Genomic DNA, 57,671 nt, shown 5'->3' on the forward strand with positions numbered 1-57,671 from the left:
CCGGTGCACGCTGGGCGCAGCCGGATGGACAAGTGATGTTCATCCTGGTGATCACCCTGGCAGCCGCTGAGGCCAGTATTGGCCTGGCGATCCTGCTGCAGCTGTATCGCCGCTTCCATACGCTTGATATCGATGCTGCCAGTGAGATGCGCGGATGAACCTTCTCTTTCTGACTTTCGTATTCCCCCTGATCGGCTTTTTGCTGCTGTCGTTCTCCCGTGGACGCTTCAGCGAAAACCTCTCGGCCGTGATCGGCGTTGGCTCCATTGGCCTGTCGGCCATCGTGGCCGCGTATGTGATCTGGCAATTCAATGTCGCACCGCCACCCGGCGGCGAGTACACGCAAGTGCTGTGGCAGTGGATGTCGGTGGAAGGCTTCAAGCCCAACTTCGCCCTGCACCTGGACGGCCTGTCGGTCACCATGCTCGGCGTAGTGGTTGGCGTGGGCTTCCTGATCCACGTGTTTGCTTCGTGGTACATGCGCGGCGAAAACGGCTACTCACGTTTCTTTGCCTACACCAACCTGTTCATCGCCAGCATGCTGTTCCTGATCCTGGCCGATAACCTGCTGTTCGTGTACTTCGGCTGGGAAGGCGTGGGCCTGTGCTCGTATCTGTTGATCGGTTTCTACTACAGCAACCGCAACAACGGTAACGCCGCACTCAAAGCCTTTATCGTGACCCGCGTCGGCGACGTGTTCCTGGCCATCGGCCTGTTCATCCTGTTCCAGCAACTGGGCACGCTGAATATTCAGGAACTGCTGGTTCTGGCACCTCAGAAGTTCCAGGCCGGTGATTTCTGGATCGTACTGGCGACCCTGATGCTGCTGGGCGGCGCTGTCGGTAAATCTGCACAACTGCCGCTGCAAACCTGGCTGGCAGACGCCATGGCCGGTCCTACCCCGGTGTCGGCCCTGATCCACGCCGCAACCATGGTAACGGCCGGTGTGTACCTGATTGCCCGTACCCACGGCCTGTTCACCCTGGCGCCTGACGTGCTGCACCTGGTCGGCATCGTCGGCGGTGTGACCCTGGTCCTGGCCGGTTTTGCTGCACTGGTACAAACCGACATCAAACGCATCCTTGCCTACTCGACCATGAGCCAGATCGGCTACATGTTCCTGGCATTGGGCGTAGGTGCCTGGGACGGCGCGATCTTCCACCTGATGACCCACGCCTTCTTCAAGGCGCTGTTGTTCCTTGCATCGGGTGCGGTGATCGTTGCCTGCCATCACGAGCAGAACATCTTCAAGATGGGCGGCCTGTGGAAAAAACTGCCTCTGGCCTACGCCAGCTTTATCGTCGGTGGCGCGGCGCTGTCTGCCTTGCCATTGCTGACGGCCGGTTTCTACTCCAAGGACGAAATCCTCTGGGAAGCCTTCGCCAGCGGTAACAACGAACTGTTGTATGCCGGTCTGGTCGGTGCGTTCATGACCTCGCTGTACACCTTCCGCCTGATCTTCATCACGTTCCACGGTGAAGCCAAGACTGAAGCGCATGCGGGCCACGGCGTGACCTACTGGCTGCCATTGAGCGTGCTGATCGTACTGTCGACCTTCATCGGCGCCATGATCACCCCGCCACTGGCCGGTGTACTGCCACAAAGCGTTGGCCATGCTGGCGGTGAAGCCAAGCACAGCCTGGAAATCGCCTCGGGCGCCATCGCCCTGGCCGGTATCCTGCTCGCCGCCCTGCTGTACCTGGGCAAGCGTCGCTTTGTAACCGCAGTCGCCAACAGCGGCATCGGTCGCTTCCTGTCGGCCTGGTGGTTCGCTGCCTGGGGCTTCGACTGGTTGTACGACAAACTGTTCGTCAAACCGTACCTGTTGATCTGCCGCTTGCTGGCCAAAGATCCTCTGGACCAGACCATTGGTTTGATCCCGAAGATGGCCAAGGCCGGGCATAACGCCCTGAGCCGCAGCGAAACCGGTCAACTGCGTTGGTACGCTGCATCCATGGCCGCCGGTGCTGTACTGGTCATGGGCGCCATCGTGTTGGTAGCGGTCTGATATGAACCTTCGACTTTGCGAAAGGAATTGAGCCCGTCATGATTCTGCCTTGGCTAATCCTGATCCCCTTTATCGGCGGCCTCCTGTGCTGGCTGGGTGAGCGTTTCGGCTCCACCCTGCCCCGCTGGATTGCATTGCTGACCATGTCCCTTGAGCTTGCACTCGGCCTTTGGCTGTGGTCCCAGGGGAACTACTCATTTGCACCGGCGCCTGGCGCCGATCCGACCTGGGCCCTTGAGTTCCAGCACACCTGGATTGCACGCTTCGGTATCAGCGTGCACCTGGCGCTGGACGGCCTGTCGCTGCTGATGATCCTGCTGACCGGCTTGCTCGGTGTGCTGTCGGTTCTGTGTTCCTGGAAAGAAATTCAGCGTCACGTGGGCTTCTTCCACCTGAACCTGATGTGGATCCTGGGCGGCGTGGTTGGCGTGTTCCTCGCCATCGACCTGTTCATGTTCTTCTTCTTCTGGGAAATGATGCTGGTGCCGATGTACTTCCTCATCGCGCTCTGGGGTCACAGCTCATCGGACGGCAAGAAAACCCGTATCTACGCCGCGACCAAGTTCTTCATCTTCACTCAGGCTTCCGGCCTGATCATGCTGGTGGCGATCCTGGGTCTGGTGCTGGTCAACTTCAACAGCACCGGCGTGATTACCTTCAGCTACGCCGAGTTGCTGAAAACCAAGATGTCGCTCACCACTGAGTACATCCTGATGCTGGGCTTCTTCATTGCCTTTGCCGTGAAGCTGCCGGTTGTACCGTTCCACTCCTGGCTGCCGGATGCTCACGCACAGGCACCTACCGCAGGTTCGGTCGATCTGGCCGGTATCCTGTTGAAGACCGCTGCGTATGGTCTGCTGCGTTTCGCCTTGCCGCTGTTCCCGAATGCTTCGGCCGAGTTTGCGCCGATCGCCATGGCCCTGGGCCTGATCGGGATTTTCTACGGTGCATTCCTGGCCTTCGCACAAACCGACATCAAGCGTCTGATCGCGTTCTCCAGTGTTTCGCACATGGGCTTCGTACTGATCGGTATCTACTCCGGCAGCCAGCTGGCCCTGCAAGGCGCAGTGATCCAGATGCTGGCCCACGGTGTTTCGGCTGCCGCGCTGTTTATCCTCAGCGGTCAACTGTACGAGCGTCTGCATACCCGTGACATGCGTGAGATGGGTGGTTTGTGGTCCAAGATCGCTTACCTGCCCGCCATCAGCCTGTTCTTCGCGGCAGCGTCCCTGGGCTTGCCGGGTACCGGTAACTTCGTGGGTGAGTTCCTGATCCTGATTGGCTCGTTCGCCAGCTTCCCATGGATCACGGCCATTGCAACGACCGGTCTGGTGTTTGGTTCGGTCTACTCGCTGATCATGATTCACCGTGCCTATTTCGGCCCGTCCAAGTCCGACGCTGTACTGGCCGGCATGGATGCACGTGAACTGATCATGGTGCTCGGTCTGGCGGTATTGCTGATTTTCATCGGCGTGTACCCACAACCGTTCCTCGATACCTCGGCTGCCACCATGCATGGCGTGCAGCAATGGCTCGGCACCGCCTTCACTCAACTCGCTTCGGCCCGGTAAGAGCGCTATGGAATTCACGATCCAACACTTTATCGCGCTTGCTCCACTGCTGATTACCAGCCTCACCGTTGTTGTGGTGATGCTGGCAATCGCGTGGCGCCGCAACCACTCACAGACCTTCCTGCTTTCGGTGGCGGGTCTTAACCTGGCCTTGTTGTCGATCTTCCCGGCGTTGAAAGTTGCTCCACTGGCTGTCACCCCGCTGTTGATGATGGACAACTTCGCCTTTCTGTACATCGGGCTGATCCTGGCCGCGACCCTGGCCTGCGTCACCCTGGCTCACGCCTATCTGGGCGAAGGCGGCACGGGCTACCCGGGCAACCGTGAAGAGCTTTACCTGCTGATGCTGCTGGCTGCGACCGGCGGTATCGTGCTGGTCAGCGCACAACACCTGGCGGGCCTGTTTATCGGTCTGGAACTGCTCTCGGTACCGGTTTACGGCCTGGTGGCGTATGCCTTCTTCAACAAGCGCTCCCTGGAAGCCGGCATCAAGTACATGGTGCTGTCGGCAGCCGGTTCCGCGTTCCTGTTGTTCGGCATGGCCTTGCTGTACGCCGAAGCCGGCAGCCTGAGCTTCAGCGGCATTGGTCTGGCCCTGGCAGCCACTGGCGTACCTGCGCCGCTGGCACAACTGGGTCTGGGCATGATGTTGGTGGGCCTGGCATTCAAACTGTCCCTGGTTCCTTTCCACCTCTGGACGCCAGACGTGTACGAAGGTGCCCCGGCTCCGGTCGCCGCCTTCCTGGCTACCGCGTCGAAAGTGGCCGTGTTTGCCGTGATGGTGCGTCTGTTCCAGATCACGCCTTCGGCGACTACCGGTGTGATGAGCGATGTACTGACCGTGATCGCGATTGCCTCGATCCTGTTCGGTAACTTGCTGGCCCTGACCCAAAACAACCTCAAGCGACTGCTGGGTTACTCGTCCATCGCCCACTTCGGCTACCTGCTGATCGCCCTGGTGGCGAGCAAGGGCATGGCCATGGAAGCGATCGGTGTTTACCTGATCACCTACGTGCTGACCAGCCTGGGTGCATTCGGTGTCATTACCCTGATGTCCTCGCCGTACAAAGGCCGTGACGCAGACGCCCTGTACGAGTACCGCGGCCTGTTCTGGCGCCGTCCGTACCTGACGGCGGTCATGACCGTGATGATGCTGTCGCTTGCGGGCATTCCGCTGACTGCGGGCTTTATCGGCAAGTTCTACATCATTGCCACGGGCGTTGAAGCTCACCAATGGTGGCTGGTCGGTTCCCTGATCCTGGGTAGCGCCATTGGCGTGTTCTACTACCTGCGTGTGATGGTGACCCTGTACCTGGTCGAGCCGAAACTGCATCGCCACGATGCTCCGCTGAACTGGGAACAAAAAGCCGGCGGCGTCATGTTGCTGGCGGTTTCGGTCATGGTGTTCTTCCTGGGTGTATACCCGCAGCCAATGCTGGAACTGGTGCAACACGCCGCGCTGAACTTTGCTGGCTAAGCGTTAAGCGCTGTACCCGAAACCCCGTGAAGGCCTGGCCTTCACGGGGTTTTTTGTTGGATTTGTAGCCGCTGGCTACGGGTCGTCAACACGAAAACAGACTGCCTCGACGCGCATTGCTTTTGATCTGTGCGCACCGCCGGAAGGCCCAGGATGGCCAGCAGAACCCGAAACAGAACTGATGAGAAGCCATCGCAGAGATGACATAGTCGGCAATACCGCAAATGGAGTTGGCCCCCCAATGAAGAAATACTTCCTCTATCCGCTCATGGCGTTGCTCGCAGGATGCAGCACGGGGCCCTATCTGTATCCGGAATCCGCAACGGGTAAAAACGCCGTGCTTGATCGCACCTGCCCTGGTCCAAAAGCAGCAATGAGCTTTGCCCCCCTCTCGGAAGAACTCAATTGGGTGCATGTACTGGTCTATGTAGCGCCGCCGGGCACATCGAGCTGGCCGGGTAACCTGCGCTCAGTTGATACCGAGCTTCGCCTGTTTGGCCGACTCTACATACCTCCACGCTTGCGCAATCTGAACACCCCGGATCAACGCCGAGCAGCCTACAAACAAACCGACCCGCCTCTGTGGGTGAGTGCCGCCTCCCCCAGGGTGAGCGTAACGCTGGCGACGGGTGAAACCTATCAAGTCAGTATCGATCAATTGGAAACCGGCTTTGACCCGCAGGAACACACCAGCAGCAGCCGTAAGGGAACGCCACTGGGCAAGGGCGACATGGATGACTTCACACTCACCTTCCCGGATATTTACGTGAATGGTGAAAAAGTGCCCATGGCACCCGTCCACTTTAAAAAACGTGAAGAACGCTATGCGCCAGTATTCAACTGCTGAGTAAAAACCTGCCACACCCGAACAACGGCAATGCTGTTCGACTGGCACCTGCGCATGTCTGACCGAATAACTGCCTGCCAAATGGAGTCATGCCATGGAACGCGAGAAAATTGATGCCGCATTAAAAGAACATGTCGTCACGGTACTTCGCTGCATGGGGTTTAAGGGGTCTTTTCCTCACTTTCGCCGTAACACGGGACAGCAAATTGACCTGCTAACGTTTCAGTTTGATAAACATGGAGGCGGTTTTGTTATTGAAGTCGCTGTCAGTCCGACTGAGGGAGTCACCCTGCATTGGGGCGAGCAGATCCCCGCGGCAAAAGTGGTCGCCACGCACCTGCATCCCAATAAACGCATTCGGTTGGGCGCGGCCATGGAAGGAGACCACTGGTTCAGATATGACAATAAAGGCACCCGCACTACCCGATTCGAAGATACGGCCCGGGAGGTACTGCCTTACCTGAGCGCTGAAGCGACTGACCATTGGGCTAAAGGCCCGCTCTGTGACAACTCAACCTCGTAAGCCCCTTCGACCCGGGATGAGTTTCTCAGACGTGACGTGCGGTGATACACAGGGAAACGCCTTTTGGGGGACTTTTTCGGCGTCTGGAAAAGTGATCAGCCGTAAGGGCGAAACCGATATTCCCGTTAAACAAGCGATATCAAGCAGACCCCTGTAACCGCTGACGAGGAACGAAGGCTGCGTCCAGTTTGGTACGCCACTGCGACGCAGCAGTCGCAAACCCTGAGAACCTGGTTTAGCTGACACAACGCATTGTCTGATTTTGCGACGACTTCGTCGCCGAACGCAGCCTTCGTTCCTCGTCAGCGACTACAGATTGAGCAGCGCGCACTTACACCAAACAGGCCGGCCGGTCGGCCGCCTCGGCGCGAAATGCTTTTGATCTGCCCGCCCCTTCGGGAGGCCGAGAGGAGGTTCTGCGCAGTGGGCATCCCGGCATGGATGCCGGGAGAGCCGTGTTGGGCCAAGGATGGCCCGTCACGGCGGGCCCACGGGGCGGGACCGGAACGAGGGAACCTGAGCGAAGCGAAGGCCGTACGCTGGGGCGAGGACTTTTTGGTTCCTTTTTGGTCCTTCAAAAAGAGACTCGCTGTAAGAGCGAAACCAATAGTCCGGTTAGACCTAGATGCCGGATATGTACTCTACGTGCCAGTTAAACAAACAAGATCAAGCAGGCCGCAACCGCCAGCCCAGCACATCGAGCAGGTCACAACCGTCGCGCAACAATTGCGCCGAAACCGTGGCCAGATGCTTGAGATCAACAGAATCAGCCTGCTGCACTTCGCGGCTGGAGAACGATTCCATCAGTTGAGTTACAGCCAGAACGCGGGCGACTGCGTTGGCATGGAGCACATCGAGGGGAGCGCTACGATCGATCAATAACGCTGGGATGGTGCAGTCGATAGAGGTAAGAGGAATAAACGAAGAACTAGCCATTAATCAAACTCCTAAATGTCGAATTTGAGCCAACCGTTCTCGTCGCCAAACGAAAAAAGGTGGCCGCTATGCGCGGGTTGGCGAACCGGTAACATTTAGGAAAACCCGGCAGATCCAAAGATCTCCCACGCACAGCTGCCATAAAGCAACGCGAGCAAAATACACGCCCCGCTATATATAACAACCACATGCTAACTAAATATTGTCCAAGTCGCCAAACCCGGTCGCCTTATCGGCGAGCACCGACTATAGGCCCCGCACCAAGCCCCCAGCAATTGCCAACCCTGTGCGAAAAATCCCGAAAAAACGTGAGCTTGCAGCATAGCGAGCAAACCCACTCCCACTCAATTGCCTGCAATAAAGACGGAACGGTGTAACGGTAAGAATACGTCACAGAACCTTGCGCAAAACCCTGTAGCCGCTGACGAGGAACGAAGGCTGCGTCCGGTTGCGAAGCGACCGTAAAATCTGAGTCCGGGGTTTACCTGAACGACCGCTGTGTCTGGTTTTACGACTGCTACGCAGCCGGACGCAGCCTCGCACGGCTCGTCAGCGACTACAGATTGAGCAGCGCGCACTTACACCAAACAGGCCGGCCGGTCGGCCGCCTCGGCGCGAAATGCTTTTGATCTGCCCGCCCCTTCGGGAGAGCCGTGTTGGGCCAAGGATGGCTCGTCACGGCGGGCCCACGGAGCGGGACCGGAACGAGGGAACCTGAGCGAAGCGAAGGCCGTACGCTGGGGCGAGGACTTTTTGGTTCCTTTTTGGTCCTTCAAAAAGGGACTCGCTGTAAGAGCGAAACCAATAGTCCAGTTAGACCTAGATGCCGGATATGTACTCAACGCATCAGTTAACCAAGTGATATCAAGAAGACCGCAAGCATCACGCAGCAAATGAGCGGCAACAGTGGCCAGATGCTTGAGATCAACAGAATCGGCGTGAAACACATCGCGAGCAAGCCCACTCCCACTCAATTTATGCTGCCCGCACGTTGCGAGTGATTCTCGGCTTGTATAGGCTGGCGCGCCGCCCGCCCATCGATCTGGAAGCTCCATTAATGCGCTCTGCTCTTTCTTCACTTTTACCCTTGGCGCTGATCTGCAGCGCCCCCGCCTATGGCAGTGCCCTGGAACTGGGCGAGGTTCAGGTACGCAGCGAAGAAAGCAGTGAGCTTGAGGCCGCAAAGGCCGCAAAGGCCGCACTTGAGCAAATCCCCGGCGCCAGCAACCTGATCGACATGACCCGCGTCGAAAACGGCCGCACTGCCAGCAATGCCGATGTGCTGGCCTATCAACCGGGGGTCTATGCGCAATCAGCGGGCAATGACGGGGCCAAGGTCTCGGTGCGCGGCTCGGGCATCAACCGCGCCCCCAGCGCCCACGGTTCAGGCCTGTATGTCATGTTCGACGGATTACCGCTGACCGGCCCCGGCGGTACGCCCTATGAACTGTTTGAACCCTTGTGGCTAAGCCGCGCCGAAGTGCTGCGCGGCGCCAACGGTTTCGAAACCGGCTCGCTGGCCCTGGGCGGGTCGATCAACTATGTCACCCATACCGGCTACGACGCGGCGCCATTGCAAGTGCGCTATGAAGCCGGCAGCTACGGCTATCAAAAACGCCAGATCAGCTCCGGGCAGGTGCTGGGGGATCTGGACTACTACGTCTCCATGACAGATTCCAACACTGACGGCTATCAGGACCACACCGCTGGCAACAGCAAAGGCATTGCCGCCAACGTCGGCTATCGCTTCAGCCCGCAACTGGAAACCCGCTTCTACCTGCGCTATCGCGAAACCGATAACGAACTGGCCGGGCGCGTGACCAAAGACAGCATCAAGCATCATCCCCGGGCAGCCAACCCGGCCTACGTCAGCGGTGACTACACCCGCCCGCAACCCGGCAGTGCCTGGCTGGGCAACAAGACCACGATGTACCTGGATGACGATTCGCAACTGGAAGTGGGCCTGGTCTATCACGACTACCCGATGGATCTGCGTGAAAGCCCCAATCGCCTGAAAGTTGCCTACACCGATGTCAGCGGCACGCTGAACTACAAGCGTCGCGACACCCTGTTCGGGCTTGAAAGCAACACCACTGTGGGCCTGCGCAACACCAAGCACCTGCCTAACAGCGGTGCGTCGGAATATGTACGCATCCCTCGAGGCAATACGGCGACTTACGCACCCGGCACCAAGATGCGCGACTTCAGCTACCAGGGTTCGGACAGCGTGCTGCATGCCAGCAATGATCTGGAGCTGATGCCTGACCTGTGGCTGACCACCGGCATGGCGTTGATCTATACCCGCCGCGAGAGCGATGTGAGCTACCCCGAGAGCGGTGGCAAGGTCAGCCAGCATGACTGGGACTACGCCCCGCGCGTCGGCCTGCGCTATGAGTTCAACCCGAACCTGCAGGTATACGCCAACCTGAGTCGCTCGGTCGAACCACCGCACCCGTGGTCGATGATCTGGAGTTCACCTTATGTGTTCCCGGTTGGCAGCGGTGCGGCAACCGGCCGCCAAAGCACACCTATCGACCTGCAAAATCAGACCGCCACAACCCTGGAACTGGGCACCCGTGGCGAGTCATGGCTCGGCCAGTGGGATCTGGCCTGGTATTACTCGGCCGTGCGCCATGAGCTGTTGACCGTTGAGTTGCAAGCAGCGACGCAAAACCTGGGACCGATTGTGGGCGAATCCAACGCCAGCCCAACCGTGCACCAAGGCATCGAAGCAGGCCTCAACAGCCTCCTGTGGGAAGGTCGAGCCGCAGGCAAAGTATCCCTGCGTCAGGCCTACACGTTCAGCGACTTCCACTACCGTGATGACGAGCGCTTCGGTGATAACAAATTGCCGGGCATCCCACAACACTACTACCAGGCCGAAGTCCGATATGACCACCCGCAAGGCTTCTATGCCGGGGTAAACACCCAGGTGGCTTCGCGGATGGCGGTGGATTACGCCAACTCGTACTACGCGTCGTCGTACATGCTGTTTGGCGCAACGCTGGGCTACAACTCCCCCAAGCAGGACTGGCAAACCTGGCTCGACCTGCGCAACCTCACCGGTGAGCGCTACGCCGCCACCATTACCCCCGGCTATGACGACAAAGGCCTGGATGCGGCACGCTCCACGCCTGGGGAAGGCATGGGCGCCTACATAGGGGTTTCCTACAGCTTGCGTTAATCCTCCGTCTGGATATCGGCAGGCAACCGCACCTTGCGGCGGGTGCCGCTGAACAATCCCCAGCTGGACAGGAACAGGGCGGCGATCAACGGCCCGATCACAAAGCCATTGAGGCCAAAGATCGCCATGCCGCCCAGGGTCGAAATCAGGATCAGGAAGTCCGGCATTTTGGTGTCTTTACCCACCAGGATCGGGCGCAGCACGTTGTCCACCATGCCGATCACGAATACCCCGTACAGCGCCAGCACTACCCCTTCCCAGACCGCACCGGTCACTACAAAGTAAACCGCGACCGGTGCCCAGACGATCCCGGCGCCTACGGCGGGCAGCAGCGACAGAAACATCATCAGCACCGCCCAGAACAGCGCACTGTGAATGCCCAGCACCCAGAAAATCACCCCGCCCAATGCCCCCTGGGTAATGGCCACCGCCAGGTTGCCCTTGACCGAGGCCCGAACCACACGGCGCAGCTTGAGCTGCAACAGGCGTTTTTGCTGCTCTGCCAGCGGCACCGCATTGCGGATGGTGCGCACCATTTGCTGGCCATCACGAATAAAGAAGTACAGCAGGTACAGCATGATGAAAAAGCTCACAACCAGATCAAAGGTACTTTGGCCAAAACTGAAGACCTGAGTGGCAAAAAACTGGCTGCCTTCGAGTACGCCCTTGGAGACTTTTTCACTGAGACCGTCAATGCTGCCCAGGCCGAAATGATCAAGCCAGTCCTGCGCCGTGGGCGGCAAGATGTCCTTGAACTGCATGACATAACTGGCGACGTTGATCTTGCCGCTCTCAACATCCTTGTAGAGAGTGGCCACTTCTTGCACCAGCAAGGCCGTGGTGATGACCACCGGTATGATCGCGATCACCGTACACGCACCCAACGTGGTGAACGTTGCCAGATTGCGGCGCCCCCGCATCTTGAGCAGCAACTTGCGTTGCAGCGGTGCGAACAGGATCCCCAGGGCCACAGCCCAAAAAATCGCCCCGTAAAACGGCAGTAAAATCCAGATGAAGGCAATCGTGACCAAGGCCAGCAACAGGAGCAGGGTTTTGCGTTGAAGACTTGTTTCGTTCATGTGTCATCCATGTCAGTAGACCGCGAATGCTTGGAATAGACGCAGTGTAGCCCCTGACACCGGCTGCGATAAGAAGCACTGCCCCTTGAACACTCAAGCTCAATCCCGCGACTTGCGCCAGCAGCCATGAAAACGACATCACGCAGCATTGACAACCCTGTGCGCACTCTGTAAAAAATCCGTCCAGTTGTATGACAACAGATAACAAAAATAATAATGATCAAGGAGCTCTACGGATGATTTCACCTACCTGCGCCCTCTCGCTTCTCACACGCTCGATAAACGCCAAAAGTACCCGCTCCCTTGCGCTGCTCGGCCTCGGCAGCATGGGCCTGGCCTTGCCGTTAACGGGCATGGCAGAGGGCTTTGTGGACGACACCAAGGCCACCCTGACCCTGCGCAACGCCTATATCAACCGCAATTACACCAACCCCAACTATCCACAAAGCAAAGCCGAAGAGTGGACACAAAACTTCATTCTCGACGTCAAGTCCGGCTTTACCCAAGGCACGGTCGGTTTCGGGGTGGATGTGCTGGGGCTCTACTCTCAGAAGCTCGATGGCGGTAAAGGCACAGTCGGCACACAACTGCTGCCGACCCATAGTGATGGCGAGCCCGCCGATAACTTCGGCCGCCTGGGCGTTGCAGCCAAGGCCAAAATATCCAGCACGGAGCTTAAAATCGGCGAGTGGATGCCTGTATTGCCAATCCTGCGCTCGGATGACGGGCGCTCCCTGCCTCAAACCTTCCGTGGCGGCCAGATCACGTCAAAAGAAATCGCCGGGCTGAACCTCTATGGCGGTCAGTTCCGTGCCAACAGTCCGCGTAACGATGCAAGCATGGAAGAAATGTCGCTCAACGGTAAAGGCGCCTTTACCTCCGACCGTTTCAACTTTGCCGGCGGTGATTACAGCTTCAACGACAAGCGCACTCAGGTCGGCGTGTGGTACGCCCAGCTGGAAGATATCTATCAGCAGCAATTCCTGAACGTCCTGCACAGCCAGCCCATCGGCGATGTGACCCTGGGCGCCAACCTTGGCTATTTCTGGGGCAAGGAAGACGGCAACAAACTGGCTGGCGATCTGGACAACAAAACCGCCTACGCCCTGCTTTCGGCCAAATACAAAGGCAACACCCTGTATGTAGGCCTGCAGAAAATCAGCGGCGACGATGGCTGGTTCCGCGTCAACGGCACCAGCGGCGGCACATTGGCCAACGACAGCTACAACTCCAGCTACGACAACGCCAAGGAACGCTCCTGGCAACTGCGCCACGACCTGGATTTTGCAGTGCTTGGCGTCCCCGGCCTGACGATGATGAACCGCTATATCAGCGGCGATAACATCCACACCGGCGCCATTACGGATGGCAAGGAATGGGGCCGCGAATCGGAACTGGCCTACACCGTGCAAAGCGGCACGTTCAAGGACCTGAACCTGCGCTGGCGCAACGCGAGCATCCGTCGCGATTACAGCGCGCACGAATTCGACGAAAACCGCATCTTCATCAGCTATCCGCTGTCGTTGTTGTAAACGCCCTTCTTGATCTGTGGGAGCGGGCTTGCTCGCGATGGCATCTGTGCAACCTGCCACACCGTGGTGTCTGCATCGCCGGCAAACCAGCTCCCACAGGTATGTGACGCTCCCCAAATAGTAAAACCTTAGCCGTTACAAGTACGGATTCGGCATTGACAACCACCACAATGGCTGTGAATAATCCAAGCCAAGTCATACGACAACAGATGACAATAACAAGAAATACAGGGATTTTTGATGACAACCACACGTACTGTCCAAACCCCCTTCAATCGCCTTCTTCTCACCGGTGCAGCCGGCGGTCTGGGGAAGGTACTGCGCGAAAGCCTCAAGCCCTACGCGAAGGTGTTGCGACTCTCTGATATCGCCCAAATAGCACCCGCGGCCGATAGCCACGAAGAAATAGTCCTCTGTGATCTTGCCGACAAGCACGCTGTTCACCAGATGGTTGAAGGCGTAGACGCCATCCTGCACTTTGGTGGGGTCTCGGTAGAGCGTCCGTTCGAAGAGATTCTGGGCCCCAACATCAGCGGTATTTTCCATATCTACGAAGCCGCACGCCGTCATGGCGTCAAGCGCGTGATCTTCGCCAGCTCCAACCATGTCATCGGGTTCTACAAGCAGGACCAAACCCTGGATGCCCACTCCCCGCGACGTCCGGACGGCTATTACGGTCTGTCCAAGTCCTACGGCGAAGACATGGCCACCTTCTACTTCGATCGCTACGGCATCGAAACCGTCAGCATCCGCATCGGCTCCTCGTTCCCCGAGCCGCAAAACCGCCGGATGATGAGCACCTGGCTGAGCTTTGCCGACCTCACGCAGTTGATCGAGCGCTCGCTGTACACCCCCAATGTCGGCCACACCGTGGTCTATGGCGCCTCCAACAACCTCAACGTGTGGTGGGACAACCGCTTTGCCGCCCACCTGGGTTTTGAGCCCAGGGACACCTCTGAAGTATTCCGCGCCAAGATCGACGCCCAGCCTGTGCCTGCGGCCAACGATCCAGCCATGGTTTACCAGGGCGGGGCCTTCGTTGCGGCAGGTCCGTTCGGGGACGAGTAAACCGCTCCCCGGGCACACCACTGAATACGGACAAGGATCGAGCCGCCATGACTGCTGAACTGATTCTGGATGCACGCAACGCCACCGGCGAAAGCCCGGTCTGGAGCACTGCGCAACAGGCACTTTTCTGGGTGGATATCCCGGCAAAACGCTTGCACCGCTGGAGCCCCGCCGATGGCAAAAACCAAAGCTGGCAAGCCTCGCAAATGCTCGCGTGCATTGCTCAGGCAGGGAATGGCTGCTGGATCGCCGGTATGGAGAACGGGCTGTTCGCCATCACGCCCCACACCGATGGCAGCCTCGACAGTCGCCTGCTGGCCAGCGTGACCCACGCCCTGCCAGGGATGCGATTTAACGATGGCCGCTGCGATCGCCAGGGACGCTTCTGGGCGGGCACCATGTTGATGAACATGGCCGCCGGGGCGCCGGTGGGCGCGATGTATCGCTACAGCTCGGGCCAGCAAGAACCACTCGAGGCGCAACTTGAAGGGCTGACCGTACCCAACGGCCTGGCGTTCAGCCCGGACGGCAAAACCATGTACCTCTCGGACTCACATCCCGATGTGCAAAAGATCTGGGCGTTTGACTACGACACCGACACCGGCACGCCCCATGGTCGCCGCCTGTTCGTGGACATGGCCGAACAGGCAGGCCGCCCTGATGGCGCCGCCGTCGACGCGGATGGCTGCTACTGGATCTGCGGCAACGATGCGGGGTTGATCCATCGCTTTACCCCTGAAGGCAAGCTTGACCGCTCCCTGGCCGTGCCCGTCAAAAAACCCGCGATGTGTGCCTTTGGCGGCGCAGACCTGGACACCCTGTTCGTGACCTCGATTCGTCCTGCCGGGGATCTCGCCGACCAGCCGCTGGCAGGCGGGGTGTTTGCCCTAAGGCCAGGCGTCAAAGGCCTGCCGGAGCCCGCCTTCAATCACTGATTGCTGATCCAACACCTTTAAATAACAAAAACAATATGTGGAGTGACCCATGGATTTCAAACGCACCTTGCTTATCGCTGCGCTCCCGCTGGCTTTCTGCCTCTCAGGCATGGCCCAGGCCGAAATCAAAATCAAATTCGCCGAGGTTCACCCCACTGGCTATCCGCCTGTGGTCGCTGAACAGGAAATGGGCAAGAAGCTTCAGACCCAGAGTAACGGCGATATTTCCTTCAAGATGTTTGCCGGTGGCGTGCTGGGCTCCGAGAAAGAGGTGGTCGAGCAACTCCAGTCCGGCGCGATACAGATGACCCGTGTCAGCCTGGGCATCCTCGGGCCGGTCGTGCCGGAAACCAACGCGTTCAACCTGCCGTTCGTGTTCCGCGACCAGGCCCACATGCGCAAAATCATCGACGGTGAAATTGGCCAGGAGATGCTGGATAAAATCACCAACTCCGACTTCAACATGGTCGCGCTGGCCTGGATGGATGGCGGAACCCGCAACCTGTACACCAAGAAGCCCGTACGCGAAATTGCCGACCTCAAGGGCATGAAAATCCGCGTCCAGGGCAACCCGGTATTTATCCAGACCATCAACGACATGGGCGGCAATGGTATCGGCATGGCCACCGGCGAGATCTTCAGCGCCCTGCAGACCGGCGTGATCGATGGCGCAGAGAACAACCCGCCTACCTTTCTTGAACACAACCACTACCAGAACGCCAAGTACTTCACCTGGACCGATCACCTGATCCTGCCCGAGCCGATCGTGATCGCCAAATCCACCTGGACAAAGCTCAACCCGGAGCAACAAGCCCTGGTGCAGAAACTTGCCCGCGAGGCGCAGTTTGAAGAGCGCGAGTTGTGGGACAAAAAATCCGCCGAAAGCGTCACCAAACTCAAGGCCGGTGGTGTTGAGTTCATCACCCTCACGCCTGAGCAGAAAAAAGCCTTCTACGACGCGACTCAGCCGGTGCGTGACAAGTATGGCGCTGACTACAAAGACCTGATCTCCCGTATTGAAGCCGTTCAATAAGTCAGTCCGATAATGCCGCGGTGACGGGCTCCAGCCCGTTTTCCGCCGCAGTGGTGAGCCCCATGAAAAATACCGTGCTGCGCTTTAACGACATGTTGTACCGGGTGTGTATCGGGATTGCCGGCCTGTCGGTACTGACCATGACCCTGATCATTCCATGGGGCATCTTTGCCCGCTACGTGCTGGGGACCGGCTCCAGTTGGCCCGAGCCCACCGCCATTTTATTGATGGTGGTATTCACCTTCTTCGGGGCCGCCGCCAGTTACCGCGCCGGGGCCCATATGGCCGTGGCGATGGCCGTGGAACGGATGCCCAGGCACATCCGCCCCAAGGTCGCCGTGCTGGTGCAAATACTGATGGTGATGGTCTGTCTGTTCATGACCGTGAAGGGGTTCAAATTGTGTGCGACCACCTGGAATCAGTTCATTGGTGAGATGCCGTCCGTGCGGGTTGGCATCTCCTATTTACCTATCCCTGTTGGCGGCCTGATAACCCTTTGCTTCGTCCTGGAAAAACTGTTCCTGGGCGACCAAAGCCACCGCCGTGCCGTGCGGTTCGACATCGTAGAAGCCAGCGAAGAGGCCGTATAAATGGACGCTTTCGTATTGTTGGGCAGCTTTATCGCCCTGATCCTTCTCGGCATGCCGGTCGCCTATGCGCTGGGCCTGTCGGCACTGGTCGGCGCCTGGTGGATCGATATCCCGTTCGACGCCCTGATGATCCAGGTGGCTGGGGGCGTGAATAAATTCTCCCTGCTGGCTATCCCGTTCTTCGTACTGGCGGGGGCGATCATGGCCGAAGGGGGCATGTCACGCCGGCTGGTGGCATTTGCCGGGGTGTTGGTGGGCTTCGTACGGGGCGGGCTGTCACTGGTCAACATCGTGGCTTCAACCTTTTTCGGTGCGATTTCCGGCTCATCTGTGGCTGACACGGCGTCGGTAGGCTCGGTACTGATTCCGGAGATGGAGCGTGCCGGCTACCCCCGCGAGTTCTCCACGGCAGTGACGGTCAGCGGTTCGGTACAAGCCTTGCTCACACCGCCGAGCCACAACTCGGTGCTGTACTCGCTGGCCGCTGGCGGTACGGTGTCGATCGCTTCGCTGTTCATGGCGGGCATCATGCCGGGATTGCTGCTCAGCGCCGTGATGATGGGCCTGTGCATGATCTTTGCGCGCAAGCGCAACTACCCCAAGGGTGAAGTGATTCCGCTGCGCCGGGCGCTGAAAATCGCCGGTGAAGCGATGTGGGGCCTGATGGCCATGGTCATCATCCTCGGCGGCATCCTGACAGGCATCTTCACCGCCACCGAGTCGGCAGCCGTTGCGGTGGTCTGGTCGTTCTTTGTCACCATGTTCATTTATCGCGACTACAAATGGCGCGACCTGCCCAAGCTGATGCACCGGGCGGTACGCACCATTTCCATCGTGATGATCCTGATCGGTTTTGCAGCCAGCTTCGGTTACATCCTGACGCTGATGGAAATCCCGATGAAGATCACCACAGCGTTCCTGACGCTGTCGGATAACCGTTACGTGATCCTGATGTGCATCAACGTCATGTTGCTGCTGCTGGGCACCGTGATGGACATGGCGCCACTGATTCTGATCCTTACGCCAATCCTGCTGCCCGTGATCATCGGTATCGGCGTTGATCCCGTGCATTTCGGCATGATCATGCTGGTCAACCTGGGGATCGGACTGATTACACCGCCGGTAGGCGCAGTGCTGTTCGTGGGCGCTGCCGTGGGTAAAGTCACTATCGAAAACACGGTTAAAGCCTTGCTGCCGTTCTACGTGGCGCTGTTCATGGTGCTGATGCTGGTGACCTACGTTCCGGCCATCTCGCTGTGGTTGCCAAGCCTGGTGCTATAACCCGTCCCCTGCCCGTGGGAGCGGGCTTGCTTGCGATGCAGACGACGCGGTGTAACTGATACACCGCAGCGTTCCCATCGCGAGCAAGCCCGCTCCCACAATGCTTATCCAAGAGGCTTTATTTCCAGCCAAGGAGGCTGGTTACTTATGTCTGCTCCTGCTTTGTTCCCCCGCCATATCGCCGTGTTGATTCTGGTCCTGCTGGCCTGCGCATTCGCGGGCAACCACATCGCCGCCCGCATCGCCTTCGATCACGACACAGGCCTGTTACTGGCCATTCTGTGCCGCGCTGGCGTGACCTTGCTGGTGTTGACCAGCCTGGTGCTGTGGCAACGCGAACGCCCGCGCCTGACCCCTGCCAACTGGCGCTGGCAAGTGCTGCTGGGGCTGCTGATCGCGGCACAAAGTTTCTTTATCTATTCGGCCGTGGCACGGATTCCCGTGGCACTGGCGCTGTTGATTGCCAACGTGGCGCCGATCCTGCTGGTGCTGCTGACCTGGGCCCTGGGAGGTGCAGCCCCGACACGGCGAGCGGCGCTGCTCATGGGGTTGATCATGTGCGGCCTGGTCTTTGCCCTGGACGTCCCCGAGCGCCTGTCCAACCAGGGCACCACCGAAGCGCAATGGCTCGAAGGCATTCTGTTCGGGTTCGCCGCGGCCTCCGTGTTCGCCTGTGCGCTCTGGATTACCGATCACAAGCTGTCGAGCCTGCGTGGCACGGTGCGCAGCATGCTGACCATGCTGATTGTATTTTGCGCAGCGGCCCTGGCCGGGGTCAGCGGTGTGCTGCCCGGCGGCGTGTCGCTGCCCTCCTCGTCCACCGGCTGGACAGCTCTGGCCTGCCTGGTGGCGCTTTATGGACTAGGGTTCTGCCTGTTGTTTATCTGCATGACGCGCCTGAACATGGCCCGCAACGCACCCGTAATGAACGTTGAGCCAGTGGCAAGCCTGCTGTTTGGCTGGCTGATCCTGGACCAATTGCTCAGCAGCGGCCAAATCATCGGCGGCCTGATCGTGGTCGCGGGTATCGTGATGCTGACCTGGCGCCGTGCCACCGATTGATCTGTCATTCCCTAACGGTAGAGCCCCATGCCCACAGAAACATTGACCCTTGAAGACGGCCTGACCCGTCTGACTCTGGCACCGCACATAGGCGGCAGCATTCTTGACTGGAGCATCATTGCCAGCGGCCAGCCCTTGTTTCGCCCAAGTGCAGCGGATGCCCTGGACAGCAACTCGGCCAACCAGCTGGCCTGTTATCCACTGGTGCCCTGGTCGAACCGGATCGGGGATGGAGGCTTCGAAGGCGCAGGCCATTGGTTCGCCTTGCAGCCCAACAATCCTCCAGGCCTGCTGCCCATCCACGGCAGTGCATGGCAGCAGGCCTGGAGCGTGACCGAACACAGCCCGCACCATGCCTGCCTGCAACTCGACAGCACCGTCCCCTTTGCCTACCGTGCGCAGCTGCGCTACAGCCTGAGCGACGGCCAACTGCGTATCGAGCTGAGCGTGACCCATCAGGCCGAGCACGCGGCCTGGCATGGCCTGGGGCTACACCCGTATCTGCCGCGCACCGCCAACACACGATTGCAGGCAAAGTCTGCTCAGGTCTGGCTGTGCGATGACCAGGGCCTGCCCACGGAGCTTGCGCCCCTGCCGATGGAATGGGACTTCAACCAGAGCAACGCCTTGCCGCACACCCGGCTCGACAATTGTTTCACCGAGTGGGATGGCAACGCAGTGATCAGCCAGCCGGACCTGGGCTATACGCTGGGCTGTCAGGCAACGGGCAGCCCTTACTGCCTGGTGTATTGCCCGCCGGGAGAGGACTTTTTCTGCTTCGAACCCGTCAGCCACCCGGTCAATGCCCATCACCTGCCCGGCCACCCCGGGCTGACGTTATTGCATAAGGGCCAATCAGCGAACATCAGTGTCAGCTTCAAACTCAACCCATAGATCCAGGTCAATAATCCCGCACTCAGGCTCGATTAATATCGCGCCTTTTTGCGAATGACCTGACTATGCGCCTTGCACCGCCCGAACTCCTCGCCCCTGCCGGCACCCTCAAAAACATGCGATACGCCTTCGCCTATGGCGCCGACGCGGTGTATGCAGGCCAGCCGCGCTACAGCTTGCGGGTACGCAATAACGAATTCGACCACGCCAATCTGGCCATCGGGATCGCCGAAGCCCAGGCGCAGGGCAAACGCTTTTACGTGGTGGTCAATATTGCCCCCCACAACGCCAAGCTGCGCACGTTCCTCAAGGATCTGGAACCGGTAATCGCCATGGGCCCGGATGCCCTGATCATGTCCGACCCGGGGCTGATCATGCTGGTGCGCAAAAACTTCCCCCATGTCCCGATTCATTTGTCGGTACAAGCCAATACGGTCAACTGGGCCAGTGTCGAGTTCTGGCGCCAGCAAGGCCTGAGCCGGATCATCCTGTCCCGCGAGCTGTCGCTGGAAGAGATTGAAGAGATTCGCCAACAAGTACCGGACATGGAACTGGAGATCTTCGTCCACGGCGCATTGTGCATGGCCTACTCGGGGCGCTGCCTGTTGTCGGGCTACATGAACAAGCGCGACGCCAATCAAGGCAGTTGCACCAATGCCTGCCGCTGGAAATACGACACCAAACCGGCCACGGAAAACGAACTGGGCAATATCGTCAATGTGGTCGAGCCGACCCTGGGCGTGGGTGCACCCACCGACGAAGTGTTCGTACTCAACGAGTCCCAACGCCCGGACGAACAGATGACGGCGTTCGAAGACGAGCACGGCACTTACATCATGAACTCCAAGGATCTGCGCGCCGTACAGCATGTGGCACGGCTGACCGGGATGGGCGTGCACTCGCTGAAAATCGAGGGCCGAACCAAGTCGCACTTCTACTGTGCGCGGGCGACTCAGGTGTATCGCAAGGCGATTGATGATGCGGTGGCAGGTCGTGAGTTTGACCGCAGCCTGATGACGGACCTGGAGTCATTGGCCCAACGCGGTTACACCGAAGGGTTTTTGCGGCGCCATGTCCACGATGAATATCAAAACTACCTGCATGGCAGCTCGCTGTCGCACCGCCAGCAGTTTGTCGGGGAGTTGACCGGCGAACGGCGCAACGGCCTGGCCGAGGTCAAAGTCAAAAACCGCTTTGCCCTGGGTGACCATCTGGAGCTGATGACTCCCCACGGCAACTACCACTTTGATCTCGACCGGTTACACAACAGCGCGGGCTTGCCGACCCAGGTTGCACCGGGTGACGGCCACACGGTGTACCTGCCGATCCCCGAGCAGGTGGACTTGAAGTACGGGTTGTTGATGCGGGACTTGACGGTAAGTGAAGTGATGGAGCGCTCGGCGTGAGCGCTGTGGGAGCCGGCTTGCTCGCGAGAGCATCGCGAGCAAGCCCGCTCCCACAGACTGGGTGATTGCGATTAATCGCGGAACACTTCATCCAGCAGGTTGTGCATCGCCGTAAAGGCACGGCTGGAAGTTTTGGCGTCGTACATCATCTTGCCCGGCACATTGGCGTGGGGATCGGTGAAGGAATGCACCGCGCCGCCGTAGCTGGTCAATTGCCAGTCCACGCTTGCCGCATTCATCTCGGCCTCAAAAACCGGTAGCTGTTCGTTTGGCACCAACGGATCAGAAGCGCCGTGCAACACCAGCACCGCACCCTTGATGCTCTGGGCATCGATCGGATTGGGCGTGTCGAGGTTGCCGTGGAAGGACACCGCCGCTTGAAGTGGTGCACCGCTGCGCGCCAGTTCAAGTGAGCAGCAGCCGCCAAAACAGAAGCCAAAGGTGGCCAGCTTGTTGCTGTCGACCTGGGCCAGGCCCTGATTTTTCAGCATGTCGTACGCTGCCCACATCCGCTTGCGCAACAGGGCGCGGTCATTCTTGAGCGGCATCATTGCAGCGCCCGCCTCGTCGGCATTGCCCGGACGGATGGCCTGGCCGTACAAATCCGCGATCAGTACCACGTAGCCTTGCTCTGCAACCGACTTGGCGATCTCTTCGGCACCCGCACTGATGCCCATCCAGTTAGGCGCCATCAGCAAGCCCGGCAGTGGATCTTCTCGGCTCGGGTCAAACGCGAGGCGGCCTTCGTAAGGTTGGCCGTCGATTTGATAGGCCACAGAACTGACCGTAATTGATTTCATTAAAAACTCCTGAGCTCAAAACAAAAAAAACCCGCCGAAGCGGGTTTTTATAGCGCGGTTAGACCGACAACTCTACTAACAATTTGTTAAGCCGACGGACATAAGCCGCAGGGTCTTTCAAACTGTCACCGGCTGCCAGGGCCGCCTGATCGAAGAGGATGTGCGACAGGTCGCCAAAACGCTCTTCGCTCTGCTCTGCATCGAGTTTCTCGATCAGCGGGTGAGCCGGGTTGAACTCGAAGATAGGCTTGGACTCAGGCACTTTCTGACCGCTAGCTTCCAGGATCTGACGCATTTGCATGCCCAGGTCCTGCTCGCCGATGGCCAGAATCGCCGGGGAATCAGTCAGACGGTGGGATACACGCACTTCGCTGACGCTTTCACCCAGGGCTGCCTTGATGCGTTCAACCAGACCTTCTTTGGCCTTGGCCACTTCTTCTGCAGCTTTCTTGTCCTCTTCGGAGTCCAGGTTGCCCAGATCGAGGTCGCCGCGTGCAACGTCCACAAAGCTCTTGCCGTCGAAATCGCTGAGGTAGCTCATCAGCCACTCGTCGATACGGTCGGTCAACAGCAGGACTTCGATGCCTTTCTTGCGGAAGACTTCGAGGTGTGGGCTGTTTTTGACCTGCGCGTAGGTTTCGCCGGTCAGGTAGTAGATCTTGTCCTGACCTTCCTTGGCGCGAGCCAGGTAGTCGACCAGAGAAACGTTTTGTTCGCCGTCGTCACCATGGGTCGAAGCGAAACGCAGCAGACCGGCGATTTTTTCCTTGTTGGCGAAATCTTCAGCCGGGCCTTCTTTCATCACCTGGCCGAAGTTTTTCCAGAAGCCCTGGTATTTCTCAGGCTCGTTCTTCGCCAGTTTTTCCAGCATGTCGAGTACACGCTTGGTCAGCGCGGTCTTCATCGAGTCGATGATCGGGTCTTTTTGCAGGATTTCCCGCGACACGTTCAGCGACAGGTCGTTGGAGTCGATCACGCCCTTGATGAAGCGCAGGTACAGAGGCAGGAACGACTCGGCCTGGTCCATCACGAATACACGCTGTACGTACAGCTTCAGGCCTTTAGGCGCTTCACGCTGGTACAGGTCGAATGGCGCACGTGCCGGCACGTAGAGCAGCGAGCTGTATTCCAGCTTGCCTTCAACCTTGTTGTGGCTCCAGGCCAGCGGGTTCTCGTAATCGTGGGCAATGTGCTTGTAGAACTCCTGGTATTCCTCGTCCTTGACTTCAGTACGAGGGCGAGTCCACAGGGCACTTGCGCGGTTAACGGTTTCCCATTCCAGCGCAGGTGTTTCTTCGCCTTCGGCAACGGTTTGCTCTTTAGGCAGCTCGATCGGCAAGGCGATATGGTCGGAGTACTTCTTGATGATGTTGCGCAAGCGCCAGCCGTCAGCGAACTCGGATTCGCCGGACTTCAGGTGCAGAACAATCTTGGTGCCGCGATCAGCTTTTTCGACGGTGGCAACTTCAAACTCGCCTTCGCCCCTGGAGGACCAGTGCACGCCTTCGCTGGCAGGAGTCCCGGCACGGCGGCTGTAGACGTCAACCTTGTCGGCGACGATAAAGGCGGAATAGAAGCCCACACCGAACTGACCGATCAGGTGCGAGTCTTTCTTCTGATCGCCTGTCAGGTTTTTCATGAAATCAGCTGTGCCGGATTTCGCAATCGTACCCAAGTGGGTGATCACGTCATCACGGTTCATACCGATACCGTTGTCTTCGAGGGTGACGGTGTTGGCGTCCTTGTCGAAGCTCACACGGATTTTAAGATCGGCACCGCCCTCCAGCAGCTCAGGCTTGGACAGTGCTTCAAAACGTAATTTGTCGACAGCATCAGAGGCGTTCGAGATCAATTCGCGAAGGAAAATTTCCTTGTTGGAGTACAGCGAATGGATCATGAGGTGCAGCAGTTGCTTGACCTCGGTCTGGAAGCCCAGGGTTTCTTTTTGAGTTTCCACGCTCATTGTTATCAAACTCCGATTGGATGGCATGAGCCACGCCCTAGTGGGTTGGCGGCGGGATGTCATGAAAGTTGGGGGCTCAGGTTCAAATTTCAAGGCCTGATGGCAAGGCATCGGTTTTTTACCAGCCGTTTCGACCTAGGATGCTTTACTTATATATGTCTGAAAGCATGGAACTTAAGCATTGAGCCAATGCTCAAACGCCCCGTAGATCTACTCATAAGGAGAAACACCCCATGCGTAATACTTTTGCTGTTGCCTTGATGCTGGCTGCCACCCTTGGTCTGGCTGCGTGTGACAAGAAGTCCGAAGATAAAGCCCAGGAAGCCACTCAGCACGCTGAGCAAGCTCAAGAAAAAATGTCTGAAGCCCAGGACAAAGTGAACGACGCGGCGAAAGAAAACGCCGAAGCTGCCAAAGCTCAGGCCGAGTCCAACAAAGCCGCCGCTGAAGAAGCCGCTCCTGCTACTCCTGCTGCTCCAGTGGCAACTCCAGAAAGCAAGTAATACGGCTTTTTGTGAGGTAACACAAAGCCCGCCAAGTGCGGGCTTTGTTGTGTCCCGGGCTCAAGATTTCTTGCTTCGATACCCGAACACAGCGCCATAAAAAAGCCCTGCATCCGTGAGATGCAGGGCTTTTTCAGGTATTCAGGAACGCTTTTGGCGAACCGAATAATTACGCGAGTGCTTCAGCACGCTTGCCCAGCAGACGGTCGCAAATAAATGCGCCCACCAAGGTCACGAGGCATGGCACCAGCCACGCCAAACCTTGGTCGCTGAAGGGCATATTCGCAAGCTGGCTAGGAATCCAGCCAGCCAGGCCTGCACCTTTGAGCGCATCGATCGAACCGAAGATGAACGACACCAGCATCACCGGACCCACGATCCGCGCCTGGGCATGCCACAGGCCTTTGCAGAAACTCAACGCCACCAGCACGATGCACGGCGGGTAAATCGCCGTCAGCAGCGGGATGGAGAAGGCGATCAACTGCGTCAGACCAAGGTTCGACACGGCCAGCGAGAACACCGCAAGGATAATCACCAGAGTCTTGTAAGACAGTGGCAACACCGTGCTGAAGTATTCAGCACAGGCGCACGTCAGGCCCACCGCCGTTACCAGGCAAGCCAGGGCAATCAGTACAGCCAGGAAGCCGCTGCCCAGGGAACCGAACGTATGCTGTACATAGGCGTGCAGTACTGCCGCGCCATTGGTTGCGCCCGCCGCCACTTCATGGCTGCCCGCCCCCAGGCGGAACAGGCTGATGTAGACCAGCGCAAGGCCAACACCGGCGATCAGGCCGGCAATGATTGCGTAACGGGTAATCAGCTTCGGCGACTCAACCCCACGGGAGCGAATGGCGTTCACGATCACAATGCCGAACACCAGCGCGCCCAGGGTATCCATGGTCAGGTAGCCATTGATAAACCCTTGAGAGAAGGGTGCGGCGACGTATTCAGGGGTCGCAACGCCAATATCACCCGCAGGCAAGGCAACAGCGGCAATACCGAGAATCGCCAGTGCGATGATCTTCAACGGTGCAAGGAAGCGCCCTACCGTGTCGAGCAGACGACCCGGATACAGCGAAACGAAGAACACAATCAGGAAGTACACCGAGCTGTACAAGAACAGCGCCAGCGGGCTTTCACCCGTCAACGGCGCCAGACCGACCTCGAAGGATACGGTGGCGGTACGCGGGGTGGCGAACAACGGACCAACAGCCAGATAGGCCACAGCCGCGAGCAAGCCGCCAGCCACTTTACCGATCGGGCTGCTCAGTGCGTCCATTCCGCCGCCAACCTTGGCGAGCGCAATAACAGTGACCACCGGCAGACCTACCGCGGTGATCAGGAAGCCCAATGCGGCCATCCAGACGTTAGGTCCAGCCTGCAGGCCAACGATTGGCGGGAAAATGATGTTGCCAGCCCCAACGAACAGGGCAAAAGTCATAAACCCAAGTGCCAGGATGTCCTGGCCTTTCAATACTTTCATTACGGAAATACCACACTACTGAATCGGAATTAGAGGGGAATTTCCCGTGCGGATGTGGGAAATGCTGTCGGTCTGTATAAGTCCGACCCGTCTAGCGCGCGGCTTCCTTTTGGGATGCACACGCAGAAATGCAGAATGGCGGCAAGATTACCGATTTTTTTCCTACAACGCACTGTTAGAGGGCGGACTGTCCGATGAACGAACGCAGTTGTCGCCTGGATGACATCGAAAAATGATTTGATGTGGTTTTGCAGCGTTGGGACTGCCGCGATTGGGTAGGCGCTGCCTCGTTCCTTCGGCGGCGGTTACAAACACTTCTGCCAGAACGCACAAAGGCCACCCGAAGGTGGCCTTTGTCTGGTGTAGCTATCAGCTAAGCGCGTGGCTTATTTGATTGCCCAGCCAGTCAGCTCGGACAGAGCCTTGCCGATGTCTGCCAGCGAACGCACGGTTTTAACGCCTGCGTCTTCCAGAGCAGCAAACTTCTCGTCTGCAGTGCCCTTGCCGCCAGAGATGATTGCGCCAGCATGGCCCATGCGCTTGCCAGCAGGGGCAGTCACACCAGCGATGTAGGAAACAACTGGCTTGGTCACGTGTGCCTTGATGTAGGCAGCCGCTTCTTCTTCAGCCGAACCGCCGATCTCACCGATCATTACGATCGCTTCGGTCTTCGGGTCTTCCTGGAACAACTTCAGGATGTCGATGAAGTTGGAACCAGGGATCGGGTCACCACCGATGCCTACGCAAGTCGACTGACCGAAACCGGCGTCAGTAGTTTGCTTAACAGCTTCGTAAGTCAGGGTGCCGGAACGCGACACGATGCCTACTTTGCCTGGCAAGTGAATGTGACCTGGCATGATGCCGATCTTGCATTCGCCTGGAGTGATAACGCCTGGGCAGTTAGGGCCGATCAGGGTAACACCCAGTTCGTCGCACTTAACTTTAGCGTCCAGCATGTCCAGGGTAGGAATGCCTTCAGTGATGCAAACGATCAGCTTGATGCCGCCGAAAGCTGCTTCAAGGATGGAGTCCTTGCAGAAAGGAGCCGGTACGTAGATAACGCTGGCGGTTGCGCCAGTGGCAGCTACGGCTTCTTTCACAGTGTTGAAAACAGGCAGGTCCAGGTGAGTGGTGCCGCCTTTGCCCGGAGTAACGCCACCAACCATCTTGGTGCCGTATTCGATGGCTTGCTGGGTGTGGAAGCTGCCCTGCGAACCAGTGATGCCCTGGCAGATAACTTTGGTGTCTTTATTGATCAGGACGCTCATTACTTGCCCTCCGCAGCTTTAACAACTTGTTGAGCAGCGTCGGTCAAGCTGGTAGCAGCGATGATGTTCAAGCCGCTTTCTGCCAGTACTTTAGCGCCCAGTTCAGCGTTGTTGCCTTCAAGGCGAACAACCACCGGGATTTTCACGCCGACTTCTTTCACTGCACCGATGATGCCTTCGGCAATCATGTCGCAACGAACGATGCCGCCGAAGATGTTGACCAGTACTGCAGCGACATTGCTGTCGGACAGGATGATCTTGAACGCTTCGGTAACGCGTTCTTTGGTAGCACCGCCGCCAACGTCGAGGAAGTTGGCTGGCTTGCCGCCATGCAGGTTAACGATGTCCATGGTGCCCATCGCCAGACCAGCGCCGTTTACCATGCAGCCGATGTTGCCTTCCAGTGCTACGTAGTTCAGTTCGAACTTGGCAGCGTGCGCTTCGCGCGGATCGTCTTGCGACGGATCGTGGAAAGTTTTCAGCTTGGCCTGACGGTACATGGCGTTAGCGTCGATGTTGATTTTTGCATCAAGGCAGTGCAGATCGCCGTCAGCCTTGATAACCAGCGGGTTCACTTCCAGCAGGGCCAGATCGTGATCCTTGAACAGTTTGGCCAGACCTACGAAGATCTTGGCGAACTGAGTAACTTGCTTGCCTTCCAGACCCAACTGGAAAGCCAACTCGCGACCCTGGAATGGCTGAGCGCCAACCAGTGGATCGATAGTTGCTTTCAGAATTTTTTCTGGAGTGTCGTGAGCGATCTTCTCGATATCCACGCCACCTTCGGTGGAAGCCATGAATACGATACGACGGCTGGAACGGTCAACGACAGCGCCCAGGTACAGCTCTTTAGCGATATCAGTGCACGATTCAACCAGGATCTTGGTGACCGGCTGACCATTGGCATCAGTCTGGTAAGTCACCAGACGCTTGCCCAACCACTGTTGTGCGAATGCTTTAGCGTCTTCTTTGCTGCGAACCAGCTTAACGCCGCCCGCTTTACCGCGACCACCTGCGTGAACCTGGGCTTTGACAACCCATTCGGTCCCACCGATTTTGTCGCAAGCTTCTGCGGCTGCTTCCGGGGTGTCTACTGCATAACCCTTGGATACTGGCAGGCCGTATTCAGCGAACAGCTGCTTACCCTGATACTCGTGAAGATTCATGCTTTTTACCGTCTTCGTTAGGTACTGCGCATTCGGCGCTGCACTTTTATTAGTGCCGCACCACCTGTGACTGCTGCTTGTGCTGCCTTTACAAGCCCGACACCCGCGTGAGCGGAGCCGGGCCTGAGTCAAACAAGACAAGACTGCGTCCGGCGGAAGTTCCGCGGTGAGGCTTGCTAGCAAGGCTCACGACGGGCAAACCGCCGTGGTTTCTTATTGTCTGGTCTTAACGTTTCTTGCGGTTGGCAATGTGGATGGCGCCGCCATTCACTGCCAGTGCTGCTTCGTGCAAGGCTTCAGACAGGGTTGGATGGGAGAAAACCATCATGCCCAGATCTTCAGCGCTGGTGCCGAATTCCATACCGATCGCGCCTTGCTGAACCAGCTCTGCTGCGCTCGGGCCAATCACGTGGACGCCCAGTACGCGGTCAGTTTTGGCATCAGCGATGACTTTAACAAAGCCACCGGTGTCGTTTGCTGCCATGGCACGGCCACTGGCTGCAAACGGGAAGGTGCCGACGTTAACTTCAACGCCTTCAGCTTTCAAGGCCTGTTCGGTTTTACCGACCCACGCGATCTCCGGGTGAGTGTAAATAACCGATGGAATCAGGTCGTAGTTCATCTCGGTCTTGTGACCTTTGATGCGCTCGACAACCATGATGCCTTCTTCCGATGCCTTGTGTGCCAGCATCATGCCACGTACCACGTCACCAATGGCGAAAACGCCCGGTACGCTGGTCGCGCAATGATCGTCAACAAACACGAAACCGCGCTCGTCGATGGTCACGCCGCTGTCAGCTGCCAGCAGTTCGGTAGTCACCGGACGGCGACCAACGGCTACGATCAGCTTGTCGAAGGTGATGGTCTGTTCGCCGTTGGCGTCGGTGTAGGTCACAACGACTTCTTCGCCGTTAACCTTGGAACCGGTAACGCGAGCGCCCAGCTTGATGTCCAGACCTTGTTTGGTCAGGGTTTTGTAGGCTTCTTTGGATACGGCAGCGTCAGCAGCCATCAGGAACGTGTCCAGAGCTTCCAGAACCGTTACCTGAGCACCCAGACGGGACCATACCGAACCCAGTTCCAGACCGATAACGCCAGCGCCGATAACGCCCAGACGCTTGGGTACGGATTGGAATTCCAGGGCGCCGGTCGAATCAACGATGACGTTGTTATCAACTGGAGCAGGTGGAATGTCGATCGGACGCGAGCCCGAAGCCAGAATCACGTTCTCGGCTTCGATGATTTCGACAGTGCCGTCTGGCTTGGTCAGTTCAACTTTCTTGCCGGCCAGCAGTTTGCCGTGACCTTGCAGGGAAGTAACGCCGTTAGCCTTGAACAGGGTAGCAACGCCGGAAGTCAGACCTTTAACGATGTTGGCTTTACGGCCAACCATCGCAGCAACGTCCATCTTCACTTCACCGGTGGTGATGCCGTGGATGGCAAATGCATCCTTGGCTTCGTGGTACTTCCAGGAGCTGTCCAGCAGCGCCTTGGATGGAATGCAGCCAACGTTCAGGCAAGTACCGCCCAGCGCCAGTTTGCCTTCCTTGTCGGTGTATTTTTCGATGCAAGCAGTCGAAAGGCCCAGTTGAGCAGCCTTGATGGCAGCAACGTAGCCGCCAGGGCCCGCACCAATCACTACAACGTCAAATTTCTGAGACATGAAAATAGATCCTCTATTAGCTACAAGCTGTCAGCAGCACGCTACAAGCCAAAGCCAAGCTGCTTTTTCTCGCAGCCTGGCACCTGAAGCTTGCAGCCGCTTCTATTAGATATCCAGCAGCAGACGAGCCGGGTCTTCCAGCAGGTTTTTGATTGCTACCAGGAAACTTACAGCTTCTTTGCCATCGATCAAGCGGTGATCGTAAGACAGAGCCAAATACATCATCGGACGGATTACGACCTGACCGTTGATTGCCATTGGACGCTGAAGGATGTTGTGCATGCCCAGGATCGCGGCTTGCGGCGGGTTAACGATCGGGGTCGACATCATCGAACCGAAAGTACCACCGTTAGTGATGGTGAACGTACCACCGGTCATTTCGTCGATGGACAGTTTGCCGTCACGGGCTTTTTTGCCGTAAGCAGCAATGCCGCCTTCGATTTCAGCCAGGCTCATCAGTTCGGCGTTACGCAGAACCGGAACTACCAGACCACGGTCGCTGGATACAGCAACACCGATGTCGGCGAAGCCGTGGTAAACGATGTCGGAACCGTCGATCGAAGCGTTGACCGCCGGGAAGCGTTTCAGCGCTTCGGTAGCGGCCTTGACGAAGAACGACATGAAGCCCAGACGTACACCGTTGTGCGACTTCTCGAACAGGTCCTTGTACTTCGAACGCAGTGCCATGATTTCAGTCATGTCCACTTCGTTGAAAGTGGTCAGCATCGCCATGTTCGATTGAGCTTCAACCAGACGCTTGGCCACTGTGGCACGAACGCGGGTCATTGGAACGCGTTTTTCTACGCGGTCACCAGCAGCGAAAACCGGAGCAGCAGCGGCAGGTGCGGCAGCCTTGGCAGGCGCAGCAGCAGGCGCGGCCTTTTTGGCAGCAACAGCGGCAACTACGTCTTCCTTGGTCACACGACCGCCTTTGCCAGTACCGGCAACGGAAGCAATGTTGATACCGTTTTCTTCAGCGATCTTGCGAGCAGCAGGCGCAGCCACTGGATCGTCTTCGCCTTCGCCAGCTGGAGCAGCAGCCTGAGCAGCCGGTGCAGCAGCGGCTGGTGCAGCAGCAACGCCGCCTTCAACGATGGAGCCCAGAACTTCGTCGGACAGAACGGTGTCGCCTTCGTTCTTGACGATAGCGCCCAGTACGCCGTCAGCTGTTGCCAGCACTTCCAGCACAACCTTGTCGGTTTCGATGTCAACAATCAGGTCGTCGCGCTTTACAGCGTCGCCCGGTTGTTTGTGCCAGGTGGCAACGGTGCCATCGGCAACCGATTCCGGAAATGTTGGGGCTTTGATCTCGATAGCCATGTTCTTTGGTTCCTTAAATTCGGTTTCAGTGCGCGAAGGCGTTAAACAGTGAACGCGTCTTGCAACAGTTTTGCCTGTTGCTCAGCGTGCATCGATGCGTAACCACAAGCAGGTGCAGCAGAAGCGTCACGGCCCGCGTACTCAAGTACGAGAGATTTGTCGTGACCGCTGATGATGCGGCGCATGTGGTGCTGGCTGCAGTACCAGGCACCCTGGTTCATCGGCTCTTCCTGACACCAGACAATATGTTTGGCGTTTTTGTACGGAGCCAGGACTTCAATCAAGTCGTCCTCAGGGAACGGGTACAGCTGCTCAAGACGCACGATGGCGATGTCATCACGACCTTCGGCACGGCGTTTTTCCAGCAGGTCGTAGTAGACCTTGCCGCTACACAGCACGATACGACCGACTTTCGCCGGATCTTGTGCATCGATTTCCGGAATAACGGTCTGGAACGAACCTTCGGCCAGATCTTCCAGGGTCGAGATTGCCAATTTGTGACGCAGCAACGACTTCGGAGTCAGGACGATCAGCGGCTTGCGCAGCGGACGGATGACCTGACGGCGCAGCAGGTGATAAATCTGCGCAGGAGTAGTCGGCACGCACACCTGAATATTGTGCTCGGCGCACAGCTGCAGGTAACGCTCAAGACGTGCAGAGGAGTGCTCCGGGCCCTGACCTTCATAACCGTGTGGCAGCAGCATGGTCAGACCGCACAGACGGCCCCACTTGTGCTCGCCGCTGGTGATGAACTGGTCGATTACAACCTGGGCGCCGTTGGCGAAGTCGCCGAACTGGGCTTCCCAGATCACCAGCGCGTTAGGCGTGGTGGTCGAGTAGCCGTATTCGAACGCCAATACCGCTTCTTCCGACAGCAACGAGTCGTACAGGTCAAAACGTGGCTGACCTTCAAACAGGTGCTTCAGAGGAATGTAGGTGCCAGCATCTTTCTGGTTGTGCAGCACGGCGTGACGGTGCGAGAACGTACCGCGGCCGATGTCCTGACCCGTCATGCGAATCGGGTGACCTTCGAACTGCAGGGTTGCGTATGCCATTGTTTCGGCATAACCCCAGTTGATCGGCAGGCCGCCGGCTTGCATTTTTTGACGATCTTCGTAGATCTTCGCAACCTGGCGCTGAACAACGAAGCCTTCCGGAATTTCCAGCAGCTTGGCAGACAGTTCTTGCAGGGTCTTGAGATCAAAACGGGTGTCGTGACGTGCAGTCCAGGCGTGACCCAGGTATGGGCGCCAGTCTACGAACAGTTCTTTGTTCGGCTCTTTGACCAGACTTTTCACAACATGCAGGCCGTTGTCCAGCGCGTTGCGGTATTCGTCGATCTTGGCCTGAACGCGTTCTGCGTCCACCACTTTTTCTTGCGTCAGACGTTCGGCATACAGTTCACGGGTAGTGCGCTGCTTGGCGATCTGCTGATACATCAGCGGCTGAGTACCGTTTGGCTCGTCGGCCTCGTTGTGACCGCGACGGCGGTAGCAGAACAGGTCGATCACGACGTCACGCTTGAACTGCATGCGGTAGTCGATAGCCAGCTGGGTTACGAACAGAACGGCTTCCGGATCATCACCATTCACATGGAGGATCGGTGCCTGGATCATTTTCGCAACGTCCGTGCAGTACTCGGTGGAGCGCGAGTCTTCCGGATTGCTGATGGTGAAGCCCACCTGGTTGTTGATCACCAGATGAATGGTGCCGCCCGTCTTGAAGCCGCGAGTTTGCGACATCTGGAAGGTTTCCATGACCACGCCCTGACCTGCGAATGCAGCATCACCGTGGATGGAAATTGGCAGTACTTTTTCGCCGGTGCTGTCGTTACGACGGTCCTGGCGAGCACGTACAGACCCTTCAACCACTGGAGAAACAATTTCCAGGTGGGACGGGTTGAACGCCATTGCCAGGTGAACTTCGCCACCACCGGTCATGACGTTGGAGGAGAAGCCCTGGTGGTATTTGACGTCACCGGAACCCAGCTCGATCTTTTTCTTGCCTTCGAACTCGTCGAACAACTCACGCGGGTTTTTACCGAAGGTGTTCACCAATACGTTCAGACGGCCACGGTGGGCCATGCCGATAACGATTTCCTTGGTGCCGTAGTTGCCCGAACGCTGGATCAGCTCGTCCAGCAAAGGAATCAGGCTCTCGCCACCTTCCAGGCCGAAACGCTTGGTGCCCGGGTATTTGGTACCCAGGTACTTTTCCAGACCTTCAGCAGCAGTCACGCGCTCAAGCAGATGGCCTTTGACTTCAGCCGAATACGTTGGGCGGCCGCGTACGCTTTCGAGGCGCTGTTCAAACCAGTGGCGCTGCTCGGAATCGACGATGTGCGTGAACTCTGCGCCGATGGTGCGGCAATATGTCTGCTGCAACGCTTCGAGAATTTCGCGTAGGCTCGCTTCCTCTTTGCCGATGTACAGGTCGCCGGCACGGAAGGTCGTATCAAGATCGGCATTGGTCAAGCCGTAATGATTGATCGACAGGTCTGCAGGTGCAGGACGCTGCCACAGTCCCAGCGGATCAAGCTGGGCTGCCTGGTGGCCGCGCATCCGATAGGCCTGGATCAATCGCAGCACTTCAACCTGCTTCTTCTCGTGCTCACTGCTCACGCTCCCGGCGGAAACCGGTTGGGCGCGGCGCTGGTTCTTTGCCAGCAGCACGAAATGATCGCGGATTGTGGAGTGCGAAACATCGTTGGCAGAGTTGCCGTCAGTAGGCAACGTCTGAAATTTGGTGCGCCATTCTTCTGGCACAGCGTTAGGGTCGTGCAGGTAGAGCTCATAGAGCTCTTCCACATAGGCAGCGTTACCACCTGAAAGATAGCCGCTGTTCCACATGCGCTGCATCACGCTTTCTTGCATGCTTGGTCACCCTCGGTTAGGGGACACCATCGACGAGAACACCAGAGCATGCTTGAGAAAGTCCGAATACAGCGACTAAAACAAGCCACTTAGGATCACGCTGATAGTCCGGGTACCAGCCCGGATGCCCCTGCTGGTCTCATTTCTTCAAAATAAGAGCCGCAGCTTTTGAGCTGTTGCTCAGGTTAAAACTACGGCGCCGGTTGAAGCCTGCGCCGCAGCATTTACGGTTAAAGCGGTCCTGCGGTACAGCCTTGGATCACACGCCGCTTTGCAGCAGCATGCTACGCACGTGACCGATGGCCTTAGTCGGGTTCAAGCCCTTCGGACACACGTTTACGCAGTTCATGATCCCGCGGCAGCGGAATACGCTGAACGGGTCATCCAGTGAAGCCAGACGCTCGCTGGTCTTGGTGTCACGGCTGTCAGCCAGGAAGCGGTAGGCTTGCAACAGTGCAGCAGGGCCCAGGAACTTGTCCGGGTTCCACCAGAAGGACGGGCACGAGGTCGAGCAGCAAGCGCACAGGATGCACTCGTACAGACCGTCGAGCTTTTCACGCTCTTCTGGCGATTGCAGACGCTCGATGGCCGGAGCCGGAGTATCGTTCTGCAGGAACGGCTTAACTTTTTCGTATTGCTTGTAGAAGATGCTCATATCGACGACCAGGTCACGGATAACCGGCAAACCTGGTAGTGGACGAACGATCAGCTTGTTGCCTTTAACGACAGCAGACAGTGGCGTGACGCACGCCAAAGCGTTTTTGCCGTTGATGTTCATGCCGTCGGAGCCGCAAACGCCCTCACGGCAAGAGCGACGATAAGAGAAACCCTCGTCCTGCTCTTTGATCAGGGCCAGTACGTCCAGCACCATCAGGTCTTTACCGTGGGTATTGACCTCGAATTCCTGCATGAACGGAGCGGCGTCCTGATCAGGGTTGTAACGATAAACACTGACTTTCAACATATCGGCCACCCTTAGTAAGTCCGAACCATAGGCTCGAAGGTCGGAACGGTTTTCGGCGAGAAGTTCACCGCACGCTTGGCTACGCGCTTGTCACCCGGGAAGTACAGGGTGTGGCACAGCCAGTTAACGTCGTCACGATCTTCGAAGTCTTCACGGGCGTGAGCACCGCGCGATTCTTTACGAACTTCAGCAGCGATTGCAGTCGCTTCAGCCACTTCGAGCAGGTTTTGCAGCTCAAGGGCTTCGATACGAGCGGTGTTGAACGCCTGGCTCTTATCGTTGATTTTCACGTTGGCAATGCGCTTGCGCAGATCTGCCAGCTGGGCAATGCCCTTCTGCATGTATTCGCCAGTACGGAATACACCGAAGTAGTTCTGCATGCAGCTCTGCAGCTCTTTACGCAGGGTTGCCACGTCTTCGCCGTCGGTACGCGAGTTCAGGCCATCCAGACGTGCCAGAGCAGCGTCGATGTCGGACTGGCGCGGACGAGCGTAATCAACGCCTTCTTTCAGGGTCTGCTCAAGGAACAGGCCGGCAGCACGACCGAATACCACCAGGTCGAGCAACGAGTTGCCGCCCAGACGGTTGGCACCGTGTACCGATACGCAAGCCACTTCACCCACTGCGAACAGGCCAGGGATGATCTGGTCAACGCCGTCAGCGTCCTGAGTGATTGCCTGGCCATGAATGTTGGTGGCAACGCCGCCCATCATATAGTGGCAGGTAGGAACCACTGGAACTGGAGCCAGAACCGGGTCAACGTGCGCGAACGTTTTCGACAGTTCGCAGATACCAGGCAGACGGCTGTGCAGAACTTCTTCACCCAGGTGATCGAGTTTCAGCATCACGTGGTCGCCATCCGGACCGCAACCGTTGCCCGCGATGATTTCCTTAACCATCGAGCGAGCGACTACGTCACGACCGGCAAGGTCTTTGGCGTTCGGAGCATAACGCTCCATGAAACGCTCGCCGTGCTTGTTGATCAGGTATCCACCTTCACCGCGGCAACCTTCAGTAACCAGTACACCGGCGCCGGCAATACCGGTTGGGTGGAACTGCCACATCTCGATGTCCTGTACCGGCACGCCAGCACGCAGCGCCATGCCAATACCGTCACCGGTGTTGATCAGGGCGTTGGTAGTCGAAGAGTAGATACGACCTGCACCGCCAGTCGCCAGTACGGTGGCGTTAGCGCGAACGTAGGAGGTTTCACCGGTTTCGATGCAGATAACGATCATGCCGACGAAATCGCCAGCCTCGTTCTTAACCAGATCGACACCGTAGTATTCGTTCAGGAATACAGTGCCAGCCTTCAGGTTGGCCTGGTACAGGGTGTGCAACAGCGCGTGACCGGTACGGTCGGCTGCAGCGCAAGTACGGGCAGCCTGGCCGCCTTTACCGAAGTCCTTGGACTGACCACCGAAAGGACGCTGATAGATACGACCCTGTTCGGTACGGGAGAACGGCAGACCCATGTGCTCAAGTTCGAACACGGCTTCCGGACCTACGGAACACATGTACTCGATAGCGTCCTGGTCACCGATATAGTCGGAACCCTTGACGGTATCGTACATGTGCCAGCGCCAGTCATCGTTCGGATCTGCAGAAGCGATCGCGCAGGTGATGCCACCCTGAGCCGATACAGTGTGCGAACGAGTCGGGAAAACCTTGGTGATTACGGCAGTCTTGTGACCACCTTGTGCCAGCTGCAGAGCAGCGCGCATGCCAGCACCGCCGCCGCCAATAATAATGGCGTCGAACGAAAGTGTATTAACTGTGTTAGCCATGAATCAGATACCCCAAAGAATCTGCACACCCCAGACGAAGTAAGCGAACATTGCAACGCCGCAGACTGCCTGGAAGAGGAAACGTACTGCTGTCGCGGACTTGCCCAGCGCCATTGGCGTCAGGTAGTCGGTCGCGATGGTCCACATGCCTACCCAGGCGTGTGCGCCCAGAGCAACAAGGGCCAGCAGGCTGAAGATACGCATCCAGTTGCTTGCAAACAGCTCATGCCATTGGGCGTAGCCAATGCCAGGGTTCGCAACGAGGTATCCGATCAGGAAAATGAAATAAGCCGCTAGAACAACCGCAGACACACGCTGTGCCATCCAGTCATAGAGGCCCGAACGCGACAGGTTCGTAACGCTGGTTACCATATCCAAACTCCCGCCAGAACAATCATCACCACGGAAATGACGATTACAATTTTCGAGCCCAGTCGGCCGCCTTCAAGCGTCTCACCGATGCCCATGTCCATGATCAAGTGGCGCACACCGGCAACCAGGTGATACAGCAAGGCAGAGAGCAGGCCCCACGCAACGAATTTGGCCAGAGGACTGGTCAAGCATGCCTTCACCTCGGCATAACCTTCTTCCGAACCCAGGGATTTGCTCAATGCATAAAGCATGATGCCCAGGCCGAGAAAAAGAATAATGCCCGATACACGGTGCAGAAATGACGTAACGCCGGTGATGGGGAGTTTGATGGTCCTTAGGTCTAGGTTTACAGGTCGTTGGCTATTCACGGCTTTTTTCACACTGAAGAGCCCCTAACAATCAGGGCAAGTTTGTTGGGATGCGCACTGGTCAGGTACCCACCACCCGGGAGTGACGACCCCCATCTAAACAGGCCCAAAAGCCCCTGGCGGTCGGCTGCCGAGTATAGACAGTTAGGTCGCTAATGACAACGCAAAGACCTCCCCCTAATAGCGCATTGCGCTCTGGCTATAAAAGGCGTAAACGGCAGGGATATTCGCGAAAAATGACTCCCCAAAGCCTTGTACAGCAAGACTTTAGGCAAATTGACATTCAAATTTATCTCACTATAGTGGTGCGGGCCCTGCGTGGGGGGTCTGTCTGATGATTTCAAGCATAAATAGGAGGCCACATGGCTGACAAAAAAGCGCAGTTGATCATCGAGGGCGCAGCCCCCGTCGAGCTGCCCATTTTAACTGGCACCGTGGGTCCCGATGTAATCGATGTGCGAGGCCTAACGGCAACGGGCCGATTCACATTTGACCCTGGCTTCATGTCGACCGCATCTTGCGAGTCGAAGATCACCTATATTGATGGTGACAACGGTATCCTGCTGCACCGCGGCTACCCGATTGAACAGCTGGCTGAACACTCTGACTACCTTGAGACCGCTTACCTGCTGCTGAACGGCGAACTGCCGACTGCAGAGCAGAAGGCTCAATTTGTCAGCACCGTGAAGAACCACACAATGGTTCACGAGCAGTTGAAGACGTTCTTCAACGGCTTCCGTCGTGACGCCCACCCGATGGCGGTCATGTGCGGTGTAGTCGGCGCCCTCTCGGCCTTCTACCACGACTCCCTGGACATCAATAACCCGCAGCATCGCGAAATTTCCGCGATCCGTCTGGTTGCCAAGATGCCAACCCTGGCAGCGATGGTTTACAAGTACTCCATGGGTCAACCCATGATGTACCCGCGTAACGACCTGACCTACGCCGAAAACTTCCTGCACATGATGTTCAACACACCGTGCGAGATCAAACCGATCAGCCCGGTGCTGGCCAAGGCAATGGATAAGATCTTTATCCTGCACGCTGACCACGAACAGAATGCCTCGACCTCTACCGTGCGTCTGGCGGGCTCTTCGGGTGCCAACCCGTTCGCCTGTATTGCTGCCGGTATCGCCGCACTGTGGGGCCCTGCCCACGGCGGTGCAAACGAAGCCGTGTTGACCATGCTCGACGAAATTGGCGATGTTTCGAACATCGACACGTTCATCGCCAAGGCCAAGGACAAAAACGATCCGTTCAAACTGATGGGCTTTGGTCACCGGGTTTATAAAAACCGCGACCCACGCGCCACAGTGATGAAAAAGACCTGCGACGAAGTGCTTAAAGAACTGGGCATCCAGAACGATCCGCAACTCGAACTGGCCATGCGCCTGGAAGAGATCGCTCTGACCGACCCGTACTTCATCGAGCGCTCGCTGTACCCGAACGTCGACTTCTACTCGGGGATCATCCTCAAGGCGATCGGCATTCCAACCAGCATGTTCACCGTGATCTTCGCCCTGTCGCGTACAGTCGGCTGGATCTCGCACTGGAAAGAAATGCTCTCCAGCCCGTACAAGATTGGCCGTCCGCGCCAGCTGTACACCGGTTACGAGCAGCGTGACCTGACCAACCTGGAAGACCGCAAGTAAGGCATATCCCACGATATAGTCTTAGCTGCACACAAGACGGCCTCTATATATAGAGGCCGTTTTTGTTTTGCGCCGTTTTAACCCTGTGCAGAACTGACTGCTGTGGGAGCGACGGTATCGCCGTGGCCCGCTTGACAGGCCGCAGTGCTGCCATCGCGAGCAAGCCCCCTCCCACCAAACCTCAACACAAAAAAATCCCCCTGCCTCACGACAGGGGGATTGCTTTACACATAACGCCTGCCGCTGATTAGTGATCCACCGCCCCGCTCGCCCCAAGACCCGTCTGCGAACGCACAAACTGCGGGAAGAACAACGCACGCTCTTTCTCTGCCGCCTTGGATTTGTCGGTAATAGAGAAGAACCAGATACCCGCGAACGCAATGATCATGGAGAACAGTGCTGGGTACTCGTAAGGGAAGATTGCTTTCTCATGATGCAGGATCTGCACCCAGATGGTCGGGCCCAGGATCATCAAGCCAACCGCACTGACCAGCCCCATCCAGCCGCCAATCATGGCGCCGCGAGTGGTGAGGTTTTTCCAGTACATGGAAAGCAGCAGCACAGGGAAGTTGCAGCTCGCAGCAATGGAGAACGCCAGGCCCACCATGAATGCGATGTTCTGGCTTTCGAACAGGATGCCCAAGCCAATCGCCAGCACCGCCAGGGCGATGGTAGTGATCTTGGAAACGCGAATCTCATCCTTGTCGTTGGCCTTGCCCTTCTTGATTACGCTTGCATAAAGGTCGTGAGACACCGCCGAGGCACCGGCCAGGGTCAGACCCGCAACTACCGCAAGGATAGTGGCGAAGGCTACGGCCGAGATAAAGCCCAGGAACATACTGCCGCCCACCGCATCAGCCAGATGCACGGCCGCCATGTTGTTACCGCCCAGCAAGGCGCCAGCAGCGTCTTTGAATGCAGGGTTGGTGCTGACCAGGATGATCGCGCCAAAACCGATGATGAAGGTCAGGATGTAGAAGTAACCGATAAAGCCAGTTGCGTAGAACACGCTCTTGCGGGCTTCCTTGGCATCGCTAACGGTGAAGAAGCGCATCAGGATATGTGGTAGGCCGGCAGTACCGAACATCAGGGCCAGACCGAGGGAAAAGGCCGAGATCGGGTCTTTAACCAGGCCGCCCGGGCTCATGATCGCCTCACCTTTAGGGTGAATTTTGACGGCTTCGGCAAACAAGGCATTGAAATCAAAGTTGACGTGTTTCATTACCATCACGGCCATGAACGTCGCACCCGACAACAACATCACCGCTTTGATGATTTGCACCCAAGTAGTGGCCAGCATGCCGCCGAACAACACATACATGCACATCAGAATGCCTACCAGGATCACCGCAACGTGGTAGTCCAGGCCGAACAGCAGCTGAATCAGCTTGCCGGCACCGACCATTTGCGCAATGAGGTAGAACGCAACCACCACCAATGAACCGCAAGCCGACAGCGAGCGGATCTGGGTTTGACCCAAACGGTACGAGGCAACGTCAGCAAAGGTGTACTTGCCCAGGTTACGCAAACGCTCTGCGATCAGGAACAGGATGATGGGCCAACCCACCAGAAAGCCGATCGAATAGATCAGGCCATCGTAGCCAGAGGTGTAAACCAGCGCGGAAATACCCAGGAAGGAGGCGGCGGACATATAGTCGCCCGCAATCGCCAGGCCGTTCTGAAAACCTGTAATTTTGCCGCCCGCAGCATAGTAGTCGGCAGCAGACTTGTTACGCTTTGACGCCCAGTACGTAATGCACAGAGTCGCACCCACAAAAACGACGAACATGATGATCGCCGCGATATTAAGCGGTTGCTTCTGCACTTCGCCGGTCAGGGCCTCTCCCGCCCAGACCGCAGGTGCAAGGGCTGCAACGCCCAGTGTTGCCAATAGGCGCCCGATCATTGCCCTGCCTCCTTGAGAATTGCATTGTTCAGCTCATCAAACTCGCCATTGGCCCGGCGCACATAGATACCGGTAAGAATGAAGGCTGAAACAATCAACCCCACACCAATCGGAATACCCCAGGTAATAGACGAACCGGGACTCAACTTGGTCCCCATGATGTGTGACCCATAAGCAATCAACAGGATAAAGGCGGCATATAGTCCGAGCATGATTGCCGAGAGAATCCAGGCGAACCGCTCTCTTTTTTTAACCAGCTCCTTGAAACGCGGGCTGTTTTGAATCGAGAGGTAAATGCTGTCGTTCATTATTTTTGTCCTCGCAGCACAGATGAGATGGAACGTTTTCACTATTAGGGCGCCGCACATTCAATTCCAGACGACTTTAGTAGTAGAGCCCTGAATCAGCTGCAGCCCGCGTTTTATCTAGTCTGCAAGGACGATGCACATAAGCATGAAACTCCAGAAATGCAAAAACCGCCTGATGTAAACACCAGGCGGTCTTGTGTACTGCGAGCTAGACGCTTCGCGATTATTTAGCTGTCCACTCGGCCACACGCTCAGGGTGCTTGGCGACCCACTCTTTGGCCGCCGCTTCAGGCTTTGCCCCCTCTTGAATAGCCAGCATTACTTCACCAATTTCATCTTTTGAGTTCCAGGAAAACTTCTCCAGAAACTCTGCAACTTCAGGTGCTTTTTTACCCAGTTCTTTGCTGCCAATGCTATTAACGGTTTCTGCAGCGCCATACACGGACTTGGGATCTTCGAGAAAACGCAGTTTCCACTTGGCAAACATCCAGTGCGGCACCCAGCCGGTCACGGCAATCGGTTCGTTTTTGGCATAGGCACGACCCAGTTCCGAGGTCATTGCCGCTCCGGAACTTGCCTGTAGCTTGTAGCCCTTGAGGTCATAATCCTTGATTGCCTGGTCGGTCTTGAGCATGACACCTGAGCCGGCATCAATACCGACGATCTTGTTTTTGAACTCGTCGCTGCCCTTCAAATCGGCAATGGACTGGGCCTTTACATACTCAGGAACGATCAGGCCAATTTTTGCATCTTTGAAGTTGGGCCCGTAGTCGACCACCTTGTCTTTATTCTTCGCCCAGTACTCGCCATGAGTAACGGGCAACCAGGCAGACAGCATGGCGTCCAGTTTCCCCGTGGCCACGCCCTGCCACATGATGCCGGTCGCAACGGGCATCAGTTTCACGTCATAACCCAGCTTTTGCTTGATGACTTCGGCAGCCACATGGGTAGTTGCCACGCTGTCCGACCAACCATCCACATAGCCAATATTCAGGGTCGGCTTGCTCTGGGCGCTCGCCAGGCCCGCACTCATCGCCAGCACCAAGGCTGCTCCCGCGCTCAAAATACGTCGCATCTTCATCTTTGATTCCCCACAGTGCCGGGCCCGACGAGTGCCGGGCCACTTCAAGTTTCCTACAAGGTTTTTCTACCCCGTATCACTTGCACCCGATCATCAACCGCGACTGCTTGCCGTCCTGCTCTGACGACGACCCCCATACAACCAGCAACGACATTGCCACTACACCCATTTGATACCTGCGTGCTTTGCCCAGATGGCTGCCCGAACTTTGCATGTCAAAATTATACGCGGGCGCTGCACCTGCTCAATTGCAGGTAAGATGCGCGGCTTTGCTCCCATACGGCCCGACCATGTCTGCGACTGCCCGCTTCCCCGTGCTGCCTTATCTCCTTGCCTGCTTGCTGGGCATGTTTGCCATTGCCGGTTTCTGGTACGGCCTTGGCCAACCGGTGATTTTGCCTGATGCCGCAACACCGACCCATAAACTGCAATGTGCGTCGTATACGCCGTTCGACAAGGACCAATCACCGTTCGACCAGCCTTTCGTGCCTCGGGCCGAGCGCATGGACGCGGACCTGGCGTTGCTGGCCACGCGCTTTCAGTGCATCCGCACCTATTCGCAGGCAGGTCTTGAAGGCCTGCCAGACCTTGCACGCAAACACGGCCTGAAGCTGATGATCGGGGCCTGGGTCAGCAGCGACCCGGTTGCCACCGCACAGGAAGTCGACGCCCTGATCGCCTCGGCCAATGCCAACCCGGACGTCGTCAGTTCGGTCATCGTTGGCAACGAGGCCTTGCTGCGCAAAGAAGTCACCGCACCACAACTGGTCAAGCTGATCGACAAGGTGAAAAGCCAGATCAAGCAACCCGTGACCTATGCAGATGTTTGGGAGTTCTGGCTGCAGCATCCGGAAATCGCCCCGGCGGTGGACTTCCTGACCATTCACCTGTTGCCTTACTGGGAAGATGACCCTGCAGGCATTGATCAAGCGGTGAACCATGTCGCGCAGATCCGCCAGGTATTCGGCAACAAATTTGCGCCCAAGGACATCCTGATCGGCGAGACCGGCTGGCCCAGCGAAGGACGCCAGCGCGAAACCGCCGTACCCGGCCGGGTCAATGAAGCCAAATACATTCGCGGTTTTGTCACCCTGGCCGAGCAAAACGGCTGGAAGTACAACCTGATCGAAGCCTTCGACCAACCCTGGAAGCGCGGCAGCGAAGGCGCAGTTGGCGGCTATTGGGGCTTGTTTGATGCGGACCGTCAGGACAAGGGCATTCTGGCCGGTCCAGTTTCCAATCTGCCGCACTGGCCTGCCTGGCTTGGGTTGGGTGCGCTGGTGTTTCTGAGCACTCTGGTGCTTGGCGGGCGTGTTCGCACGCCACGCTCAGCCCTGCTGCTGCCAGCACTGGGCGCTGTGGCGGGATGCAGCATCGTGGCCTGGGCAGAACTGGCCTCCGTGACCAGCCGCTATGCCGGAGAGTGGTCCTGGGCCGGCCTGCTGGTCGGCTTGAACCTGATTGTATTGGTACATGCAGCGCTGGCTCTGGGCCAGAAAGAAGGTTGGCGCGAGCGCCTGTTCAATGTGCTGGAGCGCCGTGCTGGCTGGTGGCTGGCAGCGGCAGGGTTTGCCGGTGCGGTGATGATGCTGGGGCTGGTGTTTGAACCGCGCTATCGCAGCTTCCCGAGTGCAGCACTGATACTGCCTGCACTGGTTTACCTGCTGCGTCCGGTACACGGACCACGCCGTGAATTCGGCCTGCTGGCATTGATCATCGGCGCAGGCATACCGCTGCAGCTGTACCGCGAGGGCCTGAACAACGAACAGGCCTGGATGTGGGCATTGGTGAGCATTCTGATGGTGATGGCATTGTGGCGTAGCGTGCGACAGAAAGCGTAACGCCCAACCTTGTGGGAGCGGGCTTGCTCGCGATAGAGGCGACGCGATCTGTCAGGCAGACCGCGTTGTTGATGCCTTGACGAGCAAGCCCGCTCCTATTGCCTTACCTGGCCGCCCGAACCAGTCGCAACCCGGCGATCACAACGGCAAACACTGCCAGGCTGGCGTTGTAGAGCGCCAGCGCAGGCAAACCGGACAACAAGGCCAGTACCGCCAGCGCACGGCCGACGTGCCCGCGCACAAAAAACGCGACAATCGACAGCACCAACGCAACCCAACCCAGCACCCTGAAATGAATCAACAACCCCAGGTTTGAACGCAGCTGGCACTCCCAACGCGCAGCCTCGGCCACACAGGTCCCAACCCACTGCGGGTCTTCCATCAAGCCGTAACGCAACCCATAACTGGCTGCCAGCCATACAGGCAGGGCGATAAGCAGCAAGATCAACGGCAAACGAGGTCGCATAAAAACTCCGATAGACAAAAGCGGCGCCCAGCTTAATCCCCATCCTTGCCTATGCAAGCCTTGCAATGAGATATCTGTTAACTAAAGTCATTCAGCGTGTATCTTGAGTGGCTTTTTGCCTTTTCGAGACTCTTTTGGGTTTTTTAGTGCCGCCATATGGCACTTCAGCACTAGCCCTGTGGTCATAGCCTGCGAATCTTTTGCGCACCTTCTTAGGGATAGTCTTCATGCTACGTTCTCTGCCCCTCGTTGCCTTGCTTGGCAGCCTTATCTTGAGTGCGTCCGCGCAGGCGGTCGATGTCGATCCCGCAACTTATGGCTACCCGATCACCAATCCGTTTGAAGCCACGATTGCCACCACGCCGCCGCAAATGCGCCCGCTGCTGCCTGACGAAGACGACATCAATCAATCGGATTACACCCTGAGCCTGCGCCCCGAACGCGAGTTCACGCTGCCCGCCAACTTTTGGGCCGTGAAAAAGCTGACTTACCGCATGGCCAAACAGGATCACCCGGCGCCGCTGATGTTTTTGATTGCCGGTACCGGTGCGGCTTACGACAGCAGCCTCAACGAGTACCTGAAAAAACTCTTCTACCAAGAGGGTTACCACGTTGTGCAGCTGTCATCACCGACCAGCTACGACTTCATGAGTGCGGCCTCGCGCCTGGCCACCCCCGGTATCAGCCAGTATGACGCCGAGGATCTGTATCACGTGATGCAAGCCGTGCGCGCCCAACAGGCCCACGTCCCGGTGACCGACTACTACCTGGCCGGTTATAGCCTGGGAGCACTGGACGCAGCGTTCGTCAGCCACTTGGATGAAACCCGCAAGAGTTTCAATTTCAAGAAAGTGTTGATGCTCAACCCCCCGGTCAACCTCTTCACCTCCATCAGCAACCTCGACAAGCTGGTGCAGACAGAGGTCAAAGGCATCAACAACACCACGACATTCTACGAACTGGTACTGGGCAAGCTGACCCGCTACTTCCAGGACAAAGGCCATGTGGACCTCAATGCGGCCCTGGTCTATGACCTGCAAAATTCCAAGGAGCGTCTGACCAACGAACAGATGGCGATGCTGATCGGCACCGTTTTCCGCTTCTCGTCGGCCGATATCGTGTTCACCTCGGACCTGATCAACCGCCGCGGTCTGATTACGCCGCCCAATTACCCGATCACCGAAGGCACCAGCCTGACACCGTTCCTCAAGCGCTCGTTGCAGTGTGATTTCGACTGCTACCTGACTGAACAGGTGATTCCGATGTGGCGCGCCAAAACCGATGGCGGCAGCCTGTTGCAACTGATTGACCAGGTCAGTCTGTATGCACTTCAGGACTACCTGAAAAACAGCCCGAAAATTGCCGTCATGCATAACGCCGACGACATCATCCTGGGGCCAGGCGATCTGGGATTCCTGCGCAAGACCTTCGGCAATCGCCTGACGGTTTACCCATATGGTGGCCACTGCGGCAATCTCAACTACCGTGTCAACGCTGACGATATGCTGGAGTTCTTCCGTGGCTAAACAATTATTGCTTCTCGCCGCCCTGCTCGGCGCAGGCTTCGCCCAAGCGGATAACAGCAAGGCTCACACGGAGCTCACACCCGATGTCGACGGCTTCACCCAGCCGTTGAAACTGCTGAAGTTCAATCCGGGCCTGGACCAGCGCGAGTTTGAACGCGCCACCATGAACGCGCTGAGCATCTATGACCCGCTGGAACCGCTCAACCGCCGGATCTACCACTTCAACTACCGCTTTGATCAGTGGGTCTTCCTGCCGGTGGTCAATGGCTATCGCTACGTCACGCCAAGTTTTCTGCGCACTGGCGTGAGCAACTTTTTCAAAAACCTGGGGGATGTGCCCAACCTGTTCAACAGCCTGCTGCAGCTCAAGGGCCATCGCTCGCTGGAAACTACGGGGCGACTGTTGCTGAACACGACAATAGGCATCGGCGGGCTGTGGGATCCAGCCACCGCGATGGGCCTGCCCCGTCAGAGCGAAGACTTCGGCCAGACCCTGGGCTTTTACGGCGTACCGGGTGGTGCCTACCTGATGCTACCGATCCTGGGCCCATCCAACCTGCGCGACACCACGGGCCTTGCGGTCGACTTTGGCGTCAATCAGGAAATCAACTTCCTCAACGTGCCTCACGAAAGTACCCGCCATCCCGAAATCTGGGTGCTGGGCGCGGTCGACAAGCGCTACAACACCAGCTTCCGCTATGGCCAGTTCGACTCGCCGTTTGAGTACGACAAGCTGCGCTATATCTATACCGAAGCCCGCAAACTGCAGATTGCGGAGTAGCGTTGTATGCAAACCCCGTAGTCGCTGCCGCAGGCTGCGAAGGGTTGCGTAGCAACCCGTTCTCCTGAATGTTGCGTGAAAGGCCCTTGCGGGCTTTATCGCAGCCTTCGGCAGAGACTACAAAGCCTAATCCTTCAAACCCGCAAAAACTGGCACAACGCATCACGCTTGACCATCGCATCCCGACGCCCAAGCTCGATCAACTCCCGGCAATAGCCAGACTCGAACAGCAAATAACTCAGCACCCCTGCGCCACTGGTTTTGGTCGCACCGGGGCCCCGCAGAAACATGCGTAGTGCTGCAGGCAATTCATGTCGATGGCGGGCGGCGATTTCGTCTATGGGCTGACTCGGCGCGATCACCAGCACTTCCACGGGCGACAGGCCAAGGTTGTCGGTCTGTCTGGGCAGCAAGCGGCTGAAGTGGTTCAGGCGCTCCAGCAGTTCGATATCGCTCTCCAGACTGTCGATAAACGTGCTGTTGAGCATGTGACCGCCAATTTGCGCCAGGGTGGGTTGTTGAGCGTTGTAGAAACGCGGCTGACCATCTTGTATATCCGGCCCTCGCGGGTTGCCGCTCACCCCCACCACCAGCACCCGGCTGGCCCCCAGATGCAGGGCCGGACTGATTGGCGCCGATTGGCGCACGGCACCGTCGCCAAAGTATTCTTCGCCCAGTTTTACCGGGGCAAAGAGCAGCGGAATCGCCGAACTGGCCAGCAAGTGCTCTACCGTCAACGCCGTAGGCATGCCGATGCGCCGATGACGCAACCAGCCATTGATCGTGCCCTTGCCTTGATAAAAGGTCACCGCCTGACTCGACGAGTAACCAAACGCCGTGACAGCCACGGCGCGCAGGTGCTGCCCGGCAATCGCCTGCTCAATGCCGGGAAAGTTGATTTTGTCCCGCAGCAGATCCCGCAGGGGTGAGCTGTCAAGCAATGCCACCGGAACGTGGGAGCCCAGCCCGAGCAGGCTGTGCCCCACGAATCGACTGGCCTGATGCAGCACCCCCGGCCAGTCGCTGCGCAATACGCGGCGACTTTCAAAGCCCTTCCAGAACGCAGTCAGGTGCTCGACCGCACGGGTAAAATCCATCGCCCCGCTGGCCAGACTAACTGCGTTGATCGCCCCTGCGGAGGTGCCGACGATCACTGGAAACGGGTTTGGCGCACCGGCAGGCAGCAGCTCGGCAATCGCCGTAAGCACGCCAACCTGATAGGCCGCACGCGCCCCACCGCCAGACAGGATCAGGCCCGTGACCGGTGCGACTGACGTCACTGCGGGCAGGCCTGGGCCCGAGTTGCCTCAGCCGCGTTTGTCGTAGAGCTTGGGCTCGCCCGGTGGGCGGGTCTTGAACCGGCGATGGGCCCACAGGTATTGCTCGGGGCACTCGCGCACCGCCCGCTCGACCCATTGATTGATTCGCAGGCAATCGGCCTCATCGCTGTCTCCGGGGAAATCCTTCAGGGGAGGATGAATGACCAACTTGTAACCACTGCCGTCGGCCAGTCGTTGTTGAGTAAAGGGCACAACCTGAGCTTTGCCCAGTTTGGCAAATTTGCTGGTAGCCGTAACCGTGGCGGCCTCAATGCCGAACAACGGCACGAAGATACTTTGCTTGGCGCCGTAGTCCTGATCGGGTGCATACCAGATCGCCCGGCCGGAGCGCAGCAACTTGAGCATGCCGCGTACGTCATCGCGCTCAACCGCCAGGGAGTCGACGTTATGCCGTTCACGCCCACGACGCTGGATAAAGTCGAACAGCGGGTTTTTGTGTTCCCGGTACATGCCGTCGATGGTGTGCTGCTGGCCGAGCAAGGCAGCGCCAATCTCCAGCGTGGTGAAGTGGAACGCCATCAGGATGACGCCCCTGCCTTCCAGCTGAGCCTGCTTGAGATGCTCCAGCCCTTCGACATGGGCCAATTTGGCCAGTCGTGGTTTGGACCACCACCAACTCATGGCCATCTCGAAAAACGCGATACCGGTGGAGGCAAAGTTGTCTTTGAGCAACTGCTTGCGCTCGGCGGCCGTTTTCTCGGGGAAGCACAGCTCAAGGTTACGCGACGCAATGCGTCGACGATCACCGGCCACCCGGTACATCAACGCACCCAGCCCTCGGCCGATACACAGTTGTACTTTATAAGGCAGTTGAACAACCAGCCACAGCACGCCCAGCCCCAGCCATAGCAGCCAAAAGCGCGGATGAAAAAAAACAGCACGAAAACGCGGGCGATCCATTAATGATTCCGGACAGACACAAGGGTCGGGCATTCTACAACGTTCGACCCGGCTTGCGGCTTGCGGGCGTTCTCGTTATAAGTCTCAGCACTTTAAGTGACAAGTCGCGTTAAGCAACCATGAGCCAAACCGAATCGCTAGACCAAGCCCCTGTGTTCCAGTTAAAGGGCAGTATGCTCGCCATTACGGTGCTGGAACTGGCGCACTACGACCTTGAAGCCCTTGACCGTCAACTGGCGGCCAAAGTGGCCCAGGCGCCTAATTTTTTCAGTAACACCCCGCTCGTCCTGGCGCTGGACAAACTGCCTGCCGGCGAAGGGGCTATCGATTTGCCGGGGCTGATGCGCGTGTGTCGTCAGCATGGTCTGCGCACCCTGGCCCTTCGCGCCAATCGCATTGAAGACATCGCAGCGGCCATTGCCATCGATCTGCCGGTGCTTCCGCCTTCAGGCGCTCGCGAGCGACCGATTGACCCTGTCGAAGTCGTCGCGCCGAAAAAACCCGAAAAACCGCCCGAGCCGACCATCAAGCCGACCAAAATCATCACCAGCCCCGTACGTGGCGGTCAGACGGTGTATGCCGAGGGGTGTGACCTGGTGGTTATCGCCTCGGTAAGCCCCGGTGCGGAACTTATGGCCGATGGCAACATCCATGTGTACGGGCCAATGCGTGGCCGAGCGCTGGCTGGCCATAAAGGCAACACCAAGGCGCGGATTTTCTGCCAGCAGTTGAGCGCCGAACTGGTGTCGATTGCAGGCAAGTACAAGGTATCTGAAGACCTGCGAAGAGATCCGCTGTGGGGAACAGGCGTTCAGATCAGTCTGTCAAGTGACATGTTGAACATCACCCGTCTTTAACGGATACTCTCGCCATTTTCCAAGCATCTCAATTTCGTAGAGAAAACAGATTTCACCTTGTAGGCAACCAACACCCAAACAGCGTTTACGCTCTCGGATGATGACCCGCCAAGGCTGTTTGCCTGCAGTCGTTTATAGAGATGTTATTCAGGGGCTAAAAAGTCCTTTTTCCTTAGGGGTGAAACACCTTGGCCAAGATTCTAGTGGTTACATCCGGCAAGGGTGGTGTGGGTAAGACCACCACCAGCGCCGCTATCGGTACCGGCCTCGCTCTGCGCGGCCACAAAACAGTGATCGTCGACTTCGACGTTGGCTTGCGTAACCTCGACCTGATCATGGGTTGCGAGCGCCGCGTGGTGTATGACTTCGTCAACGTGGTTAACGGCGAAGCCAACCTGCAGCAGGCACTGATCAAAGACAAGCGCCTGGAAAATCTCTACGTGCTGGCCGCCAGCCAGACCCGTGACAAGGATGCGCTGACCAAGGAAGGCGTTGAAAAAGTTCTGATGGAACTTAAGGAAACCTTCGAATACGTGGTCTGCGATTCACCGGCTGGCATCGAAACCGGTGCTCACCTGGCCATGTACTTCGCTGATGAAGCGATTGTAGTGACCAACCCGGAAGTGTCCTCGGTACGTGACTCCGACCGCATGCTGGGCCTGCTGGCCAGCAAATCGCGCCGCGCCGAACTGAACCAGGACCCTATCAAGGAACACCTGCTTCTGACCCGCTACAACCCGGATCGTGTTTCCAAGGGCGAAATGCTCGGCGTTGAAGACGTCAAGGAAATTCTGGCCGTTGCCCTGCTGGGCGTGATTCCTGAATCCCAGGCGGTATTGAAGGCATCCAACCAGGGCGTACCCGTGATCCTTGATGATCAGAGCGACGCCGGTCAGGCCTACAGCGATGCGGTTGATCGCCTGCTGGGCAAAACCGTGGAGCACCGATTCCTGGATGTACAGAAGAAGGGATTCTTCGAGCGCCTGTTTGGAGGCAACTAGACAATGAACATTTTTGACTTCTTTCGTACCCGCAAAACGCCATCCACCGCGTCGGTCGCGAAAGAGCGTCTACAGATCATCGTGGCGCACGAGCGTGGCCAACGCAGCACCCCGGACTACCTGCCAGCCCTGCAAAAAGAGCTGGTCGAGGTGATCCGCAAATACGTCAACATCGGGGATGATCAAGTACAGATCGCCCTGGAGAACGAGGGTAGCTGCTCGATTCTGGAACTCAACATCACACTGCCTGATCGTTAATCGATCCGGCTGACACCGCGGCGACTTGGGCGCCTTCCCTGCCGGGAAGGTTCCCTCGTCGCCGTTGGTGTTTGTTAAGAGGCTGTTTTAATGCCGTTGTCCAATATTCACATCATCCACGAGGACGCTGGCGTCCTCGTGGTCAACAAACCCACCCTGTTGCTGTCGGTGCCCGGCCGGGCCGATGACAACAAGGACTGCCTCATCACCCGCCTGCAAGAAAACGGCTACCCCGAAGCGCGCATCGTCCACCGTCTGGACTGGGAAACCTCCGGGATCATTCTGCTGGCCCGTGATGCTGACACTCACCGCGAACTGTCCCGTCAATTTCACGACCGTGAAACCGAAAAGGCCTATACCGCGCTGGCCTGGGGTCAACCCGAGCTCGACAGTGGCAGCATCGACTTGCCCCTGCGTTACGACCCGCCGACCAAGCCCCGGCACGTGGTCGACCACGAGTTTGGCAAAAACGCGCTGACCTTCTGGAAAGTGCTGGAGCGTTGCGGCGATTACTGCCGCGTAGAACTGACGCCGATTACCGGCCGGTCGCACCAGTTGCGCGTCCATATGCTGTCTATCGGCCACCCGTTGCTGGGCGATGGCCTGTATGCCCATCCGCAAGCCTTGGCCGCATGGCCTCGCTTGTGCCTGCACGCGAGCATGCTGAGTTTTACTCACCCGCAAACCGGCGAACGCCTGCGCTTTGAGTGCCCGGCACCGTTTTGACTGCAGGCATGACCACCTGACGTAGTCGCTGCCGAGGAACGAAGGCTGCGAGCTTTTAACCATCCAGAGCTCGCAGCCTTCGTTCCTCGGCAGCGACTACGTGAATGATGTTCGATTGGGATCAAATCTTGCGATCAATGCGCTAAACTCGCGGCCTTGCTGTCTGGAGTAACTTATGCGCGAAGAGTTGAACCAAGGCCTGATCGACTTTCTGAAGGCCTCCCCTACCCCCTTTCATGCCACTGCCAGTCTTGTTCAGCGCCTGGAGGCTGCCGGTTACCAGCGCCTCGACGAACGCGAAACATGGTTCACCGAAGCCAACGGTCGTTATTACGTCACCCGTAATGACTCGTCGATCGTTGCGTTCAAGCTGGGTCGTCACTCGCCGCTCCAGGGCGGTATCCGCATGGTCGGCGCTCACACAGACAGCCCATGCCTGCGCGTCAAGCCACAGCCTGAACTGCAACGCCAGGGCTTTTGGCAACTGGGCGTAGAAGTCTACGGCGGTGCCCTGCTCGCGCCATGGTTTGACCGCGACTTGTCTCTGGCCGGACGCGTGACCTTCCGCCGCGACGGCCAGGTCGAAAGCCAGCTGATCGATTTCAAGGCACCGATTGCGACCATTCCCAATCTGGCGATCCACCTCAATCGCACCGCCAACGAAGGTTGGGCGATCAACCCGCAAACCGAGCTGCCGCCGATTCTGGCCCAGGTAGCTGGCGACGAGCGCGTGGATTTCCGTGCCCTGCTGGCCGACCAACTGGCCCGCGAGCACGGCCTCAATGCCGACGTGGTGCTCGATTACGAGCTGAGTTTCTACGACACCCAAAGTGCTGCGGTCATTGGCCTTAACGGTGACTTCATCGCCGGCGCTCGCCTGGACAACCTGCTGTCGTGCTACGCCGGCCTGCAAGCCCTGCTCACCACCGAGACCGAAGAAACCTGCCTGTTCGTGGCCAACGACCACGAAGAAGTCGGCTCCTGTTCAGCCTGCGGCGCCGATGGCCCGATGCTGGAGCAGATCCTGCAACGCGTACTGCCTGAAGGCGACGAGTACGTACGTACGATCCAGAAATCGCTGTTGGTATCGGCAGACAACGCCCACGGTGTTCATCCCAACTACGCCGACAAGCACGACGCCAACCACGGCCCCAAGCTCAATGCCGGGCCGGTGATCAAGGTCAACAGCAATCAACGTTACGCCACCAACAGCGAAACGGCCGGGTTCTTCCGCCACTTGTGCATGGCCGTAGAAGTCCCGGTACAAAGCTTTGTAGTGCGCAGCGACATGGGCTGCGGCTCAACCATTGGCCCGATCACCGCCAGCCATCTGGGTGTACGTACCGTGGATATCGGTCTGCCGACATTCGCCATGCACTCGATTCGCGAACTGGCCGGCAGCCATGACCTCGCGCATCTGGTCAAAGTGCTCAGCGCGTTTTACGCCAGCAACCAGTTGCCGTAACAAAGCAGGGGGCATGCTCGCGATGACAGCAACGCGGTTTATCCTTAAAACTGCGGTATCTGCATCACGAGCAAGTCGAATCGTCGCACCGCCGCTCCCACAGTCGATCATCACCTGTAGTTAATGGCTGAGTCATTTTTGATACACATCACCACACATCTGCGTAAACCGACCTAGACTGGGAACATTGCTTTCCAAAGGTCCATAACCATGTTCGAGACGTCTGCGTTCCACTCCATGATGATTCCCATTGTTTGCGGCATGCTGCTGCTCACCATTGGCTTCAACTTTCGCGAACGCAGTAGCGGCGTCGGCGTGCTGATGATCTGGTGCGGCATGCTGCTGATTTTTGGCACCATCGTTTTCAAGATCCTCGCCAAGCTGAACGAATAGGCGTGGTGTCATTCGCCCATTGAACGGGCCCTAGCGTACACTCGGCCAATTCGCACCCTTCGAGGTTGATCGCCCAGTGTTTCTCCGTCTTTTTGCCTTGCCCCATGTCCTGCTGGTTTGCCTGCTGACGCTGTTGCCCATGACGTGCGCACAGGCCGTTGGCTTGCCGGGCATGCTCGGCAGTTCGGATAAAACCCAGGCACAACCCGCCGAGCCGCTGGGCCAATCGTTGGACGAGGTCATCAAAAACCTCGAAAGCGATCAGCAGCGCAGCAAGCTGCTGGCCGATCTGAAAAAACTGCGCGATGCCACCAAAAAAGCCCAGCCTGAAGCCGAGATCGGTGTTCTGGGACTGATCGGCAGCACCCTGGCAGACCTCGAAAAACAGTTCTCCGGCGCTGACAGCCCGACCTCTCGCTGGACCAAGGAAATCTCCCAAGCCAACGAAGAGCTGTCGGCACTGATGCTGCCCGCCAGCGAATGGCTGCCGATCATCTTTGGCTTTGCATTAATCATCATGATCTGGAGTTTGTCGGCGGCACTGCTGATTTGGGTCAGCCACCGTGTCCGGGTGCGCTTTGGACTGAGCGAAGAACTGCCGCAACACCCCAAGGCCGTGGACATGCTGCGCTTTGCCCTGCGCAAACTGGGGCCGTGGATGGTGGCGCTGGTGATCACGGTGTACATGAGTTACGCCCTGCCCTCGTCGCTGGGCAAAGACCTGGCGATGGTGCTGGCTTACGCACTGGTTATCGGCACTTGCTTCTCGGCCATTTGCGTCATCCTGTTCTCACTGCTCGATGGCCCCCACCGCCATCGTGCCCTGCATATTTTGCGGCATCAGGCGTTTCGCCCCCTGTGGTGGATCGGCAGCTTTGCAGCCTTTGGCGAAGCACTCAGTGACCCGCGACTGGTTGCCACCCTGGGTGTGCATCTGGCCCATACGGCCGCTACCTTTGCCAATGTAATGGCCGCCCTGTCCACCGGGCTGTTTATCATCCGGTTCCGTCGCCCCATTGCCCACCTGATTCGCAACCAGCCATTGTCGCGTCGCCTGACCCGACGGGCCTTGAGCGACAGCATCGATATCCTTGGGACCTACTGGTTCATACCGGCCCTGATTCTGGTGGGTATTTCTCTGGTCGCGACGTTTGTCTCGGCAGGCGATACCAGCACCGCGCTGCGCCAGTCACTGATTTGCACCGTGCTGGTGGTGCTGTGCATGGTGATCAACGGGCTGGTACGACGTCATTCCCAAAGACCGCAACGCGGACACAAACGTCATGCGCTGTATTCCGAGCGCTTGAAAAGCTTCCTCTACACCCTGGCGCATCTGATCGTGTGGCTGGTATTCATCGAGCTGGGGCTGCGGGTGTGGGGCATGTCACTGATCAGCTTCACCGAAGGCGAAGGTCATGAGATCAGCGTCAAACTGTTCAGCCTCGGCGGCACGCTGCTGTTTGCCTGGCTGATCTGGATTCTTTCCGACACCGCCGTGCACCACGCACTGACCCGCTCGCGCAAAGGCCTGGCCAATGCCCGCGCCCAAACCATGATGCCGTTGATTCGCAACGTGTTGTTTGTGGCGATTTTCATCATCGCGCTGATCGTGGCCCTGGCCAACATGGGCATGAACGTCACCCCGCTGCTGGCGGGTGCCGGTGTGATCGGTCTGGCCATCGGCTTTGGTGCGCAATCACTGGTTGCCGACCTGATCACCGGCCTGTTCATCATCATTGAAGACTCCCTGGCCATCGACGACTACGTCGATGTCGGCGGGCACCTGGGCACGGTTGAAGGGCTGACGATTCGTACGGTGCGCCTGCGGGATATCGACGGCATCGTGCATACCATCCCGTTCAGCGAAATCAAAAGCATCAAGAACTACTCCCGGGAATTCGGTTACGCCATCTTCCGGGTTGCGATCCCCTATAACATGGACATCGACGATGCGATCAAACTGATGCGTGAAGTCGGGCAAAAAATGCGGAACGACCCACTGCAGCGACGCAATATCTGGTCACCGCTGGAGATCCAGGGGGTCGAAAGCTTTGAGTCGGGCAGCGCCATCCTGCGCGCCCGTTTCAAGACCGCGCCTATCAAGCAATGGGAAGTGTCGCGGGCGTTCAACCTGTCCCTCAAGCGGCATCTGGATGAAGCCGGACTTGACCTGGCGACCCCGCGCCTGAGCGTACAAGTCGTGACCGCAGGCAGCGGAATGTTGCAGAAGGATTGATCCTGGATGCTCCCACAAAGTGAGTTGCCTCCAGAAACCAGGGAAAATTCAACGCTCCTGCACATCCACCCCGACATGAATCGCATCATGTCGCCAATATTCCAGGTCACAGTCGATCAGCCGTTCGTGCTGGTCATAATTGACCCGCGCAATCTGCAAGCCCGGGCTGCCGGTTGAAACCTTGAGCGTGGCTGCCGCTTGCATCGGCAATGATGTGGGTACGATTTCGAAACGCACCCGACCGTAATGCAAGTCGTAATGCCGGGCATACAGCTCGGTGATCGACCCGGTGAGATCAAGTTCAAGAATTCGAGGGAAATACTGAGGGTTCAAATAGTGCTCGACGTACAGCACCAGCCTCCCGTCAATGCGCCGGCCGCGGCAGATCTGGATCACACTGGACAGGGCCGGCAACTGCAAGCGGTCGCACACTGCCGCCGTGGCCGGTAGCAGGCGCGCCGAAATCACTTCAGTGGACGCCACGCGCCCCTGGGCCGTGACCATTGCGTGGAAGTGGCTGCGCTGCATCAAGTTATAGGCCAGGCGCGGTGGCGAAATAAACCAGCCGCGACGCTCCTCCCGATAGACCATCCCCTGGGCTTCGAGCTGAAGCAACGCCTCGCGCACCGTAACCCGAGTAGTGGCAAACAACTCGCTGAGTTTGCGTTCGGCCGGCAACTGACTGCCGCACGCCAACAGGCCGTGCTCAATTTGCTCTTGGAGCGTGCGACTGATCGCGGTCACCGCTTTAGGTACACCTTCTCGCATTAACGTTACCTGACTGGACTAGTCCAGCACCAAATGTGGGCAGGCACGGCCTGAAAAATCACCAAACCTTGATAGTCGAAGCCTAGTCAGAGCACATGACTGTTGCATGACAGCGCCTGCGACAAGGCCCATCAGAAAATGCCACAGGCCTTGCCAATCAAGCCCTGCGCGATGGTCTACGCTTACTCGAAACACTCACACGGACCTGCA

Annotated in this window: 49 protein-coding genes (1 of these 49 running past the window's edge); 28 read left to right on the forward strand and 21 right to left on the reverse strand. The window is 57.7% G+C overall.

Going from position 1 to position 57,671, the window contains the following annotated elements:
* From nuoK to KO536_RS07345, 6 genes are all read left to right on the forward strand, one after another.
* Positions 1 to 158: the 3' portion of an NADH-quinone oxidoreductase subunit NuoK gene (gene nuoK, locus KO536_RS07320; RefSeq protein WP_019412103.1), read on the forward strand. It extends 151 nt beyond the left edge of the window; only the last 158 of its 309 coding nucleotides appear in the window; its start codon lies beyond the left edge, outside the window; its stop codon occupies positions 156 to 158.
* Positions 155 to 2,008 carry an NADH-quinone oxidoreductase subunit L gene (nuoL, locus tag KO536_RS07325; protein WP_133078160.1) on the forward strand — a complete coding sequence of 618 codons (1,854 nt, stop codon included), beginning with the start codon at positions 155 to 157 and terminating at the stop codon, positions 2,006 to 2,008. Before nuoK ends, nuoL begins: the two co-directional genes overlap by 4 nt.
* A 38-nt stretch (positions 2,009 to 2,046) precedes the next feature.
* Positions 2,047 to 3,579, forward strand: coding sequence for an NADH-quinone oxidoreductase subunit M (gene nuoM, locus KO536_RS07330; RefSeq protein WP_133078159.1), 1,533 nt, complete (start codon positions 2,047 to 2,049; stop codon positions 3,577 to 3,579).
* A gap of 7 nt (positions 3,580 to 3,586) precedes the next feature.
* Positions 3,587 to 5,056 carry an NADH-quinone oxidoreductase subunit NuoN gene (nuoN, locus tag KO536_RS07335; RefSeq protein ID WP_133078158.1) on the forward strand — a complete coding sequence of 490 codons (1,470 nt, stop codon included), beginning with the start codon at positions 3,587 to 3,589 and terminating at the stop codon, positions 5,054 to 5,056.
* Between the two features lie 241 nt (positions 5,057 to 5,297).
* Positions 5,298 to 5,903: a hypothetical protein gene (locus tag KO536_RS07340; RefSeq protein WP_219261559.1), complete on the forward strand. Its 606-nt coding sequence runs from the start codon at positions 5,298 to 5,300 to the stop codon at positions 5,901 to 5,903.
* Positions 5,904 to 5,997: 94 nt separating this feature from the next.
* A complete protein-coding gene (locus KO536_RS07345; RefSeq protein WP_219261560.1) occupies positions 5,998 to 6,426 on the forward strand; it encodes a DUF4304 domain-containing protein in 429 nt (142 codons plus the stop codon).
* Between the two features lie 666 nt (positions 6,427 to 7,092).
* On the opposite strand, the gene KO536_RS07350 is transcribed toward KO536_RS07345, so the two are convergent.
* Positions 7,093 to 7,362: a short-chain dehydrogenase gene (locus tag KO536_RS07350; RefSeq protein ID WP_219261561.1), complete on the reverse strand. Its 270-nt coding sequence runs from the start codon at positions 7,360 to 7,362 to the stop codon at positions 7,093 to 7,095.
* Positions 7,363 to 8,419: 1,057 nt separating this feature from the next.
* Here KO536_RS07350 and KO536_RS07355 point away from each other — a divergent pair.
* Positions 8,420 to 10,546: a TonB-dependent receptor domain-containing protein gene (locus KO536_RS07355; protein WP_219261562.1), complete on the forward strand. Its 2,127-nt coding sequence runs from the start codon at positions 8,420 to 8,422 to the stop codon at positions 10,544 to 10,546.
* On the opposite strand, the gene KO536_RS07360 is transcribed toward KO536_RS07355, so the two are convergent.
* Positions 10,543 to 11,625 carry an AI-2E family transporter gene (locus tag KO536_RS07360; RefSeq protein WP_133078154.1) on the reverse strand — a complete coding sequence of 361 codons (1,083 nt, stop codon included), beginning with the start codon at positions 11,623 to 11,625 and terminating at the stop codon, positions 10,543 to 10,545. The genes KO536_RS07355 and KO536_RS07360 overlap by 4 nt on opposite strands.
* 236 nt (positions 11,626 to 11,861) lie before the next feature.
* Here KO536_RS07360 and KO536_RS07365 point away from each other — a divergent pair, with 236 nt between their 5' ends.
* From KO536_RS07365 to yegQ, 9 genes are all read left to right on the forward strand, one after another.
* Positions 11,862 to 13,157 (forward strand): OprD family porin, encoded by a 1,296-nt coding sequence (locus tag KO536_RS07365; protein ID WP_257622837.1) that lies wholly within the window; start codon positions 11,862 to 11,864, stop codon positions 13,155 to 13,157.
* 240 nt (positions 13,158 to 13,397) lie between these two features.
* Entirely contained in the window at positions 13,398 to 14,225 is an 828-nt protein-coding gene (locus tag KO536_RS07370) for an NAD(P)-dependent oxidoreductase (RefSeq protein WP_219261563.1), read from the forward strand.
* Between the two features lie 47 nt (positions 14,226 to 14,272).
* Complete coding sequence (locus tag KO536_RS07375; protein WP_219261564.1) at positions 14,273 to 15,160, forward strand: SMP-30/gluconolactonase/LRE family protein; 888 nt, start codon at positions 14,273 to 14,275, stop codon at positions 15,158 to 15,160.
* Positions 15,161 to 15,209: 49 nt separating this feature from the next.
* Positions 15,210 to 16,193, forward strand: a complete 984-nt coding sequence (locus KO536_RS07380; protein WP_219261565.1) for a TRAP transporter substrate-binding protein — start codon at positions 15,210 to 15,212, stop codon at positions 16,191 to 16,193.
* Positions 16,194 to 16,255: 62 nt separating this feature from the next.
* On the forward strand, positions 16,256 to 16,783 hold the full coding sequence (locus KO536_RS07385) for a TRAP transporter small permease (RefSeq protein WP_133078150.1): 528 nt from the start codon (positions 16,256 to 16,258) through the stop codon (positions 16,781 to 16,783).
* Complete coding sequence (locus KO536_RS07390; RefSeq protein ID WP_133078149.1) at positions 16,784 to 18,064, forward strand: TRAP transporter large permease; 1,281 nt, start codon at positions 16,784 to 16,786, stop codon at positions 18,062 to 18,064. It begins immediately after the preceding gene.
* Positions 18,065 to 18,211: 147 nt separating this feature from the next.
* On the forward strand, positions 18,212 to 19,126 hold the full coding sequence (locus KO536_RS07395; protein ID WP_133078147.1) for a DMT family transporter: 915 nt from the start codon (positions 18,212 to 18,214) through the stop codon (positions 19,124 to 19,126).
* A gap of 27 nt (positions 19,127 to 19,153) precedes the next feature.
* On the forward strand, positions 19,154 to 20,020 hold the full coding sequence (locus KO536_RS07400) for an aldose 1-epimerase (protein WP_219261566.1): 867 nt from the start codon (positions 19,154 to 19,156) through the stop codon (positions 20,018 to 20,020).
* Between the two features lie 65 nt (positions 20,021 to 20,085).
* Positions 20,086 to 21,426 (forward strand): tRNA 5-hydroxyuridine modification protein YegQ, encoded by a 1,341-nt coding sequence (yegQ, locus tag KO536_RS07405; RefSeq protein ID WP_133078145.1) that lies wholly within the window; start codon positions 20,086 to 20,088, stop codon positions 21,424 to 21,426.
* A gap of 71 nt (positions 21,427 to 21,497) precedes the next feature.
* On the opposite strand, the gene KO536_RS07410 is transcribed toward yegQ, so the two are convergent.
* Both KO536_RS07410 and htpG read right to left on the reverse strand, forming a co-directional pair.
* Positions 21,498 to 22,226 carry a dienelactone hydrolase family protein gene (locus tag KO536_RS07410; protein WP_133078144.1) on the reverse strand — a complete coding sequence of 243 codons (729 nt, stop codon included), beginning with the start codon at positions 22,224 to 22,226 and terminating at the stop codon, positions 21,498 to 21,500.
* 58 nt (positions 22,227 to 22,284) lie between these two features.
* Positions 22,285 to 24,189, reverse strand: a complete 1,905-nt coding sequence (gene htpG, locus KO536_RS07415) for a molecular chaperone HtpG (RefSeq protein WP_219261567.1) — start codon at positions 24,187 to 24,189, stop codon at positions 22,285 to 22,287.
* 233 nt (positions 24,190 to 24,422) lie between these two features.
* On the opposite strand from htpG, the gene KO536_RS07420 reads away from it, so the two are divergent.
* Positions 24,423 to 24,692: a hypothetical protein gene (locus tag KO536_RS07420; RefSeq protein ID WP_133078142.1), complete on the forward strand. Its 270-nt coding sequence runs from the start codon at positions 24,423 to 24,425 to the stop codon at positions 24,690 to 24,692.
* Between the two features lie 169 nt (positions 24,693 to 24,861).
* Here KO536_RS07420 and brnQ read toward each other — a convergent pair whose 3' ends face one another.
* From brnQ to sdhC, 10 genes are all read right to left on the reverse strand, one after another.
* The gene (brnQ, locus tag KO536_RS07425; RefSeq protein ID WP_133078141.1) at positions 24,862 to 26,175 is read right to left on the reverse strand and encodes a branched-chain amino acid transport system II carrier protein; all 1,314 of its coding nucleotides are present in this window, start codon (positions 26,173 to 26,175) and stop codon (positions 24,862 to 24,864) included.
* 386 nt (positions 26,176 to 26,561) lie between these two features.
* A complete protein-coding gene (sucD, locus tag KO536_RS07430) occupies positions 26,562 to 27,443 on the reverse strand; it encodes a succinate--CoA ligase subunit alpha (protein ID WP_019408932.1) in 882 nt (293 codons plus the stop codon).
* On the reverse strand, positions 27,443 to 28,609 hold the full coding sequence (sucC, locus tag KO536_RS07435) for an ADP-forming succinate--CoA ligase subunit beta (protein ID WP_133078140.1): 1,167 nt from the start codon (positions 28,607 to 28,609) through the stop codon (positions 27,443 to 27,445). Before sucC ends, sucD begins: the two co-directional genes overlap by 1 nt.
* Positions 28,610 to 28,835: 226 nt before the next feature.
* The gene (gene lpdA / locus KO536_RS07440; RefSeq protein ID WP_133078139.1) at positions 28,836 to 30,272 is read right to left on the reverse strand and encodes a dihydrolipoyl dehydrogenase; all 1,437 of its coding nucleotides are present in this window, start codon (positions 30,270 to 30,272) and stop codon (positions 28,836 to 28,838) included.
* A gap of 105 nt (positions 30,273 to 30,377) precedes the next feature.
* Complete coding sequence (odhB, locus tag KO536_RS07445; RefSeq protein WP_019828557.1) at positions 30,378 to 31,592, reverse strand: 2-oxoglutarate dehydrogenase complex dihydrolipoyllysine-residue succinyltransferase; 1,215 nt, start codon at positions 31,590 to 31,592, stop codon at positions 30,378 to 30,380.
* A gap of 41 nt (positions 31,593 to 31,633) precedes the next feature.
* The gene (locus tag KO536_RS07450) at positions 31,634 to 34,465 is read right to left on the reverse strand and encodes a 2-oxoglutarate dehydrogenase E1 component (RefSeq protein ID WP_019828558.1); all 2,832 of its coding nucleotides are present in this window, start codon (positions 34,463 to 34,465) and stop codon (positions 31,634 to 31,636) included.
* A gap of 259 nt (positions 34,466 to 34,724) precedes the next feature.
* Positions 34,725 to 35,429, reverse strand: coding sequence for a succinate dehydrogenase iron-sulfur subunit (locus tag KO536_RS07455; protein WP_133078138.1), 705 nt, complete (start codon positions 35,427 to 35,429; stop codon positions 34,725 to 34,727).
* A gap of 11 nt (positions 35,430 to 35,440) precedes the next feature.
* Positions 35,441 to 37,216, reverse strand: coding sequence for a succinate dehydrogenase flavoprotein subunit (gene sdhA / locus KO536_RS07460; protein WP_219261568.1), 1,776 nt, complete (start codon positions 37,214 to 37,216; stop codon positions 35,441 to 35,443).
* Positions 37,217 to 37,219: 3 nt separating this feature from the next.
* Complete coding sequence (gene sdhD, locus KO536_RS07465) at positions 37,220 to 37,588, reverse strand: succinate dehydrogenase, hydrophobic membrane anchor protein (protein ID WP_003446906.1); 369 nt, start codon at positions 37,586 to 37,588, stop codon at positions 37,220 to 37,222.
* Positions 37,582 to 37,968, reverse strand: a complete 387-nt coding sequence (gene sdhC / locus KO536_RS07470; protein WP_019828563.1) for a succinate dehydrogenase, cytochrome b556 subunit — start codon at positions 37,966 to 37,968, stop codon at positions 37,582 to 37,584. Before sdhC ends, sdhD begins: the two co-directional genes overlap by 7 nt.
* A gap of 350 nt (positions 37,969 to 38,318) precedes the next feature.
* Between sdhC and gltA the strand changes: the two genes are divergently transcribed.
* On the forward strand, positions 38,319 to 39,608 hold the full coding sequence (gene gltA, locus KO536_RS07475) for a citrate synthase (protein ID WP_019828565.1): 1,290 nt from the start codon (positions 38,319 to 38,321) through the stop codon (positions 39,606 to 39,608).
* A 247-nt stretch (positions 39,609 to 39,855) separates the two neighbouring features.
* Here gltA and KO536_RS07480 read toward each other — a convergent pair whose 3' ends face one another.
* From KO536_RS07480 to KO536_RS07490, 3 genes are all read right to left on the reverse strand, one after another.
* Positions 39,856 to 41,514 (reverse strand): cation acetate symporter, encoded by a 1,659-nt coding sequence (locus KO536_RS07480; RefSeq protein WP_133078137.1) that lies wholly within the window; start codon positions 41,512 to 41,514, stop codon positions 39,856 to 39,858.
* The gene (locus tag KO536_RS07485) at positions 41,511 to 41,822 is read right to left on the reverse strand and encodes a DUF485 domain-containing protein (RefSeq protein WP_133078136.1); all 312 of its coding nucleotides are present in this window, start codon (positions 41,820 to 41,822) and stop codon (positions 41,511 to 41,513) included. The genes KO536_RS07480 and KO536_RS07485 overlap by 4 nt, the downstream gene beginning before the upstream one ends.
* Before the next feature lie 223 nt (positions 41,823 to 42,045).
* Positions 42,046 to 42,903 carry a glycine betaine ABC transporter substrate-binding protein gene (locus tag KO536_RS07490; protein WP_133078135.1) on the reverse strand — a complete coding sequence of 286 codons (858 nt, stop codon included), beginning with the start codon at positions 42,901 to 42,903 and terminating at the stop codon, positions 42,046 to 42,048.
* A gap of 290 nt (positions 42,904 to 43,193) precedes the next feature.
* On the opposite strand from KO536_RS07490, the gene KO536_RS07495 reads away from it, so the two are divergent.
* Positions 43,194 to 44,744: a beta (1-6) glucans synthase gene (locus KO536_RS07495; RefSeq protein WP_219261569.1), complete on the forward strand. Its 1,551-nt coding sequence runs from the start codon at positions 43,194 to 43,196 to the stop codon at positions 44,742 to 44,744.
* 103 nt (positions 44,745 to 44,847) lie between these two features.
* Here the strand turns inward: KO536_RS07495 and KO536_RS07500 are convergent, their stop codons facing one another.
* Positions 44,848 to 45,210, reverse strand: coding sequence for a hypothetical protein (locus tag KO536_RS07500; RefSeq protein WP_133078133.1), 363 nt, complete (start codon positions 45,208 to 45,210; stop codon positions 44,848 to 44,850).
* Between the two features lie 227 nt (positions 45,211 to 45,437).
* Between KO536_RS07500 and KO536_RS07505 the strand changes: the two genes are divergently transcribed.
* Entirely contained in the window at positions 45,438 to 46,736 is a 1,299-nt protein-coding gene (locus tag KO536_RS07505; protein ID WP_133078132.1) for a serine/threonine protein kinase, read from the forward strand.
* A complete protein-coding gene (locus KO536_RS07510) occupies positions 46,729 to 47,517 on the forward strand; it encodes a VacJ family lipoprotein (protein ID WP_133078131.1) in 789 nt (262 codons plus the stop codon). Before KO536_RS07505 ends, KO536_RS07510 begins: the two co-directional genes overlap by 8 nt.
* A gap of 134 nt (positions 47,518 to 47,651) precedes the next feature.
* On the opposite strand, the gene KO536_RS07515 is transcribed toward KO536_RS07510, so the two are convergent.
* Both KO536_RS07515 and KO536_RS07520 read right to left on the reverse strand, forming a co-directional pair.
* Entirely contained in the window at positions 47,652 to 48,797 is a 1,146-nt protein-coding gene (locus KO536_RS07515) for a patatin-like phospholipase family protein (protein ID WP_219261570.1), read from the reverse strand.
* 27 nt (positions 48,798 to 48,824) lie between these two features.
* Positions 48,825 to 49,757, reverse strand: coding sequence for a lipid A biosynthesis lauroyl acyltransferase (locus tag KO536_RS07520; protein ID WP_133078129.1), 933 nt, complete (start codon positions 49,755 to 49,757; stop codon positions 48,825 to 48,827).
* A gap of 119 nt (positions 49,758 to 49,876) precedes the next feature.
* Here KO536_RS07520 and minC point away from each other — a divergent pair, with 119 nt between their 5' ends.
* The 7 genes from minC (at position 49,877) to KO536_RS07555 (ending at position 56,693) form a co-directional block, all read left to right on the forward strand.
* Positions 49,877 to 50,614: a septum site-determining protein MinC gene (minC, locus tag KO536_RS07525; RefSeq protein ID WP_133078128.1), complete on the forward strand. Its 738-nt coding sequence runs from the start codon at positions 49,877 to 49,879 to the stop codon at positions 50,612 to 50,614.
* A 188-nt stretch (positions 50,615 to 50,802) separates the two neighbouring features.
* A complete protein-coding gene (minD, locus tag KO536_RS07530; protein WP_019828576.1) occupies positions 50,803 to 51,615 on the forward strand; it encodes a septum site-determining protein MinD in 813 nt (270 codons plus the stop codon).
* Positions 51,616 to 51,618: 3 nt separating this feature from the next.
* The gene (gene minE / locus KO536_RS07535; RefSeq protein ID WP_019828577.1) at positions 51,619 to 51,873 is read left to right on the forward strand and encodes a cell division topological specificity factor MinE; all 255 of its coding nucleotides are present in this window, start codon (positions 51,619 to 51,621) and stop codon (positions 51,871 to 51,873) included.
* A gap of 90 nt (positions 51,874 to 51,963) precedes the next feature.
* On the forward strand, positions 51,964 to 52,599 hold the full coding sequence (locus KO536_RS07540; protein WP_016780153.1) for an RluA family pseudouridine synthase: 636 nt from the start codon (positions 51,964 to 51,966) through the stop codon (positions 52,597 to 52,599).
* A gap of 175 nt (positions 52,600 to 52,774) precedes the next feature.
* Positions 52,775 to 54,064, forward strand: a complete 1,290-nt coding sequence (locus KO536_RS07545) for a M18 family aminopeptidase (RefSeq protein ID WP_019828578.1) — start codon at positions 52,775 to 52,777, stop codon at positions 54,062 to 54,064.
* A gap of 210 nt (positions 54,065 to 54,274) precedes the next feature.
* Positions 54,275 to 54,457: a hypothetical protein gene (locus KO536_RS07550; RefSeq protein WP_133078127.1), complete on the forward strand. Its 183-nt coding sequence runs from the start codon at positions 54,275 to 54,277 to the stop codon at positions 54,455 to 54,457.
* Between the two features lie 76 nt (positions 54,458 to 54,533).
* Positions 54,534 to 56,693 (forward strand): mechanosensitive ion channel domain-containing protein, encoded by a 2,160-nt coding sequence (locus tag KO536_RS07555; RefSeq protein WP_219261571.1) that lies wholly within the window; start codon positions 54,534 to 54,536, stop codon positions 56,691 to 56,693.
* Between the two features lie 48 nt (positions 56,694 to 56,741).
* Here the strand turns inward: KO536_RS07555 and KO536_RS07560 are convergent, their stop codons facing one another.
* Entirely contained in the window at positions 56,742 to 57,461 is a 720-nt protein-coding gene (locus tag KO536_RS07560; protein ID WP_133078125.1) for a UTRA domain-containing protein, read from the reverse strand.
* Between the last annotated feature and the right edge of the window lie 210 nt (positions 57,462 to 57,671).

It is taken from the genome of Pseudomonas sp. NKUCC02_KPG (assembly GCF_019345465.1).
Lineage (GTDB): Bacteria > Pseudomonadota > Gammaproteobacteria > Pseudomonadales > Pseudomonadaceae > Aquipseudomonas.

Coding starts and splice junctions, on each gene's coding strand:
- nuoM (WP_133078159.1), top strand. CDS start 2,047: ATGATTCTGCCTTGGCTAATCCTGATCCCCTTTATCGGCGGCCTCCTG.
- KO536_RS07380 (WP_219261565.1), top strand. CDS start 15,210: ATGGATTTCAAACGCACCTTGCTTATCGCTGCGCTCCCGCTGGCTTTC.
- KO536_RS07560 (WP_133078125.1), bottom strand. CDS start 57,461: ATGCGAGAAGGTGTACCTAAAGCGGTGACCGCGATCAGTCGCACGCTC.
- KO536_RS07375 (WP_219261564.1), top strand. CDS start 14,273: ATGACTGCTGAACTGATTCTGGATGCACGCAACGCCACCGGCGAAAGC.
- sucD (WP_019408932.1), bottom strand. CDS start 27,443: ATGAGCGTCCTGATCAATAAAGACACCAAAGTTATCTGCCAGGGCATC.
- KO536_RS07420 (WP_133078142.1), top strand. CDS start 24,423: ATGCGTAATACTTTTGCTGTTGCCTTGATGCTGGCTGCCACCCTTGGT.
- sucC (WP_133078140.1), bottom strand. CDS start 28,609: ATGAATCTTCACGAGTATCAGGGTAAGCAGCTGTTCGCTGAATACGGC.
- KO536_RS07520 (WP_133078129.1), bottom strand. CDS start 49,757: ATGGATCGCCCGCGTTTTCGTGCTGTTTTTTTTCATCCGCGCTTTTGG.
- KO536_RS07370 (WP_219261563.1), top strand. CDS start 13,398: ATGACAACCACACGTACTGTCCAAACCCCCTTCAATCGCCTTCTTCTC.
- KO536_RS07385 (WP_133078150.1), top strand. CDS start 16,256: ATGAAAAATACCGTGCTGCGCTTTAACGACATGTTGTACCGGGTGTGT.
- KO536_RS07395 (WP_133078147.1), top strand. CDS start 18,212: ATGTCTGCTCCTGCTTTGTTCCCCCGCCATATCGCCGTGTTGATTCTG.
- minC (WP_133078128.1), top strand. CDS start 49,877: ATGAGCCAAACCGAATCGCTAGACCAAGCCCCTGTGTTCCAGTTAAAG.
- KO536_RS07495 (WP_219261569.1), top strand. CDS start 43,194: ATGTCTGCGACTGCCCGCTTCCCCGTGCTGCCTTATCTCCTTGCCTGC.
- lpdA (WP_133078139.1), bottom strand. CDS start 30,272: ATGTCTCAGAAATTTGACGTTGTAGTGATTGGTGCGGGCCCTGGCGGC.
- KO536_RS07350 (WP_219261561.1), bottom strand. CDS start 7,362: ATGGCTAGTTCTTCGTTTATTCCTCTTACCTCTATCGACTGCACCATC.
- KO536_RS07400 (WP_219261566.1), top strand. CDS start 19,154: ATGCCCACAGAAACATTGACCCTTGAAGACGGCCTGACCCGTCTGACT.
- KO536_RS07540 (WP_016780153.1), top strand. CDS start 51,964: ATGCCGTTGTCCAATATTCACATCATCCACGAGGACGCTGGCGTCCTC.
- brnQ (WP_133078141.1), bottom strand. CDS start 26,175: ATGAAAGTATTGAAAGGCCAGGACATCCTGGCACTTGGGTTTATGACT.
- yegQ (WP_133078145.1), top strand. CDS start 20,086: ATGCGCCTTGCACCGCCCGAACTCCTCGCCCCTGCCGGCACCCTCAAA.
- KO536_RS07545 (WP_019828578.1), top strand. CDS start 52,775: ATGCGCGAAGAGTTGAACCAAGGCCTGATCGACTTTCTGAAGGCCTCC.
- nuoL (WP_133078160.1), top strand. CDS start 155: ATGAACCTTCTCTTTCTGACTTTCGTATTCCCCCTGATCGGCTTTTTG.
- gltA (WP_019828565.1), top strand. CDS start 38,319: ATGGCTGACAAAAAAGCGCAGTTGATCATCGAGGGCGCAGCCCCCGTC.
- KO536_RS07485 (WP_133078136.1), bottom strand. CDS start 41,822: ATGAACGACAGCATTTACCTCTCGATTCAAAACAGCCCGCGTTTCAAG.
- KO536_RS07490 (WP_133078135.1), bottom strand. CDS start 42,903: ATGAAGATGCGACGTATTTTGAGCGCGGGAGCAGCCTTGGTGCTGGCG.
- KO536_RS07365 (WP_257622837.1), top strand. CDS start 11,862: ATGATTTCACCTACCTGCGCCCTCTCGCTTCTCACACGCTCGATAAAC.
- KO536_RS07345 (WP_219261560.1), top strand. CDS start 5,998: ATGGAACGCGAGAAAATTGATGCCGCATTAAAAGAACATGTCGTCACG.
- KO536_RS07360 (WP_133078154.1), bottom strand. CDS start 11,625: ATGAACGAAACAAGTCTTCAACGCAAAACCCTGCTCCTGTTGCTGGCC.
- KO536_RS07550 (WP_133078127.1), top strand. CDS start 54,275: ATGTTCGAGACGTCTGCGTTCCACTCCATGATGATTCCCATTGTTTGC.
- KO536_RS07500 (WP_133078133.1), bottom strand. CDS start 45,210: ATGCGACCTCGTTTGCCGTTGATCTTGCTGCTTATCGCCCTGCCTGTA.
- KO536_RS07450 (WP_019828558.1), bottom strand. CDS start 34,465: ATGCAAGAAAGCGTGATGCAGCGCATGTGGAACAGCGGCTATCTTTCA.
- odhB (WP_019828557.1), bottom strand. CDS start 31,592: ATGGCTATCGAGATCAAAGCCCCAACATTTCCGGAATCGGTTGCCGAT.
- sdhA (WP_219261568.1), bottom strand. CDS start 37,216: ATGGCTAACACAGTTAATACACTTTCGTTCGACGCCATTATTATTGGC.
- KO536_RS07455 (WP_133078138.1), bottom strand. CDS start 35,429: ATGTTGAAAGTCAGTGTTTATCGTTACAACCCTGATCAGGACGCCGCT.
- KO536_RS07480 (WP_133078137.1), bottom strand. CDS start 41,514: ATGATCGGGCGCCTATTGGCAACACTGGGCGTTGCAGCCCTTGCACCT.
- KO536_RS07390 (WP_133078149.1), top strand. CDS start 16,784: ATGGACGCTTTCGTATTGTTGGGCAGCTTTATCGCCCTGATCCTTCTC.
- nuoN (WP_133078158.1), top strand. CDS start 3,587: ATGGAATTCACGATCCAACACTTTATCGCGCTTGCTCCACTGCTGATT.
- KO536_RS07505 (WP_133078132.1), top strand. CDS start 45,438: ATGCTACGTTCTCTGCCCCTCGTTGCCTTGCTTGGCAGCCTTATCTTG.
- KO536_RS07340 (WP_219261559.1), top strand. CDS start 5,298: ATGAAGAAATACTTCCTCTATCCGCTCATGGCGTTGCTCGCAGGATGC.
- KO536_RS07355 (WP_219261562.1), top strand. CDS start 8,420: ATGCGCTCTGCTCTTTCTTCACTTTTACCCTTGGCGCTGATCTGCAGC.
- KO536_RS07410 (WP_133078144.1), bottom strand. CDS start 22,226: ATGAAATCAATTACGGTCAGTTCTGTGGCCTATCAAATCGACGGCCAA.
- minE (WP_019828577.1), top strand. CDS start 51,619: ATGAACATTTTTGACTTCTTTCGTACCCGCAAAACGCCATCCACCGCG.
- sdhD (WP_003446906.1), bottom strand. CDS start 37,588: ATGGTAACCAGCGTTACGAACCTGTCGCGTTCGGGCCTCTATGACTGG.
- htpG (WP_219261567.1), bottom strand. CDS start 24,189: ATGAGCGTGGAAACTCAAAAAGAAACCCTGGGCTTCCAGACCGAGGTC.